60 protein-coding genes and 1 pseudogene (2 of these 61 running past the window's edge) are annotated in these 53,964 nt (G+C 68.8%); 25 read left to right on the top strand and 36 right to left on the bottom strand.

Annotated elements, in window-relative coordinates; translation table 11 throughout:
• The 3 genes in view from ACPCXD_RS05270 to ACPCXD_RS05260 are tightly spaced (at most 4 nt apart) and all read right to left on the bottom strand, a layout consistent with a single transcriptional unit that may run on beyond the window.
• Positions 1-515, bottom strand: the 5' portion of a protein-coding gene (locus ACPCXD_RS05270) for a sugar phosphate isomerase/epimerase family protein (RefSeq protein WP_423658705.1). Its footprint begins 439 nt before the window's first position; only the first 515 of its 954 coding nucleotides appear in the window; its start codon is at positions 513-515; its stop codon lies beyond the left edge, outside the window.
• 4 nt (positions 516-519) lie between these two features.
• Positions 520-1,788 carry an Rv0497 family membrane protein gene (locus tag ACPCXD_RS05265; protein WP_145693268.1) on the bottom strand — a complete coding sequence of 423 codons (1,269 nt, stop codon included), beginning with the start codon at positions 1,786-1,788 and terminating at the stop codon, positions 520-522.
• Complete coding sequence (locus tag ACPCXD_RS05260; RefSeq protein WP_145693267.1) at positions 1,785-2,738, bottom strand: Ppx/GppA family phosphatase; 954 nt, start codon at positions 2,736-2,738, stop codon at positions 1,785-1,787. Before ACPCXD_RS05260 ends, ACPCXD_RS05265 begins: the two co-directional genes overlap by 4 nt.
• Positions 2,739-2,783: 45 nt before the next feature.
• Here ACPCXD_RS05260 and ACPCXD_RS05255 point away from each other — a divergent pair, with 45 nt between their 5' ends.
• Entirely contained in the window at positions 2,784-3,614 is an 831-nt protein-coding gene (locus ACPCXD_RS05255) for a DUF3109 family protein (RefSeq protein WP_202399780.1), read from the top strand.
• Here ACPCXD_RS05255 and ACPCXD_RS05250 read toward each other — a convergent pair.
• The 3 genes from ACPCXD_RS05250 to ACPCXD_RS05240 all read right to left on the bottom strand — a co-directional run bounded on the left by ACPCXD_RS05250 (position 3,596) and on the right by ACPCXD_RS05240 (position 6,471).
• Positions 3,596-4,285: a winged helix-turn-helix domain-containing protein gene (locus ACPCXD_RS05250; protein ID WP_016693724.1), complete on the bottom strand. Its 690-nt coding sequence runs from the start codon at positions 4,283-4,285 to the stop codon at positions 3,596-3,598. The genes ACPCXD_RS05255 and ACPCXD_RS05250 overlap by 19 nt on opposite strands.
• Before the next feature lie 61 nt (positions 4,286-4,346).
• A complete protein-coding gene (locus ACPCXD_RS05245; protein ID WP_423658702.1) occupies positions 4,347-5,525 on the bottom strand; it encodes a sensor histidine kinase in 1,179 nt (392 codons plus the stop codon).
• Between the two features lie 199 nt (positions 5,526-5,724).
• Positions 5,725-6,471 (bottom strand): phosphoglyceromutase, encoded by a 747-nt coding sequence (locus tag ACPCXD_RS05240; RefSeq protein ID WP_423658700.1) that lies wholly within the window; start codon positions 6,469-6,471, stop codon positions 5,725-5,727.
• A gap of 195 nt (positions 6,472-6,666) precedes the next feature.
• Between ACPCXD_RS05240 and ACPCXD_RS05235 the strand changes: the two genes are divergently transcribed.
• Entirely contained in the window at positions 6,667-8,439 is a 1,773-nt protein-coding gene (locus ACPCXD_RS05235; protein WP_088897060.1) for a hydroxysqualene dehydroxylase, read from the top strand.
• A 75-nt stretch (positions 8,440-8,514) separates the two neighbouring features.
• Here the strand turns inward: ACPCXD_RS05235 and ACPCXD_RS05230 are convergent, their stop codons facing one another.
• The 6 genes from ACPCXD_RS05230 to ACPCXD_RS05205 form a co-directional block, all read right to left on the bottom strand.
• Positions 8,515-10,101: a 4-coumarate--CoA ligase family protein gene (locus ACPCXD_RS05230; protein WP_088897059.1), complete on the bottom strand. Its 1,587-nt coding sequence runs from the start codon at positions 10,099-10,101 to the stop codon at positions 8,515-8,517.
• Between the two features lie 247 nt (positions 10,102-10,348).
• Positions 10,349-10,678: a transglycosylase family protein gene (locus ACPCXD_RS05225; RefSeq protein ID WP_016693719.1), complete on the bottom strand. Its 330-nt coding sequence runs from the start codon at positions 10,676-10,678 to the stop codon at positions 10,349-10,351.
• A 444-nt stretch (positions 10,679-11,122) separates the two neighbouring features.
• Positions 11,123-11,677: a type III secretion system chaperone family protein gene (locus ACPCXD_RS05220; protein WP_016693718.1), complete on the bottom strand. Its 555-nt coding sequence runs from the start codon at positions 11,675-11,677 to the stop codon at positions 11,123-11,125.
• On the bottom strand, positions 11,674-13,008 hold the full coding sequence (gene mshA / locus ACPCXD_RS05215; protein ID WP_423658697.1) for a D-inositol-3-phosphate glycosyltransferase: 1,335 nt from the start codon (positions 13,006-13,008) through the stop codon (positions 11,674-11,676). Before mshA ends, ACPCXD_RS05220 begins: the two co-directional genes overlap by 4 nt.
• Positions 13,005-13,907: an alpha/beta fold hydrolase gene (locus tag ACPCXD_RS05210; RefSeq protein WP_229565360.1), complete on the bottom strand. Its 903-nt coding sequence runs from the start codon at positions 13,905-13,907 to the stop codon at positions 13,005-13,007. Before ACPCXD_RS05210 ends, mshA begins: the two co-directional genes overlap by 4 nt.
• A gap of 5 nt (positions 13,908-13,912) precedes the next feature.
• Positions 13,913-15,106 (bottom strand): MFS transporter, encoded by a 1,194-nt coding sequence (locus ACPCXD_RS05205; RefSeq protein WP_088897056.1) that lies wholly within the window; start codon positions 15,104-15,106, stop codon positions 13,913-13,915.
• A 184-nt stretch (positions 15,107-15,290) separates the two neighbouring features.
• Between ACPCXD_RS05205 and ACPCXD_RS05200 the strand changes: the two genes are divergently transcribed.
• Positions 15,291-16,385, top strand: coding sequence for a tocopherol cyclase family protein (locus ACPCXD_RS05200; RefSeq protein ID WP_088897055.1), 1,095 nt, complete (start codon positions 15,291-15,293; stop codon positions 16,383-16,385).
• A gap of 16 nt (positions 16,386-16,401) precedes the next feature.
• On the opposite strand, the gene ACPCXD_RS05195 is transcribed toward ACPCXD_RS05200, so the two are convergent.
• Together ACPCXD_RS05195 and ACPCXD_RS05190 are read right to left on the bottom strand one after the other, a co-directional pair.
• A complete protein-coding gene (locus ACPCXD_RS05195) occupies positions 16,402-17,727 on the bottom strand; it encodes an ROK family transcriptional regulator (RefSeq protein ID WP_088897054.1) in 1,326 nt (441 codons plus the stop codon).
• 283 nt (positions 17,728-18,010) lie between these two features.
• Positions 18,011-18,688 (bottom strand): TetR/AcrR family transcriptional regulator, encoded by a 678-nt coding sequence (locus ACPCXD_RS05190; RefSeq protein ID WP_088897053.1) that lies wholly within the window; start codon positions 18,686-18,688, stop codon positions 18,011-18,013.
• An 83-nt stretch (positions 18,689-18,771) separates the two neighbouring features.
• Between ACPCXD_RS05190 and ACPCXD_RS05185 the strand changes: the two genes are divergently transcribed.
• Together ACPCXD_RS05185 and ACPCXD_RS05180 are read left to right on the top strand one after the other, a co-directional pair.
• Positions 18,772-19,521: an SDR family NAD(P)-dependent oxidoreductase gene (locus ACPCXD_RS05185; RefSeq protein ID WP_088897052.1), complete on the top strand. Its 750-nt coding sequence runs from the start codon at positions 18,772-18,774 to the stop codon at positions 19,519-19,521.
• A 64-nt stretch (positions 19,522-19,585) separates the two neighbouring features.
• The gene (locus ACPCXD_RS05180) at positions 19,586-20,620 is read left to right on the top strand and encodes a DUF2804 family protein (RefSeq protein ID WP_160875289.1); all 1,035 of its coding nucleotides are present in this window, start codon (positions 19,586-19,588) and stop codon (positions 20,618-20,620) included.
• Between the two features lie 16 nt (positions 20,621-20,636).
• Here the strand turns inward: ACPCXD_RS05180 and ACPCXD_RS05175 are convergent, their stop codons facing one another.
• Entirely contained in the window at positions 20,637-21,731 is a 1,095-nt protein-coding gene (locus ACPCXD_RS05175) for a UDP-N-acetylmuramate dehydrogenase (protein ID WP_145693259.1), read from the bottom strand.
• Positions 21,732-21,754: 23 nt separating this feature from the next.
• Here ACPCXD_RS05175 and ACPCXD_RS05170 point away from each other — a divergent pair, with 23 nt between their 5' ends.
• From ACPCXD_RS05170 to ACPCXD_RS05160, 3 genes are all read left to right on the top strand, one after another.
• Positions 21,755-22,264, top strand: coding sequence for a DUF2505 domain-containing protein (locus ACPCXD_RS05170; protein WP_016693708.1), 510 nt, complete (start codon positions 21,755-21,757; stop codon positions 22,262-22,264).
• Between the two features lie 76 nt (positions 22,265-22,340).
• The gene (locus tag ACPCXD_RS05165; protein WP_088897050.1) at positions 22,341-22,841 is read left to right on the top strand and encodes a DUF2505 domain-containing protein; all 501 of its coding nucleotides are present in this window, start codon (positions 22,341-22,343) and stop codon (positions 22,839-22,841) included.
• 3 nt (positions 22,842-22,844) lie between these two features.
• Positions 22,845-23,675, top strand: coding sequence for an SAM-dependent methyltransferase (locus ACPCXD_RS05160; protein WP_088897049.1), 831 nt, complete (start codon positions 22,845-22,847; stop codon positions 23,673-23,675).
• Positions 23,676-23,686: 11 nt separating this feature from the next.
• Here ACPCXD_RS05160 and ACPCXD_RS05155 read toward each other — a convergent pair whose 3' ends face one another.
• Positions 23,687-24,304 (bottom strand): type IV toxin-antitoxin system AbiEi family antitoxin domain-containing protein, encoded by a 618-nt coding sequence (locus ACPCXD_RS05155; RefSeq protein ID WP_088897048.1) that lies wholly within the window; start codon positions 24,302-24,304, stop codon positions 23,687-23,689.
• A 104-nt stretch (positions 24,305-24,408) separates the two neighbouring features.
• Between ACPCXD_RS05155 and ACPCXD_RS05150 the strand changes: the two genes are divergently transcribed.
• A complete protein-coding gene (locus tag ACPCXD_RS05150) occupies positions 24,409-25,158 on the top strand; it encodes an LmeA family phospholipid-binding protein (protein WP_088897047.1) in 750 nt (249 codons plus the stop codon).
• Between the two features lie 36 nt (positions 25,159-25,194).
• Here ACPCXD_RS05150 and deoC read toward each other — a convergent pair whose 3' ends face one another.
• The gene (deoC, locus tag ACPCXD_RS05145) at positions 25,195-25,860 is read right to left on the bottom strand and encodes a deoxyribose-phosphate aldolase (RefSeq protein WP_423658690.1); all 666 of its coding nucleotides are present in this window, start codon (positions 25,858-25,860) and stop codon (positions 25,195-25,197) included.
• 117 nt (positions 25,861-25,977) lie between these two features.
• Here deoC and ACPCXD_RS05140 point away from each other — a divergent pair, with 117 nt between their 5' ends.
• From ACPCXD_RS05140 to purU, 3 genes are all read left to right on the top strand, one after another.
• Entirely contained in the window at positions 25,978-26,511 is a 534-nt protein-coding gene (locus tag ACPCXD_RS05140) for a GNAT family N-acetyltransferase (protein ID WP_016693703.1), read from the top strand.
• Positions 26,508-27,398 (top strand): class I SAM-dependent methyltransferase, encoded by an 891-nt coding sequence (locus tag ACPCXD_RS05135; RefSeq protein ID WP_088897045.1) that lies wholly within the window; start codon positions 26,508-26,510, stop codon positions 27,396-27,398. The genes ACPCXD_RS05140 and ACPCXD_RS05135 overlap by 4 nt, the downstream gene beginning before the upstream one ends.
• 76 nt (positions 27,399-27,474) lie before the next feature.
• Entirely contained in the window at positions 27,475-28,362 is an 888-nt protein-coding gene (purU, locus tag ACPCXD_RS05130) for a formyltetrahydrofolate deformylase (RefSeq protein ID WP_016693701.1), read from the top strand.
• A 66-nt stretch (positions 28,363-28,428) separates the two neighbouring features.
• Here the strand turns inward: purU and ACPCXD_RS05125 are convergent, their stop codons facing one another.
• From ACPCXD_RS05125 to ACPCXD_RS05100, 6 genes are all read right to left on the bottom strand, one after another.
• Positions 28,429-29,466 carry an alpha/beta fold hydrolase gene (locus ACPCXD_RS05125; protein WP_423658687.1) on the bottom strand — a complete coding sequence of 346 codons (1,038 nt, stop codon included), beginning with the start codon at positions 29,464-29,466 and terminating at the stop codon, positions 28,429-28,431.
• A 40-nt stretch (positions 29,467-29,506) separates the two neighbouring features.
• Positions 29,507-30,430, bottom strand: a complete 924-nt coding sequence (locus ACPCXD_RS05120) for an AurF N-oxygenase family protein (protein ID WP_088897043.1) — start codon at positions 30,428-30,430, stop codon at positions 29,507-29,509.
• 164 nt (positions 30,431-30,594) lie between these two features.
• Positions 30,595-30,885 (bottom strand): DUF2516 family protein, encoded by a 291-nt coding sequence (locus ACPCXD_RS05115; protein ID WP_024101750.1) that lies wholly within the window; start codon positions 30,883-30,885, stop codon positions 30,595-30,597.
• A 64-nt stretch (positions 30,886-30,949) separates the two neighbouring features.
• Positions 30,950-31,876: a heparin-binding hemagglutinin gene (locus ACPCXD_RS05110; RefSeq protein ID WP_423658684.1), complete on the bottom strand. Its 927-nt coding sequence runs from the start codon at positions 31,874-31,876 to the stop codon at positions 30,950-30,952.
• The gene (locus ACPCXD_RS05105) at positions 31,873-32,349 is read right to left on the bottom strand and encodes a helix-turn-helix domain-containing protein (RefSeq protein ID WP_051033041.1); all 477 of its coding nucleotides are present in this window, start codon (positions 32,347-32,349) and stop codon (positions 31,873-31,875) included. The genes ACPCXD_RS05110 and ACPCXD_RS05105 overlap by 4 nt, the downstream gene beginning before the upstream one ends.
• A gap of 61 nt (positions 32,350-32,410) precedes the next feature.
• Positions 32,411-33,622, bottom strand: coding sequence for a DUF445 domain-containing protein (locus ACPCXD_RS05100; RefSeq protein ID WP_202399791.1), 1,212 nt, complete (start codon positions 33,620-33,622; stop codon positions 32,411-32,413).
• Positions 33,623-33,778: 156 nt separating this feature from the next.
• On the opposite strand from ACPCXD_RS05100, the gene ACPCXD_RS05095 reads away from it, so the two are divergent.
• The 3 genes from ACPCXD_RS05095 to ACPCXD_RS05085 are packed head-to-tail and all read left to right on the top strand — an operon-like array spanning position 33,779 to position 35,806.
• Entirely contained in the window at positions 33,779-34,522 is a 744-nt protein-coding gene (locus tag ACPCXD_RS05095) for a TetR/AcrR family transcriptional regulator (RefSeq protein WP_423658682.1), read from the top strand.
• A gap of 44 nt (positions 34,523-34,566) precedes the next feature.
• Positions 34,567-34,920, top strand: coding sequence for a DUF4873 domain-containing protein (locus ACPCXD_RS05090; protein WP_423658680.1), 354 nt, complete (start codon positions 34,567-34,569; stop codon positions 34,918-34,920).
• Positions 34,921-34,948: 28 nt separating this feature from the next.
• Positions 34,949-35,806, top strand: a complete 858-nt coding sequence (locus ACPCXD_RS05085; protein ID WP_088897041.1) for a polyphosphate kinase 2 family protein — start codon at positions 34,949-34,951, stop codon at positions 35,804-35,806.
• Between the two features lie 125 nt (positions 35,807-35,931).
• On the opposite strand, the gene ACPCXD_RS05080 is transcribed toward ACPCXD_RS05085, so the two are convergent.
• From ACPCXD_RS05080 to ACPCXD_RS05065, 4 genes are all read right to left on the bottom strand, one after another.
• Positions 35,932-36,153: a hypothetical protein gene (locus ACPCXD_RS05080; protein ID WP_016693692.1), complete on the bottom strand. Its 222-nt coding sequence runs from the start codon at positions 36,151-36,153 to the stop codon at positions 35,932-35,934.
• 63 nt (positions 36,154-36,216) lie between these two features.
• Positions 36,217-36,780, bottom strand: coding sequence for a dihydrofolate reductase family protein (locus ACPCXD_RS05075; RefSeq protein WP_088897040.1), 564 nt, complete (start codon positions 36,778-36,780; stop codon positions 36,217-36,219).
• Entirely contained in the window at positions 36,777-37,760 is a 984-nt protein-coding gene (locus ACPCXD_RS05070) for a helix-turn-helix transcriptional regulator (RefSeq protein ID WP_423658677.1), read from the bottom strand. The genes ACPCXD_RS05075 and ACPCXD_RS05070 overlap by 4 nt, the downstream gene beginning before the upstream one ends.
• Before the next feature lie 67 nt (positions 37,761-37,827).
• Complete coding sequence (locus ACPCXD_RS05065; RefSeq protein ID WP_258258872.1) at positions 37,828-38,685, bottom strand: SDR family oxidoreductase; 858 nt, start codon at positions 38,683-38,685, stop codon at positions 37,828-37,830.
• Positions 38,686-38,790: 105 nt separating this feature from the next.
• Between ACPCXD_RS05065 and ACPCXD_RS05060 the strand changes: the two genes are divergently transcribed.
• Positions 38,791-39,810 carry an iron-containing redox enzyme family protein gene (locus ACPCXD_RS05060; protein ID WP_080597714.1) on the top strand — a complete coding sequence of 340 codons (1,020 nt, stop codon included), beginning with the start codon at positions 38,791-38,793 and terminating at the stop codon, positions 39,808-39,810.
• A gap of 78 nt (positions 39,811-39,888) precedes the next feature.
• Here the strand turns inward: ACPCXD_RS05060 and ACPCXD_RS05055 are convergent, their stop codons facing one another.
• The 3 genes from ACPCXD_RS05055 to ACPCXD_RS05045 form a co-directional block, all read right to left on the bottom strand.
• Positions 39,889-40,161 (bottom strand): hypothetical protein, encoded by a 273-nt coding sequence (locus ACPCXD_RS05055; RefSeq protein WP_016693687.1) that lies wholly within the window; start codon positions 40,159-40,161, stop codon positions 39,889-39,891.
• A gap of 79 nt (positions 40,162-40,240) precedes the next feature.
• Positions 40,241-41,347 (bottom strand): NAD-dependent epimerase/dehydratase family protein, encoded by a 1,107-nt coding sequence (locus tag ACPCXD_RS05050; protein WP_088897037.1) that lies wholly within the window; start codon positions 41,345-41,347, stop codon positions 40,241-40,243.
• A gap of 25 nt (positions 41,348-41,372) precedes the next feature.
• Positions 41,373-41,918 carry a Dps family protein gene (locus ACPCXD_RS05045; RefSeq protein WP_016693685.1) on the bottom strand — a complete coding sequence of 182 codons (546 nt, stop codon included), beginning with the start codon at positions 41,916-41,918 and terminating at the stop codon, positions 41,373-41,375.
• Positions 41,919-42,136: 218 nt separating this feature from the next.
• Between ACPCXD_RS05045 and ACPCXD_RS05040 the strand changes: the two genes are divergently transcribed.
• Positions 42,137-42,292 carry a DUF6131 family protein gene (locus ACPCXD_RS05040; protein ID WP_006552398.1) on the top strand — a complete coding sequence of 52 codons (156 nt, stop codon included), beginning with the start codon at positions 42,137-42,139 and terminating at the stop codon, positions 42,290-42,292.
• Between the two features lie 202 nt (positions 42,293-42,494).
• Here the strand turns inward: ACPCXD_RS05040 and ACPCXD_RS05035 are convergent, their stop codons facing one another.
• The 4 genes from ACPCXD_RS05035 to ACPCXD_RS05020 all read right to left on the bottom strand — a co-directional run bounded on the left by ACPCXD_RS05035 (position 42,495) and on the right by ACPCXD_RS05020 (position 45,612).
• Positions 42,495-42,749, bottom strand: coding sequence for a CDGSH iron-sulfur domain-containing protein (locus ACPCXD_RS05035; protein WP_016693683.1), 255 nt, complete (start codon positions 42,747-42,749; stop codon positions 42,495-42,497).
• A gap of 4 nt (positions 42,750-42,753) precedes the next feature.
• On the bottom strand, positions 42,754-43,380 hold the full coding sequence (locus tag ACPCXD_RS05030) for a HemK2/MTQ2 family protein methyltransferase (RefSeq protein WP_145709031.1): 627 nt from the start codon (positions 43,378-43,380) through the stop codon (positions 42,754-42,756).
• A gap of 199 nt (positions 43,381-43,579) precedes the next feature.
• Positions 43,580-45,172: a phytoene desaturase family protein gene (locus ACPCXD_RS05025; RefSeq protein ID WP_423658672.1), complete on the bottom strand. Its 1,593-nt coding sequence runs from the start codon at positions 45,170-45,172 to the stop codon at positions 43,580-43,582.
• Positions 45,169-45,612 carry an SRPBCC family protein gene (locus ACPCXD_RS05020; protein WP_145693253.1) on the bottom strand — a complete coding sequence of 148 codons (444 nt, stop codon included), beginning with the start codon at positions 45,610-45,612 and terminating at the stop codon, positions 45,169-45,171. The genes ACPCXD_RS05025 and ACPCXD_RS05020 overlap by 4 nt, the downstream gene beginning before the upstream one ends.
• A gap of 115 nt (positions 45,613-45,727) precedes the next feature.
• Between ACPCXD_RS05020 and ACPCXD_RS05015 the strand changes: the two genes are divergently transcribed.
• Together ACPCXD_RS05015 and surE are read left to right on the top strand one after the other, a co-directional pair.
• Complete coding sequence (locus ACPCXD_RS05015) at positions 45,728-46,687, top strand: 1-phosphofructokinase family hexose kinase (RefSeq protein ID WP_026061461.1); 960 nt, start codon at positions 45,728-45,730, stop codon at positions 46,685-46,687.
• Positions 46,684-47,475 carry a 5'/3'-nucleotidase SurE gene (gene surE, locus ACPCXD_RS05010; RefSeq protein WP_016693678.1) on the top strand — a complete coding sequence of 264 codons (792 nt, stop codon included), beginning with the start codon at positions 46,684-46,686 and terminating at the stop codon, positions 47,473-47,475. Before ACPCXD_RS05015 ends, surE begins: the two co-directional genes overlap by 4 nt.
• Positions 47,476-47,584: 109 nt before the next feature.
• Here surE and ACPCXD_RS05005 read toward each other — a convergent pair whose 3' ends face one another.
• The gene (locus ACPCXD_RS05005; protein ID WP_253249984.1) at positions 47,585-48,571 is read right to left on the bottom strand and encodes an alpha/beta hydrolase; all 987 of its coding nucleotides are present in this window, start codon (positions 48,569-48,571) and stop codon (positions 47,585-47,587) included.
• 258 nt (positions 48,572-48,829) lie between these two features.
• Here ACPCXD_RS05005 and ACPCXD_RS05000 point away from each other — a divergent pair, with 258 nt between their 5' ends.
• From ACPCXD_RS05000 to ACPCXD_RS04985, 4 genes are all read left to right on the top strand, one after another.
• Complete coding sequence (locus ACPCXD_RS05000; protein ID WP_160876719.1) at positions 48,830-50,356, top strand: FAD-dependent oxidoreductase; 1,527 nt, start codon at positions 48,830-48,832, stop codon at positions 50,354-50,356.
• Between the two features lie 90 nt (positions 50,357-50,446).
• Entirely contained in the window at positions 50,447-51,013 is a 567-nt protein-coding gene (locus tag ACPCXD_RS04995) for a type 1 glutamine amidotransferase domain-containing protein (RefSeq protein WP_016693675.1), read from the top strand.
• A gap of 109 nt (positions 51,014-51,122) precedes the next feature.
• Positions 51,123-51,269, top strand: a complete 147-nt coding sequence (locus tag ACPCXD_RS04990; protein WP_016693674.1) for a hypothetical protein — start codon at positions 51,123-51,125, stop codon at positions 51,267-51,269.
• 138 nt (positions 51,270-51,407) lie between these two features.
• On the top strand, positions 51,408-52,850 hold the full coding sequence (locus ACPCXD_RS04985) for an alpha,alpha-trehalose-phosphate synthase (UDP-forming) (protein WP_423658668.1): 1,443 nt from the start codon (positions 51,408-51,410) through the stop codon (positions 52,848-52,850).
• An 87-nt stretch (positions 52,851-52,937) separates the two neighbouring features.
• On the opposite strand, the gene ACPCXD_RS04980 is transcribed toward ACPCXD_RS04985, so the two are convergent.
• On the bottom strand, positions 52,938-53,138 hold the full coding sequence (locus ACPCXD_RS04980) for a hypothetical protein (protein ID WP_033096357.1): 201 nt from the start codon (positions 53,136-53,138) through the stop codon (positions 52,938-52,940).
• Positions 53,139-53,432: 294 nt separating this feature from the next.
• On the opposite strand from ACPCXD_RS04980, the pseudogene ACPCXD_RS04975 reads away from it, so the two are divergent.
• Both ACPCXD_RS04975 and ACPCXD_RS04970 read left to right on the top strand, forming a co-directional pair.
• Positions 53,433-53,606: pseudogene (locus ACPCXD_RS04975) on the top strand (PAS domain-containing protein); the annotation flags it as partial.
• Between the two features lie 3 nt (positions 53,607-53,609).
• Positions 53,610-53,964 carry the 5' portion of an ANTAR domain-containing protein gene (locus tag ACPCXD_RS04970; RefSeq protein ID WP_423658666.1) on the top strand. It continues 29 nt past the right edge of the window, so 355 of the gene's 384 nt are visible here — the first part of the coding sequence; the start codon lies at positions 53,610-53,612; the stop codon falls past the right edge of the window.

Below are 53,964 nucleotides of genomic sequence, written 5' to 3'. Positions count from 1 at the left end.
AGCGACGGGCTGTAGGCCGAGACCGCGCGGCCGGGTCCGCGCCGGCGCAGACGTTCGGCGCCGCGATCACGACCGCCGAAGACGACGTCGGCCCTCATCGGGTACATGTTCTCGACCGCGACCACCACGTGGCTGTCTGCCTCGAGTGCTGCGACCTGGTCGGAGAATCCCTCCGCATAGCGACGCTGCCACCGGAAGGGCGGATGGACCACGACGGTCTCCGCACCGAGGATCTCGGCGACACGCACCGAACGGTCGAGCTTGGCGGCGGGATCGGATCCCCACACGCGCTGCGAGATCAGCAGGCACGGCACATGCACGGCGAGCACCGGCACGCCGTACTCGCGGACCAGACGCTCCACCGAGGTGGGGTCCTGGCTCACCGGTTCGGCCCACACCATCAGTTCGACCCCGTCGAAACCGAGATCGGCCGCGAAGCGGAACGCCGCTTCGGTGTTCTCCGGATAGACCGAAGCGGTGGACAGCCCTACCCGGATTCCCTGCGCGGTCGGCATCGGCTCACCCGGGCAGCAGGAACAACAGCGGCCCGAAGGCCACGAATGCTCCCACCGCGAGTGCGATGAGCTGACTCGTGATGTCGTCGGTGCGCCGCAGGACGCGCACCAGCGCGACCAGGCCCACGATCACCAGCAGCGCGAGGGCGAAGGCGACCCACGGCAGGAGATCCCACAACCGCTCGAATCCCTTGAAGAGCAATCCGCCCGCGACGATCGCGGCAACGCTCTCGCCGATCAGCAACGCCCACTGCTTGAGGCCGCTGCCCTGCTCCGCGTCGGCGGACTCGTCGTCCGCACTCTGCCGTGCCGAGCCGTCGGTGGCGCCGGCCGCTGCCTTCTTGCTCTTGCCGCGCGACTTCTGCGACCGCGACGATGCCGACCCCTCGGCGGCGTCGGACGCGGCGTCCGCGGCACCGATGGTGTCGGTCGAGTCGTCGGCGTCGGAGCCGGTGCCCTGCAGGTCGCTGGCCGGGCCGGAGAGCAGTCGCGGTTCGGCGACGTCGGCCTTGCGCACCGACACCGCCGGGGCGCCCGCCTTCTCGGACTTCGTGTCCGACTTCTTGTCGGCGACCGCTGCTCCCTCACCGGACGGCGAGCCGGTCGCGGCCGCTCCGAGATGCGCCCGCGCGCGACGGGGAAGCGCCTCGGGACGGATGACCTCGGTCGGCGACTCGATCTTGGGCGGAGCCGCCTTGGACGCCGCCTCCGTAGGTGCGGCCGCCTTGGAGACCGCATCCGTCTTCGACACCGCGTCCGTCGATGCGGGCGTCTTCGCGGCGGGCGGTGTCTTCGCGGCGGGCGGTGTCTTCGTGACGGCAGGCGTGCTCGTTCCGGTCTTCACCGGCGGCGTCTTCGTCCCGACGGCGACCCGCGGGGTCACGGTGGTCTTCTCGATGTCGGACAGCGCGAAGGTCGCCGCCTTCGGCGTCTCGAGCTTCGGTGTCTCGATGTTCGGAGTCTCGACCTTGCGCGGCGCCGGCACGACCTTCGACGGGGTCCCCGCATCGGCAGTAGCCGTCGAGGAAGCCGAATCCGTCTGCGCAGCAGCGTTTTCTGCGTCGGCAGAGGTGTGCCGCTCACCCTTGCCGTCCGCGCGGTCGTCGGCCGCGCGGGTGATCGGGATCTCGCCCGTCAGTTCGGCGACGGAGATGCCGCCGCTCGCGCCTCGTCGGCGTCGTCCCCCGGCCCGCGTTCCCACCTTCTGGCCGTTACGCGCCAACAGCTCGGCCACGGAGATCTGCCCCGTGTCGTTGCTGCGATTCTCGCTCATCCGGTTGCCACCACCAGTTCGCCACCCATATCCGTATCGAGCTTCCGAAGAATCAGGCCTTCGCGCAACGCCCACGGGCAGATCTGCAGCGTCTCCACTCCGAGGGCACGCATGCTCGCCTCCGCGACGAGGGCGCCGGCGACGAGTTGCTCGGACCGGTCCGAGCTGACGCCTTCGAGTTCTGCCCGGTCGGCCGTGGTCATCCGGGAGATGAAGGCGATGAGCTGGCGCAGTCCGCTCGCCGTCAGGGTCCGTTGTACCCGCAGGCCGGCCGAGGAGGGGGCCGCGCCGGTGAGGCGGGCCAGGGTCCGGAAGGTCTTGGAGGTACCCACACACAGGTCGGGGTCGCCCGCGTTGCGTATGACCTTCGCCGGTTCGGCGAGTTCCGCGTCGAGCCAGTCGCGCAGCGCCGAGATACGGCGCTTGCCGGGCGGGTCCTCACGGAACCAGTCGCGCGTGAGCCGTCCCGCACCGAGCTGGAGGGAGTAGGCGATCTCGGGGTCCTCGTCGCCGCCGAAGGTGAGCTCGAGCGAACCACCACCGATGTCGAGGTCGAGGATGTTCCCGGCGCTCCAGCCGTACCAGCGGCGCACGGCCAGGAAGGTCAGCCGCGCCTCGTCCTCACCGGAGAGCACGTCCAGCGACACCCCGGCCTCCCGGCGCACCCGATCGAGGACGGCCTCGGAGTTGCCGGCGTCGCGCACCGCGGAGGTCGCGAACGCCATGAGCTCGCCGCATCCCGAAGTGCGGGCGATGCTGGCGAACTCGGCGGTGGTCTCGACGAGCCGCTCGGCGCCCTTGGGGGTGATGTCGCCGTTGTCGTCCATGTTCTCGGACAGCCGCAGCGTGGCCTTCGTCGAACTCATCGGCGTGGGGTGCCCACCACGATGGGCGTCCACCACCAACAGGTGAACGGTGTTGCTTCCGACGTCGAGTACCCCTAAGCGCACATCAATACGGTACTGGGTCTACCGTCGGGACCTGTGACAGCAGGTATGTCCCATGCCCCACACAAACTCGACCCGGCCCCCGAAGTCCCTCTGGACTTTCCTCGGGAATGGGTGGAGTTCACCGACCCCGACAACGACGAACACGTCATCGCCGCAGACATGACATGGCTGCTCTCGCGGTGGACCTGCGTGTTCGGCACTCCGGCGTGCCAGGGCATCATCGCCGAGCGACCCGACGACGGGTGCTGCTCGCACGGCGCGTTCCTGTCCGACGACGACGATCGCAAGAAGCTGGCGAAGGCAGTGAAACACCTCACGCCGGCCGATTGGCAGTTCATGGACAAGGGCCTGGGCAAGAAGGGCTACCTCGAAGAGGACGAGATCGACGACGAGCCCGCCCTGCGCACCCGCCGCTACAAGGGTGCGTGCATCTTCCTCAACCGTCCCGGATTCGAGGGCGGTCAGGGCTGCGCCCTCCACACCATGGCGTTGCGACGCGGCATCGAACCGCTCGAGATGAAGCCCGACGTGTGCTGGCAGCTCCCGATCCGTCGCACCCAGGACTGGGTGGAGCGCCCCGACGGCACCGAGATCCTGCGCACGGTCATCACCGAGTACGACCGGCGCGGCTGGGGCGAGGGTGGCCACGACCTCGACTGGTACTGTTCCGGCTCCCCCGACGCGCACGTCGGCGAGCGTCCGGTCTGGCAGTCGTACGCCCCCGAACTCACCGAACTCCTCGGTGCGGCGGCCTACGACGAGCTCGCGCGCCTGTGCCGGCGACGCCAGGGACTGGGTCTGATCGCGATCCATCCCGCGACGTCGGCAGCACAGGCGGGCTCGCCTGCCGGTTCCGGTCAGGCTTCGAGCTTGTAACCCAGGCCGCGCACCGTCACGAGGTGGCGCGGCTTGGCCGGGTCCTCCTCGATCTTCGAGCGCAGTCGCTTGACGTGGACGTCGAGGGTCTTGGTGTCGCCGACGTAGTCGGCGCCCCACACCCGGTCGATGAGCTGTCCGCGGGTGAGCACCCGCCCGGAGTTCCGCAGGAGATATTCGAGCAGGTCGAATTCCTTGAGCGGCATGGCAACCGGCTCGCCGTTGACGTGCACGACGTGACGGTCGACGTCCATCCGCACGGGCCCGGCCTCGAGCAGGCCGTCGTCCGCCGCCGTCTCGCTCTCGGTGTCGGCGCCGCGTCGCAGGACCGCCCGGATGCGGGCGATGAGTTCGCGCGCCGAGTACGGCTTGGTGACGTAGTCGTCGGCGCCGAGTTCGAGTCCGACGACCTTGTCGATCTCGCTGTCGCGGGCGGTGACCATGATGACCGGGACACCCGAACGGGTCCGCAACTGCTTGCACACGTCGGTGCCGCTCATTCCGGGGAGCATCAGATCGAGCAGGACGATATCGGCGCCCTCCCGGTCGAACTCGGCGAGGGCCGACGGGCCGTCGCCGGCGATCGTCGTCTCGAACCCCTCCTTGCGCAGCAGGAAGGCGAGCGGATCCGCCAACGATTCCTCGTCCTCGACGATCAGCACACGCGTCACGAGCTGGTCCTCCGTCTGTTTCTCGGTGTCCGTCCGCCCGGGAACCCGGGTGGGGTCTGCGTCACGATCCGACCGCCTTCTCGGTGCGGTCGACGGTGTCGTCCTCGTCGTCGGCGTCCTCGACGTAGGCCGGGACGAGAAGGGTGAAGGTGGAGCCGGTACCGGGCTTGCTCCACAGGGTGATCTCGCCGTGATGGTTCGCGGCGACGTGCTTGACGATGGCCAGGCCGAGGCCGGTGCCTCCGGTGGCCCGCGACCGGGCCTTGTCGACGCGGAAGAAACGCTCGAAGACCCGTTCCTGGTCCTCCTTCGCGATACCGATCCCCCGGTCGGTGACGGCCATCGCGACCTTGCCCTCGCGCAGCGACCTGCTGATCGTCACCGGTGAGCCGGCCGGCGAGTAGGCGATCGCGTTCTCGATGAGGTTGGTGAGGGCGCTGACGAGCAGCGTTCGGTCGCCGAGGATCTCGAGACCGCTCGGCCGGTCGGTGCTGATGGTGATCGAGGCGTTCTCGGCGGTCAGGCGCGTGCGGTCGAGGGCCTCCTCGACGACGGCGTCGACGTCCACGACCTCGAGATCGGGCAGTTTCTCGGCGCCCTGGAGCTTCGAGAGCGCGATCAGCTCGGTCACCATGTTGCCTAGGCGCGTCGCCTCGCGCTGGACCCGTTCGCCGAAGTGGCGGACGGTGTCGGGATCGTCGACGGATTCGAGCAGCGCCTCCGCGAGCAACGCCATCGCGCCGACGGGCGTCTTGAGTTCGTGGCTGATGTTGGCCACGAAGTCGCGCCGGGTGGCCTCCATGCGGACGTGCTCGGAGTCGTCGAAGGCGTAGAGCACGACGAAGCGCGGGTCCTGGTCGAGCAGCGGCCGGACGGTACAGCGCACCGCCACGGGCTCGCGGCCGAGCAATGCCTTCGCGCCCAGGTCGAGTTCGATCGGCTTCCTCGTCTCGAGCACCCGGCAGGCGGCCACCCAGGCCCGGTCGTCGATCTGCCGGTTGCGGACGAGACCGAGTTCCTCGGCGCGCGGGTTCGACAGGACGACGTCGTGGAACTTGTCGACCACCGCGATCCCGGTCGACGCCCCGTGGACGACCCGGTCGAGCACGTCGAACATCGTGAGGTCGGCTTCGTCGCTACCGTGGGCCCGGCGCTGCACCAGCCTCCCGACGGCGACGGTGACGATCCCGCCGAGGACCGCTGCGACCACGGCCAGCAACACGGCCTGCGTAACACTCACACTTCGAATCGTAATGACACCGGTACCCCACCGGACACCGGGTCGACGGCATTTCCCGCACGTCACACCGCATTTTTCGGTTGTTGGAGTGTTGTTCACCCTTTGTTCGCCCGGAACGGACGACTCCGCGACGGACCTGCACGAACGAACCGACCCCGTCACCGATCGGCGACGGGGTCGGTTCGGTTCCGAGGAACTGTTACTTGGCGCCCTGGTTGGCGACCGCTGCCGCACCGGCGGCCGCGGCCTCGGGGTCGAGATAGGTGCCGCCCGGATTCAGCGGGCGTAGGTTCTCGTCGAGGTCGTAACGAAGCGGGATGCCCGTCGGGATGTTGAGACCGGCGATGTCGTCGTCGGAGATCCCGTCGAGGTGCTTGACGAGCGCACGCAGCGAGTTGCCGTGCGCGGTGACCAGCACGGTCCTGCCCGCGAGCAGATCCTTGGAGATCGTCGACTCCCAGTACGGGATGAGGCGGGCGACGACGTCCTTCAGGCACTCGGTGAGGGGGACCTCGTCGACGTCGGCGTAGCGCGGATCGGCGTCCTGGCTGTACTTCGAACCCGGCTCGATCGGCGGCGGCGGGGTGTCGTAGCTACGACGCCACAGCATGAACTGCTCCTCGCCGAACTCGTCCTTGACCTCGGACTTGTTCTTGCCCTGGAGCGCACCGTAGTGGCGCTCGTTGAGACGCCAGTCGCGGATGACGGGGATCCAGTGCCGGTCGGCGGCGTCGAGCGCGAAGTTGGCGGTGCTGATCGCGCGGCGCAGCAGGGAGGTGTAGGAGACGTCGGGAAGCACGTTGTGCTCGACGAGGAGGGCACCGGCCCGCTTGCCCTCGGCGATCCCCTTGTCCGTCAGATGCACGTCCACCCAGCCGGTGAACAGGTTCATCGCATTCCATTCGCTCTCGCCGTGGCGGAGCAGAACAAGTGTTCCGATAGTCATGACCCAATCCTGACATGCACGGATGGCGATTTCGCCACGGGCGCCCCCGATCGTGGGCTATATCTGACAACGCGCGTTGCCAGGAACGCGGGAGTCGGCGCCGCGCACCACAGTTCGTCATCACCGAAACACACGGGGGGTTCGATGTCACACGGGGGTCCGAAGTCACACGGGGGTCCGCAGCCCGACACACGCATGTCCCGCCGCACCGTCCTCACCGCCCTCGGGGCGCTCGGTGCCGCCGCAGCCCTTCCACCCACGGCAGCCGCCCTACCACCCACAGCGGCACAGCCGGGCCGCCGCGCGCCGGCGGTGCACTCCGGCGGACGCCGGGTCGCGATCCTCGGTGGCGGGATGGCCGGACTGGCCGCCGCGCACGAACTGATCGAGCGCGGCTTCGAGGTCACCGTCTTCGAGCCGACCGCGCTCGGCGGCAAGGCGCGCAGCATCCCCTCCCCCGGCACCGCGGCAGGCGGCCGCCTCGATCTGCCCGGCGAACACGGTTTCCGCTTCTTCCCCGGCTTCTACCAGCACATCCCCGACACGATGCGGCGGATCCCGTTCCCCGGCAACCCGAACGGCGTGTTCGACAATCTCGTTGCGGGACACGGATTCCGGATGGCGATCCCCGGGGCGCCCGACCTCACCGCCCCGGCCTCCATCGCACCGCTGCGCTTCGACGTCTACGACCCGCTGAGCCTGCAGGAGAGCCTGACGGCAGCCTTCTCCCTCGGCGGCTCGATCCCCCCGCACGAGCTCGCGGTCTTCATGCGCAAACTCGTCATGTTCCTCACCAGCAGCCTCGAACGTCGCAACGACCAATGGGAACACGAGACGTGGGCGCAGACCCTCGAAGCCGACGGCAAGTCGAAGGGCTACCGCGAGATCCTCGTCTCCGCACTGACCCGTCAGCTCGTCGCGGCACGGCCGCAGACCGTCTCGACCCGCACCATCGGCATCATGGGCCAGGCCTTCGTGTGGAACGCGATGGGCACCGTGCCCCAGTACGGACATCTCGACCGCCTGCTGTCGGCACCGACGAACGAGGCGTGGATCGACCCGTGGGCGCAACTCCTGCACGATCTCGGCGTGAAGTTCGAGATGGGTTGGGCGGCCGAGGCTCTGGAGATCTCCGGCGGACGGATCACCGGTGCACGGGTCGTCGACGGGTCGGGCAACCGTGCCCGCGCCGAGGCCGACTGGTTCGTCGCGGCGATGCCGGCCGAACGCGCGGTCTCGCTGTGGTCACCCGAGATCCTCGCGGCCGATCCCGGCCTCGAACGGATGAACGCTCTGGTCACCGACTGGATGGTCGGCATCCAGTACTTCCTTCGGCGGCCCACCCCCATCACGCCGGGTCACGTCGCCTATCTCGGTTCGCCGTGGGCGCTCACATCGATCAGCCAGGCCCAGTTCTGGCGCGGCGACTTCGCGCAACGGTACGGCGACGGTTCGGCACACGACTGCCTGTCGGTGGACATCTCCGACTGGGACACCCCCGGCATCCTCTACGGCAGAACCGCCAAGCAGTGCACGCCGGAAGAGATCGCCCGCGAGGTATGGGCGCAGATGTCGGCCTGCCTCGAGGACGGGACGGGCGCGATCGACGAGAACGACATCGTCTCGTGGTTCCTCGATCCCGGCGTGAAGTGGGGAGCCGGCGGCGTCACCAACGACACCCCGCTGCTCATCAACACCGCCGGGTCGCTCGCGAACCGGCCCGAGGCGCACACCGCGATCCCGAACCTGTTCCTCGCGGGCGACTACGTCCGCAACGACATCGACCTCGCGACGATGGAGGGCGCGAACGAATCGGCGCGGGCGGCAGTGGGTGCACTGCTGCAGACGGCGGGCTCCCCCGCCGCACCACCCGCACTGTACAAGTTGCACGAACCGCCCGAACTGGAACCGTTGCGGCGCATCGACTCCGACCGGTACCGGGCGGGACAACCGCACATGCTGGCCTGATCGGACAGGCCCGGACAGCGGAATCCCCGGGAGACACACGGTCTCCCGGGGATCCACATTTCGTCGGCCCGTCCGTCAGGCGTTCAGGGCACGCAGATCCTTCCGAAGGATCTTGCCCGCAGAGGATTTCGGCACCGTGTCGATGAACTCGACCTGCCGGACCTTCTTGTGCGGCGCGACCCGCGCGGCCACGAAGTCGATGACCTCGTCCTCGGTGACCGTCGAATCCGGCTGCCGGACGACGAAGGCCTTCGGGACCTCCTCACCCTCGTCGTCGCGGACCCCGATCACCGCGGCGTCGGCGATCTGCGGGTGCGTGAGGAGCAGGGCTTCGAGTTCGGCCGGCGGCACCTGGTAGCCCTTGTACTTGATGAGTTCCTTGAGCCTGTCGACGATCCGGACGGCACCTTTCCCGTCGACGGTGGCGATGTCACCGGTGTGGAGGAAGCCGTCCTCGTCGAGGGTGTCGGCTGTGGCCTCGGGGTTGCCGAGATAACCGGCCATGACGTTGGGCCCCTTGCACCACAGTTCGCCGGGCGCCGAAACGCCGTCACCGGTGGGATATTCGACTTCTTCGCCGGTCGCGGGATCGACGATCTTGCATTCCATGTTCGCGATCGTCGGACCCACCGAATCGAGCTCGGTCTCGTTGTCCTCGAAGGGGATCGCGTGCGACACGGGAGACATCTCCGACATGCCGTATCCCTGTCGGACGTTGCAGCCCAGGCGCTTCGCGACGGATCCGGCGAGTTCCTTGTCGAGCGGTGCGGCCCCGGAGAAGACCGTGTGCACGCTCGACAGGTCGTACCGGTCGACGAGGGGGTGCTTGGCGAGCGCGACCGCGACCGGCGGCGCGATGAACACGTACGTGCACTTGTGTTCCGAGATGTAGGTGAGGAAGTCGACGAGATCGAACTTCGGCATCGTCACCAGCGACGCGCGGTTGTACAGCGCGGCGTTCAGCAGCACCGTCATGCCGTAGATGTGGAAGAACGGCAGCAGTGCGAGCACGCGGTCGTCGGCCGCGATGCCCATCCGCGGGGTGATCTGGCAGACGTTCGCGACGAGATTGCGGTGCGTGAGCATCACGCCCTTGGGTCGGCCGGTCGTGCCCGAGGAGTACGGCAGCACCGCGAGGTGGGTGGCCGGATCGAACTCGACGGTCGGAGCCGGGGAGCCCTCGGTGAGCAGGTCGCGCAGGGACGGATGGCCCTCGGCGCCGTCGAGCACGAAGAGCAGCTCGTCGGGGATCCCGGCGGCCGCGGCGGCCTCCCTGGCCTGCGGCAGGAACGGGGAGACCGTGAACAGTGCGGCGGCCCCCGAGTCGTCGAGCTGCTTCGAGATCTCACCGGCCGTGTAGAGGGCGTTGATCGTGGTCGCCGTGGCACCGGACCTCAGTATGCCGTGGAAGACCGAGGCGAAGGCCGGCACGTTGGGTGCGAGCAACCCGACGACCTTCCCGACACCGATGCCCCGGGCGGCCAGCGCTCCGGCGACGGCGTCGATGTGGGCCACGAGCGTGCGGTAGTCCGTCACGGCGCCGGACGAGCCGTCGATCAGTGCGGGTCGATCGAGCTCGGACTCGTCGAGCGAACCGAACAGGAAGTCGTAGACACTCGATGCCGGGATGTCGACGTCGGGAAAGGGACTGCGGAAACTCATTACTCATCCTCCGAGCATTCTGCCGGCACGCCGTGCCGACTTTCGGTCGAGTTCACACTACCGCAGCGGTTGTGAAGCCCGTCACACGTGCTGTGTGAGGATTGCGAGGATACCGTTCCCGGCGCGATTCGCCTGCCGGAGAGCACGAACCCCGCGTGCGACGGGTCGCACGCGGGGTTCGGAAGCTGCTGGAGCTGCGCTCACGATCGTGCGTGAGCTGCGCTCGCTACGCCAAGAGGCGCTGCGCTCAGAGGTACTGACCGCAGACCGGCCATGCACCGGCGCCCTGTCCGGCGAGGACGTTCTCGGCGACGCGGATCTGCTCCTCGCGCGAGGCGTTGTTCGCGGTTCCCGAGCCACCGTAGGCCTGCCAGGTGCTCTGCGAGAACTGCAGGCCGCCGTAGTAGCCGTTACCGGTGTTGATCGCCCAGTTACCACCGCTCTCGCACTGTGCGACGGCATCCCAGTTACCGGATGCGGCGTTGGCGGTACCGGCACCCAGAGCGAACGGGGTCGCAACGAGTGCAGTGGAGGCAGCGAGGGTGCCCAGGGCGCGCTTGATCGTGAACTTTGCCATGTGGATGAATCCTTTCCGGCTGCTTGCGAGGCCCCCGACGCAATGGGTCCGCCACGTGTGGGCTGGACGGTCGGTGCCGGCAACACGGTGCGGTGCTGACGCACGCCCGGTCGCTCTCTCGCTCCACCCCTCGGCAGGTTGTGGATCCGACAATCCCGCGGGGGTGGAACGAGCGGCTGCGGGGCCGGTGTGTAACGCCCGTCGGTATCGGGCCTACATCGACGGTAAGGGTTCATCACGGCGAGGTCACGGGTCGATTTTCCGGTACGGCTGTGCGAGAAACCGGACCGGCGATCGACAAAACCCCAGGTCGCTTCGCGGGAACGCACCGTTTCCCGGACGTTTCCAGCGGATTTCGATTGTGGTGATGGTCACACGATACGGCCGTGCAGACCTCTCCAACCGGACATGCTCACGGCGCGGTAACGGTGTTCGGCGACGCCGTCACCCGTTCGCTTCGCGCCGATCCTCGGGTTCGTCGTCGTCCACATCGGGTTCGAACGGCGTACCGGTCTCCTCCTCGATGAGGTGACGGAAGGGCTCGAGATTGCGCAGCGGCTCGCCGCGCGAGACCCGCCATTCCCATTCACGCTTGATCGACGTGATGAACCCGATACCGAGGATGATGTTGAAATCGTAGTCGGCCGCCTCGAGGACCTGCCCGAGGACCGCGTCGATCTCCTCGGGGGTCACCGCGTGCGCGGCGATACGTCCCACCAGATAGATGTCGCCGACCTTGTCGAGCGTGTACGCCACGCCGTAGAGGCGCCGGTTGCGGCGCAGCAGGTAGCGGTACACCGATTCGAAGTTCTCGTCCGGCTTGCGGCACACGAACGCCTCGACCCGCACACCGTGCTGTCCGACGCTGAGCAACGTGGTCGTCTTGAGCTTCTTCTCGCCCGGGAGCTCGACGACGAAGTGCCCGCCCTCCTTGACGGAGAACTCGAGCTCGCGATCGCGCAGCGTCGAATCGATCAGTTCGATGAGCCGGTCGCTCATGCCGTGACTCCCCTCGTCCGTCGCAACTTCCACACTCCACGCTGCCGTCGCAGCGAATGCTCACCGGTACCGAAGGTGCGGTTGCGGCGCATCCCGGCCCGCCGATAGCTGTCGAGCAGTCCTTCCGCGGTGTGTTCCCACGAGAAGGACTCCGCATGCACGGGCGCGGTCGCCGCGAACCGGGCGAGACGATCCCGATCACCGACGAGGGAACGCAGCGCCGTCGCCCAGTCGTCGATGCGGTGCCCGTCGACGAGCATGCCGGTCTCCCCGTCGCGCACGGCGACCCCGAGACCACCGACGTTCGCGGCCAGCACGGGCGTGCCGCAGGCCTGCGCCTCGATCGCGACGAGGCCGAAGGACTCCGAATAACTCGGCACCGCAACGAGATCCGCAGCACGGTAGACCTGGACGAGACGGTCGGGCGGCTGCGGCGGGAGGAAGGTGGCCCGCGACGCGATACCCAGTGCGGACGCGAGTTCGATGAGCGCGTCGGGGCGCTCGAGACCCGTTCCCGACGGGCCTCCCACCACCAGGACCCGCAGCGGCATGCCGGGGTCGTCGGCGAGTGCCCGCGCTGCGGCTTCGAGCAGCACGTCGGGAGCTTTGAGCGGCTGGATGCGGCCCACGAACGCCACGACGGTCTCGCGCGGGTCGAGTCCGAGTTCGGCACGGGCGGCCGCGCGGTCGCCGGGCCGGTAGCGGTTCAGGTCGGCGCCCGGAGCGACGACGTCGATCTTTGCGGAATCGGCCCCGTAGATACGTTCGAGCTGCCCCGCCTCGTCGGCGGTGTTGGCGACCAGGCGATCGGACTCCGCGACGACCTGCTGCTCCCCGATCTGCCGGGCCGCGGGTTCGGGGGTGTCGCCCTCGGCGAGCGAGGCGTTCTTCACTGCGGCGAGCGTATGGGCGGTGTGCACGAGCGGCACGCCCCAGCGGTCGCGGGCGAGCCAGCCGACCTGCCCCGACAACCAGTAGTGCGAGTGCACCAGGTCGTAGTAGCCCTGCGGGTGCCGTGCCTCCTCGCGCAACACGCCCGCGGCGAACGCACACAGCTGCGTCGGCAGGTCGTGTTTGTCGAGTCCTTCGAACGGGCCGGCCTCGATGTTGCGGACGAGCACCCCCGGCGCGGCCTGCTGGACGGCCGGATCGGCCGAGGAGGTCGCACGGGTGAAGATCTCGACTTCGACGCCGCGACGCGCGAGCTCGACGGCGGTCTGCAGGACGTACACGTTCATACCGCCTGCGTCCCCGGTTCCGGGCTGCGCCAGCGGCGAGGTGTGGACCGAGATCACGGCCACGCGGTGCGGGCGGCTGGGCTGGGACGTCACCCCTCCATACTGCCCTGCTGCCGATCTTCGCGTGTCGCCGCCTCCGCCGTCGCAGCTCGAGCGAACTCGCCGACCTCCGACACGAACCGGTCGGGATCCTCGACGAACGGACCGTGGTCGACGCCCTGCCAGATCGAGGTCGTGGCGCGGCGCAGCAGCGACGCCGCATGGTGCGCCACGGAGACGTCGACGACCGAGTCGGCGTCGCCGTGCAGGAGGAGAACCGGCACGTCCAGGCCGGCGAGCAGCTCGTCGTTGCCCACCGCACGGTCGAACAGCGCCGCACGGACCCGGGGCGGGGTGGACAGGCTCGCGCCGAACAGGGCCTGCGACACCGCACCCTTGCCTTCGAGGAGAGCGCTGCCCTCGACGACGGGACCGGTGAGGGCGTTGCCGAAGGAGCCGAGCGCACGCACCGCTTCCTTCGGGTCCTCCGACATCGCGGCGGGGATCGCGGCACGCATCGAGGCACCGACGCGTCCGCCCTTCTCACCGCGGCCGATGCTCGTGATGGCACCCACGAGGACGAGGCCGGCGACGGCCCCCGCGCCGTGTTCGGCGAGATAGTCGCAGATCACCAGGCCGCCGTAGGACCAGCCGAGCAGCACCGCCGGGTTCGTCTCGGAGACGTTCTCGGCGGCGAGCACCGCGGCGAGGTCGCCGGCCCACAGGTTGCGATCGGCGTATCCGGTCTCGGGGGCCTGCGAATAACCGTGTCCGCGCAGGTCGACGGCGACCACACGGAAGTCGCGGGCGAGTGCGTCGAGAACCCCGTCGCCCCAGCACCGCGACGACTGCGCCCACCCGTGGAGCAGCACCAGAACCGGTGCCGACTCGGAGCCGAATACGCGATACACGAGGGAGGTGCCGTCGATACCGGCCACTTCACGAACTGCCATGCGCGTCACTCTAACCGTGCCCGCACATGGATCCCGCCGGCACAGGTGACCGCGAGGATGCCCGCGGCGACCGCCACGAGATAGCCGGTGCCGGCATCGGTCCGGTCGATGACCTGTCCCACCAGCGCAGAACCCGCGGCGACACCGACGCCGAGACCCGCGACCGTCCATGTGATGCTCTCGGTGAGCCGGTCGGGCGGCACGATCTGCTGCGTCAGCGACGTCGCCACGATCATGATGGGCGAGATCGCACATCCGGCAACGAAGTACAGCACCGTGAGCATCGGCACCGAACCGGCGAGCAGCAACGGGCACAGCAGGACGGCGAGAGTGCCGGTGGCGACGAACAACTGGCGGGTCGGGGCATTCGAGCCCACCCGGCTCCCGAAGACCAGGCCGCTCAACGCCGAACCCGTCGCGAACAGTGCGAGCGCGAAGGTGGCCGATCCCGGGGAGTCCTGTTCGGCCGTGAACGCGACGGCCGCGACGTCGATCACCCCGAAGACCACACCCATCGCGACCATCACCACGACGATGGACAGGAGGACGGGCATGCGCAGGATGTTCGTCCGCGCACGGCCGTCGGTGTTCGGTTGCACGGGAGGTTCCGTGCTGCGCAGCGCCGCGAGGGCGAGGGTGCCGACGAGCAGCAGGACCGCGCCGAGCAGCGGGCCTGCCTCGGGGAAGACCGCCACGCTCAGGCCCACCGACAGGACGGGGCCGACGATGAAGCACAGCTCGTCGACCACCGCTTCGAGCGCGAAGGCGGTGCGCAGTCGTGGAGTGCCGCCGTAGAGCTGCGTCCACCGCGCCCGCACCATCGCCCCGATCGTGGGCATGAGTCCCGCCGGGATCCCGCAGACGAACAGCCATATCGTGGGCACCTCGAATCGGACGCCGGCGAGCATCGCGAGGGTGGCGACCGCGCTGACGGCCGTCGCCGTGGGGAGGACCCGCCGCTGGCCGTACCGGTCGACCGCGCGGGAGACGAGCGGGGTGAGCACGGCGTACGACAGCGCGAACACCGCGGACAGTGCGCCGCCGACGGCGTAGTTCCCCTCGAGCTGGGAGAACATCGTGACGATGCCGATCCCGACCATCGCGATCGGCAGGCGTGCCACGAATCCCGCCAGGCAGAACGCGGCTGCGCCCGGCGCTGCGAACAACTCGCGGTACGAGCCGCCCTTCTCTCCTGTCACGTACTTCTCGCGTTCTCTTCGGTCAGATCCGGTCCGGTCAACGTTATGGCCGACCGACCGCGCCGGGTGCAGGTACCTCCCGCGCCCGCACATCGCTGCCCGATTCCGCACGTTCCGTGACGGGAACGGCCATGCTGGGTACATCCGGAGAACGGACAGGACGGATCGACGGAACGGAGCGGGCATGGCGGTGCACGAACGACACGGACGGCTCTCACCGAAGGAACTCTCACCGAGGAGTCTGTGGGCCCGCTACCGCGCATCGGGAGCGGATCTGCCCTTCGGGAATCCGCTCGCCGCGCACGGTGTCGCGATGGAGGGTTACTTCTGGCGCTTCACCCAGCCCGGAACCGACCGCGTCGTCATCGCCCTGTGCGGGGTCAACCGTGCGGACGACTCGGCAGGACCGGGCTCGCACTGGGCGACCCTCGGCCTGGCCGCCCATCCCAGGGGTTTCCTGCGCACCGCCGCGCATCCGGTAGCCGCCGCCGAGCCCGACCGGCTCGGCGCATCGGCCGGCGACGTCTTCTGCGGCGACAGCGAACGCGTGTGGATGGATCTCGGCGACGACGCCCGTCTCGACATCCGGCTGTCGGATCTGCGGCCCTGGCCGCGACGCCGCTTCGGCGCGTCGAGCGTCTTCCATTCCGTCCCCGGCCTCAACCAGTACTGGCATTCCTGGCTGCTCGGCGGCCGGGTGGAGGGCCATGCGATCCTCGGCGACGAGAAGTGGGATCTGACCGGATCACAGGTCTACGGCGAGAAGAACTGGGGCAAGGGAGGTTTCCCCGAATCGTGGTGGTGGGGTCAGGCGCAGGGATTCGCCGACCCGCAGGCGTGTGTGGCGTTCGCCGGTGGGCAGGTGCACTCGGGTCCGCTGCGCACGGAGGTCACGGCGGTCGTCGTCGCGTTGCCCGACGGGCGCGTGGTGCGACTGGGCAATCCCGTCACGTCCCCGGTACGGGCGACGGTCACCGACGAGAGCTGGCACCTGCGCGGACGCAATGCCCGCTGGAGCGTGGAGATCTCGGGGAGTTCACCGATCGGAGCGGCGCACGTCCTGCCGGTCCCCCTCCCCGCGGAACGACGGAACGTCGCCGGTTCGATCGAACATCTCGGCGGTCGCATGACCGTGACGGTCCACGAACGCGGGAAACTGGTGTGGGCCGACGAATCGCACTCGGCCGCACTCGAACACGGCGGGCTCGACCGGGCCCGGGCCGAACTCGATCGGCGGGGTGCCGCTGCGGACGCGACGGACGCCCCACCGATCGTGTGAAGCCGGCGGGGCTCCGTCAGAGTTCGGTGCGCTTCATCGCCGCGATCGGATCCGAGAACAACGAGCTGAGCGAGACGACCCCCGCGGCATGGGCCTGCACCCGGTTGCCGAAGCCGGTGATGCGGATGTCCTTGCGCGGCAGGGTGGTCGACGCGGCGAACGCGCGGGCGACGTGCGGGACCGCGGCCGGGTACTCGGTGAAGGCCTGTCCGCCGAGGATCACACGGTCGGGGTTGAACAGGTCGCGCAGCATTCCGACGGTGCGGCCGAGCACCGTGGCCCGCTCGACGAGCAGACCGTGCGCGGCCTCGGATCCGTCCCGTGCGAGGCGGTAGAGCGACCCGATGGTGGCGTCGCGGTCGGTGAGGATGCCCTCGGCCACGGCGCGCTGTACGACCGCCCGGTCGCTCACCGTCGCTTCGAGGCAGCCCGTGCCGCCGCATGAGCACCGCGCCGACGAACCGGTGGGGAAATGCGTCACCGAGCCCGGACCGCCGGCAGGGGTGTGCACCTTACCGTCGAAAGTGATTGCCACACCGGCCGTCTCACGAACGTAGAAGTACAGGCCGGTGTCCTTGGCCTCGGGGGCGTCGCGATCGGGAGTGAGGAGCAGTTCGGAGGCGGCCATCGCCTCGACGTGCGCGGCCACCGAGACCGGCAGTCCCATACCGCCACCGACGATCGCGCCGACCCGGGCGTCGACCCAGCCGAGCCGCGGGTGCGTGACGACGGCGGTGTTCGAGTCCACCCGCCCGCCGAGTGCGACGCCCACCCACAGCGGGGTTCGGCGGTGCCACCGTGCGGCGAAGGCCTTGGCGCTCGCGGTGATCGACGCGAGCGCGGCGTCCTGGTCGCCGGTCGGCGTGGGGACCTCGACGGCGCCGATGATGCGTCCGCGCAGGTCGCTCGCGACGATGCCGGTGGTGACGGCACCGATGTGGATGCCGACCGTCAGGTACCGCTCGTGGTCGACCTCGACGGGAACGCGCGGTCGGCCGACGGCGCCGGGTTCGGTGAGGTCGGCGCGCTCACGCAGCAGACCGGCCGAGAGCAGGGCCGACACCTGACGGTTGACGGTGGCGATGCTCGCACCGGTGACCTTCGCGATCACGTCGCGCGAGACGGGGCCGCGGTTGGCGGCGACACGGAAGACCGACGCCCCGGTACCGTCGGCGATACGCAGGTCCGGCGGAACGATCCTGACCGGGCTCGACACACGGGAGGTGCGGGGACGGACGACCGTCGCACGCGTGGATCCACGGACGGCGGAGCCGGTGGCGCGGCGGGGCGCGGACGACCGCGAGGGAAGGGAAACGGACGGCGAGAGAGTGGGAACCGACACGGCGCTGATCCTTGGCTGCTGATCCGGACGTGATGACCGGAGAACGGGCGGGAGACGATCGACGCACCGAGACCCCGGCGTGGAGAACACGATCGGAGACGGACCCGCACGACGAGGGGCGGGATCGGTGCGGAGTTACTTTCCGCAGCAGCGACAACAGAGTTCGCGCGCCAGAGGCAGCCGTGATCCCAGCGCGGCGGTCACGTAGGTGACCCGCGGTGCGGAGGTGTGGCCGACTGACATGTCGATCAAACTATCGCCCCGACCGCGCCGTGTCCAATCCTCACCGACCCGGTGGGAAACCTTCCCGCACATCCCCGCGCGCCTGCGCGGTCTCCGCCGACACCGGGGCGAGCAGCAATGCCTCCCACGCGTCGACGAGCGCGGCGAGTTCGGCCGTGGTGGGTGATTCGCCCGCACGATGACATCGCGCCAGCGCACCGACGGTGCCGGAGTAGACCAGTCGCAGACGTTGCCCGGCGATGTCGTCGGGCAGCGGCCCGAGCAGGGTCCGCAGCGCGGTGTCGGACCGGCGGCCGCTCTCGGTTCCCGTCGGTCCGGTGACGCGGAAGCACTCGGCGAACCGGTCGTGGTTCGACAGCCGGTCGAGGAAGGCGACGTAGTGGTTGGTGCGGCCGAGCGTGCCGGCCAGGGGGCGGATGATCACCCACAGCAGGTCGCGGACCGAGAGGGTCTCCCGCGTCCGCAGCATCTCGGCGAGAAGCGCTTCCCGCTGGGAGTTCAGGGCGGGCAACCGGTGGGAGAAGACCGCCTCGAGCAGTCCCTCCTTGGTGCCGAAGTAGTACCCGACCACCGAGGAGTTGTGCTGTCCGGCGGCCTTGCGGATGTCGGCGAGGGTGACCCCGTCGTATCCGCGGCGGGCGAAGAGCCGCTCGGCGGCCTCGACGAGCCGGATCCGGGTCTGTTCTCCCGAGCTGTATCGACCGCGGGTGGTGGTCATACGCCGCAGGGTAGCCGCACGGAGGGGACTTCGCAGGCCGGGAGGTGGGGCGTCATCCGGTGCCCGACACTACGATTGCCCCCATGAGCATCTCTCCCGATTCCCGCGTCGCCGTCGTCACCGGAGCCTCCTCCGGAATCGGCGAGGCGACCGCCCGCACGCTCGCCGCACAGGGCTTCCACGTCGTGGTGGGCGCACGCCGACTCGACCGACTGCAGAAGCTCGCCGACGAGATCGGCGGCACCGCCCTCGAGCTCGACGTCACCGACGAGGATTCGGTCGACGCATTCACCACGGTGCTGCCGCGGGTCGACGTGCTGGTCAACAACGCCGGGGGCGCCAAGGGGCTCGCACCGGTGGCCGAGGCCGTCGAGGACGACTGGCGCTGGATGTGGGAGACCAACGTCATCGGCACCATGCGCATCACCAAGGCGCTGATCCCCAAGCTCATCGCCTCGGGCGACGGCCTGATCGTCACCATCACCTCGGTCGCGGCCTTCGAGGCCTACGACAACGGCGCCGGTTACACCTCCGCGAAGCACGCGCAGGCCGTCCTGCACCGCACGCTGCGCGGCGAACTGCTCGGACAGCCCGTCCGTCTCACCGAGATCGCGCCGGGCGCCGTCGAGACCGAGTTCTCGCTGGTGCGCTTCGAGGGCGACAAGGATCGGGCCGACAAGGTGTACGAGGGCATCACCCCGCTCGTCGCCCAGGACATCGCCGAGATCATCGGCTTCGTCGCGTCCCGTCCGTCGCACGTCAACCTCGACCAGATCATCGTCAAGCCTCGCGACCAGGCCAACGCCGGCCGGTTCCACCGCGTCACCGAGTGATCCCGTCACGGTGGTGGGCGCGGCGGGACGCTCGCGTCCACCACCGTCGGTACTGTCCCGGACTATGCGCCAACGACGCCTCGCGCCCGGCCCGCTGCTCGACGACGACGGAGTGCTCGCCGAAGCCGGCTGGAACACCTCCGAGGTCCGCACCTACGACCGGCAGCGGGTCGCGGCGCCGCGGTTCCGCATCAAGGAGTGGGACTACTACTGCGTTCTGTCCGACGGGGTGGACGGACCGTTCGGGATCGCGCTGACCGTCGCCGACAACGGTTACATGGGGCTCCTCGGAGTCAGCGTGCTCGACCTCGCGGGTCGCTCCGAGACCACGGAGAACGCCCTCGTCCCCTTCCCGCTCGGCCGGATGCGCCTGCCGCACACCGCCGACGGCGGCGATGTCGTCGTCGAGCACGGCGGACTCCGCATCGAGTACCACCACGAGGGGCTCTCGCGGCGGCTGATCGTCGACCATCCCCGTTTCGGCGGTGGGCGCGGACTGTCCGGAGAACTCGTGCTCACGCAGCCGGCGGACGACCGGATGGTGATCGCGACACCCTTCCCCCGCGCGCCGAAGGCCTTCTACTACAACCAGAAGATCAACTGCCTGCCCGCGCAGGGCACGATCACCGTGGGTGGGCGCGATCTGGTCTTCGATCCCGCCACCGCGTTCGGGGTGTTCGACTGGGGTCGCGGGGTGTGGACCTACGACAACACCTGGTACTGGGGGTCGGCCTCGGGGATCCACGAGGGTGTGCGGTTCGGGTTCAACATCGGCCACGGCTTCGGCGACACCACCGCGGCGAGCGAGAACATGCTCTTCCACGACGGTGTGGCGCACAAGCTCGACCGCGTGCACTTCCACCTGCCCCGCGACACCTACGACGGGGCGCCGTGGCGGTTCACCAGCAACGACGAGCGGTTCGAGATGGAGTTCGAACCGATCCTCGACCGCGCGGCCGACGTGAACGCCCTGCTCGTGCGGTCCACGCAGCACCAGGTCTTCGGGCGGTTCACCGGCAGTGTCGTGCTCGACGACGGCACCCGGCTCGAGATCGAGAACCTGCTCGGCTTCGCGGAGGAGGTCCGCAACCGCTGGTGACGGCCCGAGCCGTCCGTCAGATCGCGCAGTTCACGGTGACGGGTTCGGGATGCAGACGCACCCCGAAGGCGTCCTCGACACCGTCGCGTACCGTCCGCGCCAGCGCCACGAGATCCGCCGCCGATGCCGCTCCCCTGTTGGTGAGCGCCAGCGTGTGCTTCGTCGACAACCGTGCCGGTGCGTCGGCGGCGGGGAAACCCTTCGCGAAACCGGCCCGCTCGATGAGCCATCCGGCCGACAACTTGGTGCCGCCGTCCGCGGGGAACTGCGGGATCCGCACGTCCTCCCCCACCTTTTCCGCGATGACCGCGAGCACCTGCGGCAGGCGGTCGTCGGGGACGACGGGGTTCGTGAAGAACGATCCGGCGCTCCAGGTGTCGTGGTCGTCGGCGTCGAGCACCATGCCCTTGCTGCGGCGCAGCGCGAGGACGTGCTCGCGGACCTGGTCCGCCGGCCGGCGTTCGCCCTCCTCCGCACCCAGCGCGACCGCGAGCTCCCGGTACGCCAGGGGTGCGGAGGAACCGTCGCTCCGCACGTCCAGTTCCACCTCGAGGACGACCGCCGCATCGGTGTGCTTGAGGATGCTGGTCCGGTAACCGAGACCGAGGGCCTCGGGGCCGACCCACGAGTCCTGCCCGGTGGCGCGGTCGAGCAGGCGGACGCGGCGCAGGATCGAACCGACCTCGACGCCGTACGCCCCGACGTTCTGCACCGGCGTCGCTCCCGCGGAGCCCGGGATGCCCGACAGACATTCGAGGCCGCCGAGGCCGGCGTCCACGGTGGCCGCGACGACGGCGTCCCATTCGGCTCCCGCGTCCACCCGGACGTGGTCGTCGCGGAGGTCGACACCGGTGGTCGCGACACGGACCACGACGCCATCGAAACCGTCGTCGCCGATGACGAGGTTGGAGCCGCCCGCGAGGAGCAGCAACGGCACCCTCTGCTCGTCGAGCAGGCGCACGACCTCGATCAACGACGCGGTGGACGTGCATTCGACGAGATACCGGGCGGGGCCGCCGAGCCGGAGGGTCGTGAATTCCGACAGCGACACCTGCTCGGACACCGTGGCTCCCGTTTCGACGAGCCGGGCCCTGGTACGTGGATCAAGCACCAGCAAACGGTAGCGTGCCCGGTATGGGCAGCCCTATCGACCACACTGCGAACTACTCGTCCCCGCCTGCTGCGGTCCACGCGGCGTTCGTCGATCCGCAGTACTGGCAGACCCGGCTGCGTGAGGTCGGGGGCCCGGGTGCGGCCGTCGAACGCGCCGACACCGGCGACGGCACCATCGAGCTCGACCTCCACCAGGCCATCCCGGCCGAGCACCTGCCGAGCATGGTCACGAGCCTGCGCCCGGGCGATCTCGTCATCCGGCGTCACGAGGCGTGGGGTGCGTTCGCCGACGGTCGCGCCGAGGGCAGGTTCTCGGCCCACGTCGACGGCATGCCCGGCGAGGTCACCGGGGGGATGACCCTCATCGCCGACGGGACGGGTTCGTCCGTCGTCATCGACGGCACCGTCGAGGTGAAGATCCCGTTCCTCGGTTCCAAGATCGAGGGCATGATCGTCGAGCAACTCGTCGAGCTGTTCGACGCGGAGCGCACCTTCACCGAGCAGTGGTTGAACGGGGACCACTCGGCCTGATCGCACGCCCGCGGGGCTCCCCCGTGGACGATCGCGATTTCCGGAGAGGCCGTCCGGCGCGGTAACCTGGCCGGTCGTGGCACGGCGTATCGACTACTCCGCCCGCTTCCCTCATCCACCGGAGCGGGTGTACGAGGCTCTCGCCGACCCCGATCACTGGGAAGCGCGGATGACCGAGATGCGCAAGTACTCGGAGAACCACGTCCGCGAGTTCACGGTCTCCGAAACGGGCATCGCGCTGGTGTTGCACCACGTCCTGCCGCGTTCCGACCTGCCGGAGATCGCCCGCACGGTGATCAAGAAGGACATGGTCATCACGCGCAAGGAGACCTACGGGCCGTTCACCGACCGCGCGACCGGCACCTACCAGGCGTCGATCCCCGGCGGTCCGGGCAGTCTCACCGGCACGATGGACCTCTTCGGCGACGATCACGGTGCCACGCTCCGCACCACCTCCGAGGCCAAGGTGCACATCCCGTTCGTCGGCGGCAAGCTCGAAGAACTCATCCTCACCAATCTCGTCGACGTGTTCCGCACCGAAGCGGCCATCACCGCCGACTGGCTCGCCGGTCGGTAGCGCGTGCGGAATCGAGGACCCGTCGGTGTCGTCACGCGCGGCACCACCGGCATCAACAGGCTGCGCCGCAGCGACCGCTGGGCGATGCACGATCCCCACATCACGAGGGCGTTGACGCACGCCACCGACCCGCTGGTGGTCGATCTGGGTTACGGCGCCATGCCGGTGACGACCCTCGAACTCGCCGCGCGGCTGCGTCGGGTCCGCAGCGATCTGCGTGTGGTCGGTCTCGAGATCGATCCGGACCGTGTGGTCCCGGGCCGCGACGGTGTCGAGTTCGCCCGGGGCGGTTTCGAGCTCGCGGGCCTGCGCCCGACCCTGGTCCGGGCCTTCAACGTGCTCCGGCAGTATCCGGAGGAAGCCGTCGAACCGGCGTGGGCGCGCCTGCGTTCCGGCCTCGCTCCCGGCGGCCTGCTCATCGACGGCACGTGCGACGAGCTGGGCAGGCGCTGCGCCTGGGTGCTCCTCGACGAGCACGGTCCCCGTTCGCTGACCCTGGCGTGGAGCCCGTTCCACGTGGAGAGACCGTCCGACGTCGCCGAACGGCTGCCGAAGGCGCTGATCCACCGGAACGTCCCGGGTGAGCCGATCCACGCGCTGCTCCGCGCGGCCGACCGGGCGTGGGCGACGAGCGCTCCGCACGCGGCGTTCGGGCCGCGGATCCGGTGGAAGGCGACGCTCGAGCTGCTGCGGGATCAGGGCTTCCCGGTGTCCCCGCCCCGCCGCCGTCTGCGCGACTGCGTGCTGACGGTGCCGTGGGACGCGGTCGCGCCCACCGGCGCACCTGTCGCATCCGAGCGAGTCGGCCGAGGAACTGCGCTCGTCGCGGTCTGAGACCCCGTCGGTCAGCCCGCGGCGAGGAGCGCGAGCTCGATCCGGTCGGCCACCGCGGCCGGCTGGTTCGCCACCGCGGCGTGCAGCTGGTCGGAGTCGACCCGGCCGAGCGCGATCGCGTCGCCGACGAGTTCGTCGAGCACTTCCTGGGACACGCCACCGGCCGCGAGGTCGACCGCGGTGCGGGCGGGAGTGGTGATCCGGAAGGCCCCGACGACCTCGCAGTCCTCCTCCGCCAGCGTCCGGTGGTGCAGTGCGAGCCGGTTGCTCGGCACGGTGCGCTGGTCGGGGGTGGACAGGTGCACGAAGCGCGGCTGGAGGTGGCCCATGCCGTGCAGGTCGGCGGCACTCTGGTGCGAGACGACCGCTTCCCCCTCGTACCAGGTGCACCACTGGGCGAACTCGTCGAACTTCGTCCGTGGGCTGTCGCTGAGGCGGAACAGTTCGGTCTCGACGCGGATCCACAGTCCCGCCTCGATGCGTTCCGCGAAGTCGTGAGCTGCTATTCCGTGACCGACGGCCTGGCGTGCGGTGAAGAACCCGGCTTGCGTGGCGGCGAGGCGCCGCAGCGAGTCGTCGGCATCGGCCCGCCCGGTTGCGTCGTAACCTGAATCCGTCCACCCTGTCATGGCGCCCAGCGTAGCCGACGAATGTGGTACACCTCACATATTTTCCTCATCCGGCGGCCGTGTGCTCAGTCGATCCTCAGTGTCTTCCGGAAGAATCGGCGACCATGACGCAACGGAAGCGCAACCGCACCGTCACGATCGCCGTCGTTCTCGTCGCGGCGCTGGTCGCAGTCCTGGTGGGCGCGGAGGTGTACGTCCGCAACCGCGCGACGACCTGCCTCGCCCAGTCCTTCGAGAGCGAGCTCGGCACGGGAGTCGACGTCGACCTGAGCTGGAAGCCGGTGCTGCTGCAGCTGCTCGACCGGCAGGTTCCCTCGGTCGCCCTCGACAGCGACGACACCGCCTTCGGTCCGGCCCAGCAGATGCAGGTGCACGCCGAGGTAAACGATGTCGACCTGCGCGACTCCGCCGAGGGCGCCGGCACCATCGGCAGCTCGAGTGCCGACGTGTCGTGGCCGACCTCCGGGATCCTCGCGACCGTGCAGAGCCAGCCGGTCGGTGGCCTCGTCACCGACGTCACGGCCGACGAGAACGCGGGCACCCTGACGTTCACGGTCGGCGGTCAGGGTCTTGCGGAGTTCACCGCGCGACCGGTGGTGAACGGCGGCGTGGTGACGGTCGAGACGACGGACGCGACGATCCTCGGCATCGGGCTCCCGACGGCCCTCGTCGACGGCGTCGTGGAGATCCTGACCTCGGGTCTGCAGCAGTACCCGCTGGGGATGCAGGCCACCGAGGTGAACGTCACCGACGCCGGTATCGATCTCCGCCTCGAGGGTGGCCGCTTCGTGCTGCCGGAGGCCCCGCAGGGACAACAGCAACAGCAGGAGGGCAGCTGCGGCCTCCTGTCGTGACCGAGGAGGCCGGTCCGGCAGACCGTCGAGAGCTGCTCAGCTCTGCAGACCGTCGAGGACCGCGCGACTGCCGGACAACCCGAGGCGCGTGGCCCCGGCGTCGATCATCGCGATCGCGTCCTCGGCGGTGCGGATTCCGCCGCTCGCCTTGACGCCGAGCCGGCCGCCCACCGTCTCCGCCATGAGCGCGACCGCGTGGGTGGTGGCGCCGCCCGCGGGATGGAAGCCGGTGGAGGTCTTCACGAAGTTCGCCCCGGCCTTCTCCGCGGCGCGGCACACCTCGACGATCGCCTCGTCGGAGAGCACGGCGGATTCGATGATGACCTTGAGGGCCGGGTCGAACCCGATCGCTTCGCGCACGGTGAGGATGTCGGCGAGGACGGCGTTGTAGTCCCCGGCCACCGCTGCGCCCACGTCGATCACCATGTCGATCTCGCGTGCACCCTCGTCGACGGCGAGTCGCGCCTCGGCGCCCTTGATGAGCGAATGGTGCTTGCCCGACGGGAAACCGACGACCGTCGCGACCGTGACCCCCTCGGCCCGCAGGGGCAGCATCGACGGCGACACGCACACCGCATACACGCCGAGCTCGACGGCTTCGTCGACGAGGGCCCGCACGTCCTGTGAGGACGCTTCGGGTTTGAGGAGGGTGTGGTCGATCATCGACGCGACCTGCGTGCGGGTCAACGGGGTTCCGGACATGACTGCAGCTTCCCACACGGCGGGCCCGACCGTCCGGCACCGCATATCGTCCGGCACCGCATCGCGGCTTCGGTAATCCGCTCGCGCGCGGTCCCCTCCGCCACCCACAATGATCGCGTGCTGATCCGCCGAGAACTCCCCGCCGACGTCCCTGCTGTCGCCGACGTGCACCGCGCTGCCTTCGCGCCGTTCGCCCCGGAGGGCTGCGAGCCGGTCGAACCCGGTCTCGTCGCGTCGTTGCGGGCGAGCGACGCGTGGCTGCCCCCGTTGTCGCTCGTGGCCGAGGACGCCTCGGGCACGATCGTCGGTCACGTCGTCGCCACTCGCGGTCATGTCGGCAGCACTCCTGCCCTGGGCCTCGGTCCGCTCGGTGTCCGTCCCGATTCGCAGCGCTCCGGTGTGGGCGGCGCTCTCATGCACGCCGTGCTCGGAGCGGCGGACGCTCTGGACGAGTCGCTCGTGCTCCTGCTCGGGCATCCCGACTACTACCCCCGTTTCGGTTTCGTGCCCGCCGCCGAACTCGGGATCTCCCCGGACGTCGAGGAGTGGACGTCCCATTTCCAGGCGCGGGCGCTCACGGCACACGATCCCGAGCTGCGGGGTGCCTTCCGGTATGCCGAGCCGTTCTACGCTCTCGAGGAGCCGGCATGAACGACGATCCCGAGAATGTCCGGGCCGCCTCCGATGTCCGGGCCGATCCAGCCGAGACCGCACGCACCTTCGACGCGGCGAGCAGTGATTTCGACGAGTTGACCCCGACGGTCTGGGGACCGGCCGGGCAGGCTCTGGTCTTCCAGCTCGGCGTCTCTCCCGGCGAGGCGGTGCTCGACGTGTGTTGCGGAACGGGATCGTCCGCGCTTCCCGCCGCCGCAGCCGTCGGACCCGAGGGTCTCGTCCACGGCGTCGACATCGCCGACGAGATGCTCGAACACGGCCGCCTGACCGCGGAACGCCGCGGCCTGAAGAACATCGAATTCGTCTGTGCGGACGCCTCGCAGTGGGAGGCGCCGTCGGACGTACCCGACGCCGGCTACGACGTGCTGTCGATCTCCTACGGCGTGTTCTTCCTCCCGGACATGGACCGCACCTTCTGGCGTCTGGTCTCGCTCGTGCGGCAGGGCGGACGCGCCGGCGTGACGGTCTGGCGACACGGCGCGATGGAGGAGTTCTCGTCGATCGTGTTCGACGTCGCGTCGCGCCACTCCCCCGAACTGCGCGAACGCGGCGCCCTGCGCGATCGCACACCGCTGCACCGGATCGACACGCCGGACACCCTCGAGGCGTGGATCGCGGATGCCGGAACCGATTCCGTGGAGGTCCGCACCCTGTCGAATCATCTTCCGGCGACGGACGAGTTGTGCTGGTCGCTGGTGACGGGCACCGGTCTGCGCGGGGTGCTTGCCGGGCTCGACTCCGGGCAGGTGGCGTCGGTGCGGCAGCAGATCGCCGAAGAGGTCACCGCTCGCGGACTGCACACGATCGACGCGACCACCCTCGTCGCCACGGGCACCGTTCGACGTCCTCCGGTCTCGGGCTGACGACCGACGGCAGGGTCTACCGGGAGCAGAGCCGACCGGAAGTAGGACGCCGTGTGTCACCTGAGACAATCGGGGCATGACGCTCGCCTCATCCGCCGACGATCGACGTTACGTTCTGACCCTGGGCTGCCCGGACACCACCGGGATCGTCGCCCGCATCGCGACCTTCCTCGCGGAGGTCGGCGGTTCGATCGTCGAGGCGGCCTACCACGCCGACCAGGACACCGGCTGGTTCTTCACCCGCCAGGCCGTCCGGGCGTCGTCGATCCCGTTCGGCCTCGACGAGCTGCGCGAGAAGTTCGCGAGCGTCGCCGCCGACATCGGCCCGCAGACCGAATGGACACTGTCCGACACGGGCAAGCGCAAGCGCGTCGTGCTGCTCGTGAGCAAGGAAGGGCACTGCCTGCACGACATCCTCGGGCGGGTCGCCGCAGGGGAACTCGACGCCGAGATCTGCGCCGTGATCGGTAACCATCGCGATCTCGAACCGGTCGCGCAGCGGCACGGCATCACCTTCCACTACGTGTCGTTCCCGAAGGATCCCGCCGAGCGCGGACCGGCCTTCGAGCAGGTCCGCAAGCTCGTCGACTCCCACGACCCGCACGCGGTGGTCCTCGCCCGGTTCATGCAGGTGCTCCCGGAGGAGCTGTGCGAGCACTGGGCCGGCCGGGCGATCAACATCCACCACAGCTTCCTGCCGTCGTTCATCGGCGCACGGCCCTACCATCAGGCCTTCACGCGCGGTGTGAAGCTCATCGGCGCGACCTGCCACTACGTCACCGCCGAACTCGACGCGGGCCCGATCATCGAGCAGGACGTCATCCGCGTCAGTCACAGCGACAGCGTCAGCGACATGGTCCGGCAGGGCCGCGACGTGGAGAAGCTGGTCCTCTCACGCGGTCTGCGCTGGCACCTCGAGGACCGGGTGCTGGTGCACGACAGCAAGACCGTCGTCTTCCGGTAGATCCCCGGAGCCGAAACCGGCCCACCCGCGAGGGGATGGACCGGTTTTCGTGCGTGAACGATCGGCTCAGCCGACGGGCACGCCGGCTCGTTCGACGAGGTGCGCGAGCTCCTCGTCGAACCGGTCGATCGCTTCGACCGAACTCATGTGGCCGACGCCGTCGAGCACCACCAGCCGTTCGAGGTTGCCCGCTCGTTCGAGTTCCTCGGCGAGACGACGGGCGTGGACGGGCGGGGTGAGACGGTCGGCGGTGCCGACCAGCACCGTCGTCGGCACGGTGAGGTTGTGCAGGCCCTCACGGATGTCGAGGGCGCTCAGGGCCCTGCCCCAGCCGCCCCGTGTCCGCGGCGGGCAGCCGAGGACGATCTTCTCGCAGAACCGCACCTCCGCGGCGCTCGCGCCGGGTGACAGGGCGACGTAGCGCAGGGCCCGGGTCGTCACCGGGGACGCGGCCAGCGGAACCGTCGCACCCATGAGCCGACTTGCGACGGGCACCGGTACCCGCGGGAAGCGTTGCGGCAGCGGCACGATCGCCGAATCGGCGACCAGCCGGTCGGTGCCGGTGCTCGCGAGCAGCACTCCCGCGACCGTGCGGTCGACGTTCTCCGGGTACTTCTCGGCCCACGCGATGATGCTCATCCCGCCCATGCTGTGACCGGTGAGTACGGCCTTCGCGCCGGGCCGGACCACGGCGTCGAGGACCGCCTGCAGATCGTCGGCGAGCACGTCGGCTCCCAGCGGCCGTGCCCCGGCCTCGCTGTCGCCGTGCCCGCGCTGGTCGTAGACCACCACCCGGTAGTTCTCCGCGAACGCGTTGATCTGCGGGGTCCAGTACGCGGCATTGCACGTCCAGCCGTGGCAGAACACCAGGACGGGAGCGTCCGCGTCGCCGTAGGCGAGCACGTTCAGGCGGGCACCGTCCTCGGCGCGGACGTCGAGGATCTCGGGTTCGAGTTCCGGTTCGCGCAGCAGTTCGTGCGGCGCGACGTCCTCGGTACGGACGACCGTCCGACGACGCCGGCGGACGAGCACGGCGGTGGTCGCCGCGGCAGCGAGGACGATCGAGCCCGCGGCGATCGACGTGGTCGGGGACGGCTTTCTCACGGGTGGGATTCTCCTGTCGGTTCGGTGGAGCAGCGCGACGTCACAGGACGTGCGCGCGACGCAGAAGCAGAGTGGACGGACCGCCGATCAGCCCCACTTCGTCGAGGAACTCGACCGTGCGGCGAGTGCCCTGGCGGAGCTTGTCGTGGTAGTGCCTGTTCTCCTGCGCGGCCTTCCTCGCTTCGGCGACGTCGAGTCCGGCAGCGGCGTAGACCTGGTCGTTCACGAGGCTGGTGACGACGAAGTACGCGCTCACCCCGAGGTGGATCCGGATCCATGCCCGCTCGAGACGACCGAGCCGGGCCGAGCGTCTGCGGGTTTCCTCGCGGGCGTAGCGGATGTGCCGCGACTCCTCCACGACGTGGACGTGGCTCACCGTCCGGGTGATGGGCTGCACCCGCTCGTCGCGCGCGAAGTCGCGCTGCATCATGTCGAGGATCTCCTCGGCGAACAAGGTGCCGCCGTAGGCGAGGGCGCCGCGCGCGACGGCCTTGAACAGCCGGCCGGTCTCGCGGATCCAGCGCTTGGGCCGGTAGGAGGGGATGCCGTATCGCTGCGCCGACCGCGCGAACATGATCGAGTGCCGGCATTCGTCGGCGATCTCGGTGAGCCCGAACTGCACGTAGGGGGTTGCCGGATCGTGCCGGTAGAGATCGCGCACGAGCATCTGCATGAGGATCATCTCGAACCAGATCCCGGTGCCGGCGATGCTCGCGGCCTCGTGTTTTGTGAGGGTGATGCGCTGGTCCTCCGACATGCGTTCCCACAGGTCGGTGCCGTAGAGACTGCACCACTCGGGGGTCATGCCGTACTTGCCGTCCACGAGCGGCGCGTCCCAGTCGATCTCGAGCCCTGGATCGTAGGAGAGCCGCGCCGACGAATCGAGCAGGCGTTGCGCGGTTTCCTGCCGGTGATCCGTGGAATGTTCACCAGGCAGGCTGTCGTGCTTTCGCAGGAGCGTCATCGCCGACCACCTCGTCTCGGAAAATTATCCGTTACCCGAAGTGTCATTATCTGGATCACACTTGTCAAGCGAAAGGGAGGCCCACCCGCCCTACCACCGAGGACGACGGACCTCCCTGATCACCACCGCGGAGTTCGGACCCCACAGTCATCACCGCGAAGCGGTCACCACCGAGGGCGCTGGACCTCCTCGACCCGCGGGCGGACGTCCACGAGGTACACGCACACCGCGACGACCGCGATGATCCCGAGCAGACCCACCGCGCCGAAGACGACGAGGACGAGCAGCGCAGCCACGAGGATGCCGAGCCAGACGGGCTTGGTCAGCTTGTCGACGGCCGGAAACGCCTCGGCGGGCTGACGCACGACGTGGAACAACGCGAATCCCGCCCCGGCGATGGCAATGATCTGCAGCGCGAGGATGATCAGACCGGCAAGTGAATCGACATTCGTCACCACACCAGTCTACGAGAATCGGCCCCCGTGCGAGTTCGCACGAGGGCCGACCGATCGCTGCAGGTCAGGAGCCGCTGGTCTTGCGCGGAGCCGCCTTCTTGGCAGGGGTCTTCTTGGCCGGAGCCTTCGCCGGGGTCTTCGCGGCGGTCTTGGCCGGAGCCTTGGCGGCGGGCGTCTTGGCAACCGTCTTGGCCGGGACCTTCGCCGGGGTCTTGGCGGGAGCCTTCTTGGCCGGAGCCTTGGTGGGGGTGACCTCGACCGGCTCGACCGGGGTGGCCACCGACTCGACCTTCTCCGCAGCCTTGTCGGCCGCCTCGCGGACGTCGCCGCGGGCCGACTCGACCCGGCCGGCGGTCTCGGAGCCGGTCTCCTCGGCACGCTCACCGAGCTCGACGACGCGCTCGGCGGCCTTGTCGCCGGCGTCGGACACGGCCTCGCTCACCTCGTCGCTCGTCTCGGAGATGCGACCGGCCGCGCGACCCGCGAGCTTCGCGGCCTGCTCGCCGACCTCGCGGGTCCGACGGGCAACCGTCCCGAGTGCTTCCTCGGTGAGGTCGGCAGCGTCGCCGAGTACGGCTTCGGCGCGACCGAGGCCGTCCTCGAGGGCCGGCTGGGAGCGCAGACGCTCCATCGTCTCCTCACCGCGCTCGGCGAGTGCGGTGTAGAGGTCGGATGCGACCTTCAGGTACGCCTCGGCGACCTTGCGCAGTTCCTCGGCGCTGAAACGCTCGCGCAGCTCCGCGATCTCCTCGGGCAGCTCGGCCGGGAGTTCGGCGAGGCGCTCGCGGAGGGACTCGACGGTCTCGGCGAGATCGGCGGGCAGGGTCGCGAAGCGGTCGCGGGCGGTCTCGACGCGCTCGGCCACCTCGTTGCGGTTGGTCTCCGCACGTCGGCGCGCCTGGGCCACGAGGTCTGCGACGGCCTGGACGACGGCGTCGCCGGCACCGACCGCGGCGTAGAGGGAGGTACGGATGCTGGTGGGATCGGTCATGAAGATTTCTCCTCGTCGAAGTCTGTCGGATGGTCGGGCCGGGCATCGCCGGTGTTCTGCTGGTTCTCCCGGCAGAACGAGTCGTAGATGTCGAGCAGGACCTGCTTCTGCCGCTCGGTGAGAACGGTGTCGACGAGCACCGCGTCGCGCACGGCGCTCTCCGCTCGATGCTCGAGGATCCCCGCTCGCACGTAGAGAACCTCTGCCGAGAGCCGCAACCCCTTGGCGATCTGGGCGAGAACTTCGGCGGACGGCTTGCGCAGTCCGCGTTCGATCTGGCTCAGATACGGGTTGCTGACACCGGCCAGTTGCGACAACTGCCGGAGCGAGACCTGTGCAGCCTCGCGCTGCGACCGGATGAAGGCGCCGATGTCCTGGGCGGCGTTGTTGACCACCCGGGCGGCGAGATCCCCCGGTCCCGCGCTGTCGTCCGGCGTGTCCGAGCCCTCGATCGGATCTGGTTCCGTGGACACACCGACCACTCTACGGACAGGTGCTAGCTACAGCAAGCACTCTGCTAGCACGTGACGGTTGTCACGCGAACAGCAGCTCCGAGACCGTGTAGATCGCGAGTCCGGCGAGCGAACCGACCACCGTGCCGTTGATGCGGATGAACTGCAGGTCGCGCCCCACGGCGAGCTCGATCTTGCGACTGGCCTCCTCGGCATCCCAGCGCTCGACGGTCTCGCGGATGACGGACGTGATCTCGTCGGCGTAGTTCGACGCGACGAAGCGCACCGCGTCGAGCAGCCAGCCGTCGATCTTGGTGCGCAGCTCTGCGTCCTCGCGCACCCGGATGCCGAACGCCATGACGTTCTCGGCGATCTTCGTGCGCAGGGTGCTGTTCGGGTCGTCCACCGAGTCGAGGATCATCCGCTTGGCCGTCCGCCAGGTCGCCGCGGCGAGACCGGTGATCTCGTCGCGGCCCATGATCTCCGCCTTCACCTTCTCCGCCTTGGCGATGGTCACGGGATCGTTCTGCAGGTCGCGGGCGTAATCGGCGAGGAACTTGTTGACTGCGAGGCGCACCTCGTGGTCGGGATTCGACCGCACCTTCCACGTGAACTCCACGAGTTCGCGGTGGATCTTCTCGCCGAGCAGGAGGTCGACGAACTTCGGCGACCACGACGGCGAGTCGCGGCTGATCACGCGGTCGATGGTCTCCTGACTCCCGAGCGCCCACTGGTGCGCGCGTTCGGCGAGCATGTCGACGAGCGGGAGGTGCCGGTTCTCGGCGAGGAGTTCGGTGAGGACACGCCCGATGGGCGGTCCCCATTCAGGTTCGGCGATGCGCTTGACGATGGTGTGGTCGATGATCTGCTGGATGTCGTCCTCCCGCAGGATTCCGACCACACCGCGCAGGACCGTCGACGTCTCCTTGGCCACACGCTGGGCGTTCTCGGGTTCTGCGAGCCAGGTACCGACCCGCAGCGGGATCTGCGCCGACTCGACCTTGGCGGACACCACCTCGGGCGCGAGGAAGTTGTTGCCGACGAACGAGCTCAGATTGGCGCCGAGCTGGTCCTTCTTCCGCTTGATGATCGCCGTGTGCGGGACGGGAATCCGCAGCGGGTGCCGGAACAGGGCGGTCACGGCGAACCAGTCGGCGAGCGCGCCGACCATGCCGGCCTCGGAGGCCGCGCGCACGTAACCCACCCACGCGCCGGCGCCGCGGGTTTCCTGCCAGCGGCAGAAGAGATAGATGATCGCGGCGGCGACGAGGAAGCCGGTCGCGACCGCCTTCATACGGCGGAGTTCTCGGCGCTTGATCTCGTCGTCGGTCGTCAGGAGCTGCACCCGATCGATTGTGCCGAAAGTCGGCACTCGGCGGACGGATCGCCCTCGAGTTCTGAAGGACGAGAGACCGGATCGTAGACTGAGCCGACGATCGAAACCGAACGGATGTGCCACACAGTGTCCAGCAGACCGCAGACGACTTCGAACCCGACCTCGAGCGAGGCCGCCCTGCCCGTGAAGCAGGACGGCCGCAAACGGCGCTGGCACGAGCACAAGATCGCCCGCCGGGAAGAGCTCGTGGACGGCACCATCAACGCAATCCGTACCCGCGGCCACGAGATCGGCATGGACGAGATCGCCGCCGAGATCGGCGTGTCGAAGACGGTGCTCTACCGCTACTTCACCGACAAGAGCGACCTGACGACCGCGACGATGCTGCGGTACGTCGAGACGGTCCTCGCTCCCCGGATCTACGCGGCGGTCGCGGAGGATCTCGACGAGTACGAGCTCACCCGGGAGGCGATCACCGCCTACGTCGAGACCGTCGCCGACGATCCCGAGGTCTATCTGTACGTGATGAGCAACAGCGCGTCGGCGGGACGCGACGTGGTGGCCGATTCGGAGCGGATGATCGCCGAGCTCGTCGCCACCGTCCTCGGGGAACGGCTGCGGCTGCTCGAGATGGATTCGGGCGGCGCCGTGCCGTGGGCGTACGGGATCGTCGGCGGCATCCAGCTCGCGACGCACTGGTGGATCTCGAACAAGTCGATGACCACCGAGGACCTCATCGACTACCTGACGATGATGATCTGGGGCGGCATGACCGGCATCGCCGGGGTCGCCGGATCCCCGGTGCGCTTCAAGTCGCAGCCGCATCCGCTCCTGCCGGAGTCGTCGACCACTCCCTGATCGACACCTTTACTGTTACTCGAAGTTGCACGTATAGTGCGGGCATGAGCGACCACGCCGACGACCTGCACGACGAGGACGACCCCGGCTACCGCGGTCCCGCCGAGGTCACCGTGGACGACCGCACGGTCGTCGTCGACGTCGAGATCTCCGGACGGTTCGATCCCCTGCTCGGCCGGCACGTGTGGCGCGGCCGGCTCCGCAGGCTCGCCGAGGCCCTCGGAGCAGACGCCTCGCCCGCTCCCGGTACCAATGTGACGATCACTGTGCCGGACGCCCCGGAGGCCGCGACCGCCCGTATCTCGGAGGTCGATCTGTGGGGCAGCCACATGGTCGACGGCGTCTCACGTCCGCCGTATCCCCTGCCCGCCGAGACCGATGGTGTCGATCCCACCTGAGCACGACCGCGTGTGACACGCTGGCGGGATGACGAAGGACGACGTCTTCCGGCCCGCATCGATCGTCGAAGCCCTCCGGGCGACGCCCGAGACGCGCGTGGCCGACCTCGACACGAACGGCACTCCGGGATTCGACGGCGACAAGGCACTCGGCGAACGTCTGCTCGCCGAACGCGGCGCCGTCCTCTCCGACCTGCAGGAGATGCTCTTCGCCGAGGGGCGGACCGGCGGCACCCGCTCGGTGCTGTTGATCCTGCAGGGCATGGACACCGCCGGGAAGGGCGGCATGGTGCGTCACGTCGTGGGCCACGTCGACCCCCAGGGTGTCGACCACACGGCCTTCGGCGTGCCGACGGAGGAGGAGAAGCGGCACCACTTCCTGTGGCGGATCGCGAAGGCCCTCCCTCGCAACGGTCAGCTCGGCGTCTTCGACCGGTCGCACTACGAGGACGTGCTGGTCGCGCGGGTGAGATCACTGGTGCCGGAGAGCGTCTGGCGCGGACGATACGACGAGATCAACAGGTTCGAGAGCGAAGTCGTCCGCGAGGGCACGACCATCGTGAAGGTTGCGATGTTCGTCTCGCTGGACGAGCAGAAGAAGCGCCTCGCCGAGCGCCTCGAGCGTCGTGACAAGCACTGGAAGTACGACCCGAGCGATGTCTCGGAGCGCGCCCTGTGGCCGCAGTACCAGCAGGCCTATCAGGACATGCTGGATCGGACGAGCACCGACGACGCGCCCTGGTACGTCGTGCCGTGCGACCGCAAGTGGTACGGCCGTCTCGCGGTGACGGAACTGCTCATCGACGCGTTCGAACGCCTCGACCTCGATTGGCCGGAGCCGACTTTCGATATCGAAACGGAGAAGCGCCGACTCGCAGAGTCGTGATGTCACCGACTCGCAGAGTCGTGATGTCACCGACTCGCAGAGTCGTGATGTCACCGACTCGCAGAGTCGCGACGGCGTATGAGTGACGCGAGTCGGCTCTCACCGACTCGCGTCAGGTATCACCCTCAGAACAGGTGCGGGGTGTCGTAGTGCCGTCTGTGGTCCCGGCGCACGGTTCCGACCATCATGCCGAATGCCGCCCCGAGTGCGACGACTGCCGCGACTGCCGCGACCATCGCCCAGCCCGAGAATCCGTACCCGGCGGCGACGATCGTCAGCGCGATCATCAGGATCGAGGTGAGTGCGAGCGCGTAGGCGCTCCAGGCTACGAACAGATTGAGTTTCACGACCGGCCTCCTCGGACGAGGTGTGTCCCTCTCGATGCCGACGGTACCTGCAGGTGACGCACATCACAACCGGCCGGTGGCGTCCTTCAGTACCTCGTAGCGGACGACGGCGAACTCCCCGCTCTGTCCGAGCTCGGTCAAGCGCATCTCCACGTGCCGCGGGAGCAGCGGACGGCCGGCACCGATCGTCACCGGCGCGAAGGAGACGACGAGCTCGTCGAGCAGACCGCGCTCGGCGAACTGTCCGGCGAGATCACCGCCGCCCACCATCCACAGGTCGCGGCCGTTCGCGGCCTCGGCCATCTCGTCGTAGACCTGCCGGACGTCCTTCTGCGTAAAGCGGATGTCGCCGGGTCCGTCGCCCGTCCGCGCGACGGGCAGGTCGTCGCGATGTGTGAACACCCAGCAGGGCAGGTCGTACTCCCACTTGTCCTCGCCTGCATGGTCGAGCACCCAGCGGTAGGTGGACGATCCCATGGCGATGGCGCCGATACCGGCGATGAACTTCTCGTAGTCGAACGGCCCGCCGTCGCCCGACTCTCGGGTGAGCAGCCAGTCGAGCGAATGGTCCTCGGTGGCGAGGAAGCCGTCCAGTGTGCTTGCGGTGTAGTAGATCATCCGGGTCATGAGCTGCTCCTGTTCCAGTCGAGTGGATCTCCGTGATCGACGTCGAGGCCGGCCGCCCGCATCATGTGCCGCGCGAGTTGTCGGCGGTGTGCGGCGAAGGTGAGGACGTGGGTGACCACTCCCCCGAGGACGAAGCTCTCGGGAGGGTCGCACAGGGCGTCGATGAGTATGTCGCCCCAGGCGCCACGGCGATGGATGTCACGGATCGTCTCCACCCAGCGTGGAGCGACGTCCTCGAAACGGGCTGTCAAGGAGTCGATCCCGACGCCCGCATCATCGGGATGGTCGGCGCCGGCCATCGAGGCCAGCCACATCTCCTTCGCGCGCACCAGATTGCCGAGCACCCGGGAGACGGATTCCTCGGGGCCGTCCCATTCGAGGACGACCAGGCCGGGGAACCGGATCCGGTCGCGCTCGTCGTCGTCGAGTTCGGTGGCGCGCTCGAGGAGATAGCGGGTGTCCGCGAGGTCGTGCTGCACCATCTGCGCGAGGACCTCGGCGGCCGGGTGGGCGGGCGCGGTGGGCCGTCGCCCGTCCTCCTCGACCCAGAGGTTCGTGGGCGGATGGAAGTGGACTCCGTTGGGGGCGGGCAACCAGTGGTCGACGGGCGCAGGCGCCCAGGGGTCGACGGGCGCAGGCGCCCCAGGATCCCTACGGCCGATGCCGAGCACCCGGGCGGCCGCGCTGGGCGGATATCCGTAGGCACGGGCGAAGGCCCGGGCGAACCCTTCGACGCTGTCGTAGCCGGCGGCGAACGCCGCATCGGTGACCGAACTGCCGTGACGCAGTTGCCAGGCGGCGCGTTCGAGCATCACCCGGCGCCGCAACGCCACCGGCGACTCGCCGGTGCCCACCGCGAAGGTGCGGCTGAAGTGCCACTGCGACGCGTAGGCGTGCTGCGCCATCCGTTCGAGGGTCGCGTTGTTCTCGTCGAGAACGGCGTCGAGCAGTTCCCGGAGTCGGTCACGGCCGAAGGTCATGCGTTCAGTGTCGCGCGCAGACCCCGGCCGCCGCCCGACCGTTCTTGCTCTCTACCGGCTCACCCGGTCAGCCCGGCATGGTCTCGCCGCCGAGCGGGGCGAGCACCTCACCGCTGTAGTACGAGGACATCGTCTCCGATGCGAAGAAGACGTAGGACGGGGCGATCTCGTCGGGCTGCGCGGCGCGGCCGAAGGGTGCCTGTTGCCCGAACTCGGAGACCTTCTCCGCGTCCATGGTCGCCGGGATCAACGGTGTCCACACCGGTCCGGGCGCCACGCAGTTCACGCGGATCTGCCTGTCCTGCAGTGCCTGCGCGAGCGAGTAGGTCAGGGCGATCACCGCGCCCTTGGTCGCCGAGTAGTCGATGAGCGTCTTGTTTCCGCGCAGGCCGTTGACCGACGCGGTGTTGATGACGGAACCGCCCGGCGTCAGATGCGGGAGGGCCGCCTTCGTCACGTGGAAGAAGCTGTCGATGTTCACGGCGAAGGTGTGCCGCCACTGCTCCTCGCTCAGCTCTGCGAAATCGTCGACGGGCTGCTGGGTGCCGGCATTGTTGACGAGGATGTCGAGGCCACCGAGTTGCTCGACCGTCTCGGCCACCACCGCCCGGCAGTGCTGCGCGTCGCCGAGGTCGCCCGCGATCACGTGGCATGTGCGGCCCTCGCGTCGCACCAGGTCGGCGGTGTGTTCGGCGTCGCGGTGTTCCTCGAGATACGCGATCGCGACGTCGGCACCCTCCTTCGCGAAGGCGACGGCGACCGCCCGTCCGATGCCGGAGTCGCCGCCCGTGACCAGGGCCTTGCGGCCGGACAGCAGCCCGCGGCCGACGTAACTGCGCATCTCGTCGGCGGGGCGCTCGGCCATCTCGTCGGTCTCACCCGGATAGTCGATGGTGTGGGGTTCTCGTTCGCGGTCCTCGCTCATGGCCGCCGGATACCCACGGGCTGCGCCGATATTCCCATTCGTTTCCCCAGTTCACACGGACCGCGAGGTCGTTTCTCCGTGGCTCCGAGGGGGTAACCCGGCCGTATGGCTCATGAGACCCGGATGTGCGATGTGCACGACGCCCCGCTGCCCACGCCTCGCGGCCCCGTCTCCGCCGAGATCGTCGAGCGACTCGGCGGCCCGGTGGACGATGCCGTGTGGGACATCGCGACCGATGGCGCGGATGCCTACGGCGAGGACGTCCAACTCGCCCTGGCCGTTCTCTACGAGCTCCACTACCGAGGATTCGCGGGCGTCGACCCGGCATGGGAATGGGCACCGGGACCGCTCGGGGTCCGGGCGCGACTCGAGCGCATCTTCCTCGATCGGCTGCGCGCCGACGTCCCGGCCTCGGACGATCCGCAGAGTGTCCTCGAGGACCTGTGCCGTGAGCCGGACGATTCGTGGGGCGTCTCCCACGAGCTCGCCGCGAACGGAACGTGGGAGATGATGCGCGAGTTCTTCGTCCATCGCTCCATCTACCACCTCAAGGAAGCCGACCCGCACGCCCTCGCGATCCCGCGACTGTCCGGCCGCGCAAAGGCGGCGTTGGTCGCCGTCGAGTTCGACGAGTACGGCGGAGGCCGGGCCGAGCGTATGCACTCGCGGCTGTTCGCCGACCTGCTGCTCGCCGCCGGCCTGAAGGACGACTATCTGGGCTATCTCGACGTCGTTCCCGCCGTCACCCTTGCGACGGTGAACTTCATGTCGTTGTGTGGTCTGCACCGCGCACATACGCCGATGCTGGTCGGGATGTTCGCCGCGGCCGAGATCACCACCGCCCCGAGCGCCCGGCGCATGGTCGAGGCCCTCGAACGTCTGGGTGCCGACGACGCGTGCGTCCTCTTCTACTCCGAGCACATCGAGGCCGACGCCGTTCACGAGCTCGTCCTGCGGCACGACGTGGTGGGTTACATGCTCGAGCAGGACCCGGCTCGGGCGCAGGACATCTCGTTCGGTGCACAGGCCATCGAGTTCCTCGAGGGCCGGCTCGGGAGCCACCTGCTGGGCAGCTGGGCCGCCGGGCGCAGTTCGCTCCTCACCTCGGCCGGGGCACCGGCCTGACGAGCGGGTACGAGACAGCGAACGGAGCCCCGGGACAGTGTGTCCCGGGGCTCCGTTCGTCGGTGCCGGAGTCCCGGCTCAGTCGATGAGACCGGGTTCGTGTGTGGGGGTACCACCGGATCCGCGCAGGCGACGTCGACGGAGGTTGAGAGCGGACATCACCACGCCGACGACGATGAGCACGAGCGCAGCGATGGCCCCGACGAGCACCCATCCCTCGAATCCGTCGCCAGCCGCGTAGAGGACGAGAGCGACGACGGCGATCCCTGCGAGGATGCAGGCGTATCCGACCCAACCCGAAGCTCGGGACGCAGTGGTGGAAGCGTGAGCTCGATTTGATGGTTTCGTCATGGTCGTGGATACCGCATCCGATCCTCCCCGAAACCACGGGGAGACAAGAGGGGAGCGGATGATTCTGCGCGGGAAAGTGTTACGGCGGGATCCGCCGGCCGATGGACCCACGTTCGACGAGCGCCGCGAGTCGTTCCCGCGCGCTGCGCGGAGAGAGGACAGGGCTGTCGGTGCCCGTCGCACTGCGCATGCCGCGTACCGTCTCGGACCACACCTCGGGTCCGTCGTACTTCGGCGACCATCCGAGTTCCTCGCGGGCCCTGCTGCAGTCGAGCATCGGGCAAGTGTAGGCGAGGTCGATCCAACCGCCCTGCACCGGTTGCAGCCGTAGGCGCCAGGTCGCTTCGGCGACGGACGACAGACCCCATCGCGGCACCGGAATCGTCGGGCAGTCGAACGGAGCAGCGAAGTCCCGCGCCCCGACCGGTGTCGGTGCACCCAGGTTGAACGGGCCGGGCACCCGCCGTTCGAGCGCTGCGACCAGCGCGTCCGCGACATCGTCGGAATGTACGGCGGGGATCGTGAGCCCGTGGTCGATCGGGATCAGCGGCAGGTGGTTCGTGATGCCGGCGGGCACGAACTCGGGCAGCACGTAGCGTTCGAGACCCGAGCCGGAGACGAGCTGCCCGATGAATCCCGGACGGAAACGGGTGAGGACGGGCGCCTTCGTGCCGGTCTCGAAGTCGTCGAGGAATTTCTCCGCCGCGACCTTGTCGACGCTGTACACGCAGGTGGGTACACCTTCGCGCGCCCACGATTCGTCGACCTCCCGACCGTAGGCGCCCTCGGAGTAGACCGCGGCGGAGGACATGTGGATCACGTGCCCGACACCGGCGTCGGCGGCGGCCGTCACGACGGCGCGGGTGCCGTCCACCGCCACCCGCCGGAGATAGTCACGACGGTGCGAGGGCTGGAATCCCCACGCCAGGTGCACGACGGCGTCGGCCTCCGCGAAGATAGGCGTCAGGACCTCGGCGGCGTCGGGAGCCGCGAGATCCACGGCGCACCACCGTGCCGCCGCATACGGATCGCGCGCCGGGGGAATCCGGCGCGCGATCGCGACGATATCGAGTTGTGCGGGATGAGCGGCCAGCCGGCGCAGAAGCGCCGTGCCGACATTTCCGCTCGCTCCGGTGACGACGATGCGTCGTGGCAGACCGGTTCGGGATGTGGAAGCCATCGGCATCGCCGGTATCGTCCGAGCGTCCCGGTCAGCGGGCCGATTCCGCTGCGTCCTTCTCCGTCTGCGCATCGGCGTTCTGGAGAGTACCGGCAGCGTTCTCGAGGTGGGCGCGGACGAACCACTGGAACTTCTCCAGCTGGCCGGTCTGGCCGATCAGGACGTCCTCGGTGATCGGGTCGAGCTTGCCGACCTCGTCGATCGCCTTGCGGTTGTCGGTGATGATCCCGTCGTAGACGAGGTCCAGCGCGGCGAGATGCGCCTGCGCGGTGTCGCGGCCGACCGAGTAGTCGTCCCACGTGCGGTTCTTCTCGATGGCGCCGGGCGTGCCCTTGGGGGACGCACCGAGCGCGGCGATCCGCTCGGCGACCTCGTCCGCGTATCCACGCACGAGCTCGACCTGCGGGTCGATCATCTCGTGGACGCCGATGAAGTTCGGACCGACGACGTTCCAGTGGATGTGCTTCAGCGTGAGGTGCAGGTCGTTGTAGGCACTCAGGCGCTCCTGGAGAATCTGCGCGGTGCGCGAGCCGTCGGCATCGCTCAGACCGGGAACCGTGTAGCTCGAGTTCGACATATTCTTCCTCCAGAATGCTCTCGGGTGTGTCGGAGGGCGAATACCCGAGGCGCGGTGGAATCCAAACATCCGGACGCGCTGGGCGTCCCGTGACCTGCGGCGAAGAATTTCGTCCGAATTCGGCGAGTCACAAACGTTTGGAAACGGACCAACCCGGTTATTCGATCGCCGGGCACCGAGGCTTCCAGGTTTCGGTCATGACATCTGAGGTGGCGACAATGATCATTCTGGGTCTGATTCTGTTGGTGGTGGGGTTCTTCACGGGTATCTCGATCCTCACCACACTCGGAGTGATACTCCTGGTGATCGGCGTGATCCTTGCGATCCTGGGCGCGACGGGCCGGGCGATCGGCGGACGCGCGCATTGGTACTGACCCCCTACCGATCGTCCGTGCCGGAAGGAGACGTCCGGCACGAAGTAGAACTGCGGATCCCGGGTGCTCACTGCACCCGGGATCCGTCGTTTCCGGACCTCTACGGACCGGTCCCGACAGGACGGACGGACCGGGTCCCGGAACGACATCCGGGCCGGCCCCTGTGCAGGGGCCGGCCCGGATCGGCAGATTCGTCGGGTGACTACGTGTCGGTGCGCGCCGCGGCTTTCGGCGTGCGGAGTGCGCGATGGCTGGTGTCACAGAGGGGGTACAGGGCGCTGCGGTGACACCGGCACACGGCCACCACGAAACGGTCCGAGACCGTCTCCGCGCCGTCGTCCTCGACGATCCGCACCGGACCCTCGACGAGGGTCGGACCACCCCTCACCTGCCGCACGACTCGCGCCTCGCACTCTCCGTCGGCGGTGAGCTGCGTGATCTTCGGTGTCCTGCTCACGTTCTCAACTCCTCGTGCGGGGACGGTCGGCGCGGACGACCACCACTTCCTCGGTCAGTGCCCCCGGCTCCGCCAGCTGCGACGAGTACAGATAATCCGTGCGGCTGCGAAGGACCGGTCCGAACGGGATACGGCTGCGGGCAACGACGGAGGCCTTGAGATCCGCGTCGCGCAGCCGGGACAGCGTCGCTTCCACACCGGTGAACTCGGAGTGCACGATCAGCGCGAATCCGCCGGGCGTGAGCAGCGTGGGAAGGCTGTCGCACAACGGATCGAGAACGCAGCGACCGTCGGCGCCGGCATCCCAGCGCGGGTCGCGGTTCTCCCCATCGCACGGAACATACGGCGGATTCGACAGCACGATGTCGAACGGACCGTGCCGCAACGCCGCGTTCAGATCTCCCTGCCGGGCACGGATCGGCAACCGGCGCGACCACGCATTGACGCGGGCGCTGAACACCGCTCGCGGGTTGATATCGAAGGCCGTCACCGACGAAGCACCGAGCATGGCGGCGTTCACCGCCAGAAAGCCTGTCCCCGTGCAGAAGTCGAGCACCTTCGCGCCCTTCGTGCCGCCTGCGTCCGCAAGCGCGCTCGCGAGCAGGTACGAATCCTCCTGGGGGCGGTACACCCCCGGAAGGCGCCATACCCGCGGCGAATCCGATCCGTCCAGTGTCAGGGAAGCTGTCACGTCACACCACCTCGGTATCTCGAGTTCGACGGCATCTCCACCACCTCGGGCCGAAGACCCGGATCCGTCCGTTCGCGGGCGGATACCCGCACGACTTCCGTGTGAAACACGCCACCGATCCGCGAGCGACACCCGGCGGTCACGAGAACAGCACCCGGCGCGCGGTGTTTCGCACGCGCCGGGTCACCGGAGCAGTACGCTTCCGGTCCGCGAGTGCGGCGTGAGCGGCGTTCCAGCCGCCCATGCCGTGGACTCCCCCGCCCGGATGGGCACCCGAACTGGCGAGATACACCCCTTCGACCGGGGTTCGCGGTCCACCGAAACCGGGAGTGGGCCGCAGGAACAACTGCTGGTGGACCTGCGCGGTTCCCCCGTTGACGGCGCCGCCGACGAGATTCGCGTCGGCCGCTTCGAGGTCGCCGGGTCGCTGGACGTGTCGGCCGACCACGCGCGCACCGAAACCCGGTGCGTAGGCCTCGAGTTGCGCGTCGACGCGTTCGGCGAGGAGGTCGGCCGACGCGTCGTCGGTGATGCCCCGCGGCAGATGCGTGTAGGCCCAGCAGCTTTCGGTTCCCTCGGGCGATCGTGTCGCGTCGGTGGTCGTCATCTGGCCGAAGAGCAGGAAGGGGGACTCGGGGACGATGCCGGTGGACAGATCGACCGACCACCGGATCATCGCGTCCGTATCGGCACCGACGTGCACCGTGCCGGCCCCGCTCAACGAGGGCGAACGCCACGGCACGCGGCCGTCGAGCGCGTAGTTCACCTTCACGACCGGGGTGTCCCACTCGAATTTGCGCAGGTCGTCGAGCACCCGTGACCCGACGGCGTCGGCCGGCAGGAGCCGTGAGTACAGGGCCGGGGCCGAGGTGTCGGCGAGGACGGCGCGGCGCACCTTCACCCGCTCGCCGCCGGCGGTCCGGACCGCGGAGACCTTCCCGCCCTGTACCTCCACGCCGACGACCGGCGAGTCGCACCGCAGCTGAGCGCCTGCCGAGGCGCCGCGCCGGACCAGCGCGTCGGTGAGCGCTCCCGCCCCGCCGACCGGCGCGGGGAATCCGACGTCCTGCGCGAGCATCGTGAGCATGTAGCCCATGACCCCGCTGCCGGGCGCTTCCGGCGGTGTGTCGGCGTGCATGGCATTGCCCAGGAGCAGCAACCGCGCCGCCGAACCGCCGAACAGTTCGGAGGACATCCGGGTGACGGGCAGCGCCAGCATGCGCGCGTAACGCAGTAGATCACCCGTCTTCATGGTGCGCAGCAGGTCCACCGAGCCCCGGACGGGCGGGAACGGGCCGAGGAGCAGTTCGAGCAACGGTCCACGCACCTGTTTCCACTGGTCGAACACCGCCAGCCACGCTTCCCCGTCACCGACGCAGCGACGCTCGAGGTCGGCTGCCGTGTCGGTGGGATCCGGAGAGACGACGATCGCGTCCTCGTCGTCAGGGCCGAGCGGATGACCGAAGGCCTTCGGCGAACGCGCCCAGCGGAGGCCGTGCGATGCGAGGTCGAGAGCCTGGAAGGCCGGTGAGGCCACGCCGAGCGGATAGAACGCGCTGAACAGATCGGCGCAGTATCCCGGGTGGAGTTCCGCGCTGCGCACGGCGCCACCGGGTTCGGGTTGTTCCTCGAGCACGAGGACGTCCCATCCGGCGTCGGCGAGCACCGCGGCGGCGGTCAGACCGTTGGGTCCCGCGCCGATGACGACCGCGTCGACCGTCGTGTCGCTCATTCGGTGGCGCCTTCGGCGAGCAACACCAGCCGTCTCAGGCATTCCTGATTCCTGGGCAACACCAGTTCCTCCTGCACGCGGTCGGGGACGAGGGCGTACGGGCCTGCAACGATGTGTTCGGCCATCGTGATGCGGGTGCCGCCGTCGTGGGTCGGTTCGAGGGTGATCGTGATCTCGGCCTTGCCGAACAGCCACGCGCGGGCGCGCAGCACCAGTTCCCGTTCGGGCACCATGGCCTTGACCTCGGTGTGGTCGTCGAGCAGGAGAGGCCACAGACCCACCGAATGGTGGATCCGGGTGCCCTTCTGCGGCCAGGCGGGATCGACGGCCCGGATGCGGGACGCACCCACCACCCATCCCGCGTACCGCCAGCCGTCCGCGAGGATCTCCCACACTCGCGCCGGCGCCACCGAAGTCTCGATCGTCGCGATCCTGGCCATGCCCGCTCCTCATCTGCTGGACGACAGCTCGCTTGCGGCAGACGCATACCCCGCCACCGCAGGTGTCACACGACGCCGGGTGTCATCGCTGTTCGGAGGGGGTATCCGGGCGGGCATGGAAGCCGAGAACACCCCCTCCTCGAACCCGTACGCCTTCGTCTTCGCACCGTCCCCGCTCCTCACTGTGACACTCGAGAAGGCACCCGACGGAAGCACCGAACTGCACGTGCACCCCGGCGGGCAGGGATTCTGGATCGGCCGCATGGCGGCGACCCTGGGAATGGACGTGCACCTGTGCGGACCGTTCGGCGGCGAGTCCGGCACGGTCCTCGTCGACATGATGAACCGCGAAGGGGTGACGGTGCACGCCGTGGAGACCGCGTCGCCCAACGGCTCCTACATCCACGACCGTCGCGAAGGCGAACGGAAGGAGATCGTGGAGATCGACCCGCCGGCGCTCACCCGGCACGAGACCGACGATCTGTTCAGCGCGTCGCTGGCGTCCGCGATGTGCGCGAAGGTCGCGATGCTGGGCGGACCGCACTGCGACGACGCCGTGCCGGCGGAGATGTACACGCGGCTGTGCTCGGATCTGGGAGCGCTCGGCGTCCCGGTCGTCGCCGACCTGTCCGGCCCCACCCTCGGCGCGGCCCTCGAAGGCGGGGTGACCGTGCTGAAGGTCAGCCACGAAGATCTCATCGAGGACGGTCGCGCGAAGTCCGAGGACCTCGACGATCTCATCGAGGCCATGCACCGTCTCCACGACGAAGGTGCCGCCTCGGTGGTGATCTCCCGCGCCGGTGATCCGGCGATCGCACTGCACGACGGAACCGTCTGGGAGGTGGAGGCCCCCTCGGTGCAGACGGTGGACCACCACGGCGCCGGAGACTCGATGACCGCCGGCATCGCCTCGGCCTACGCCGCGGGTGCGAAGTTCGAGGACGCGCTGCGTCTCGGCGCCGCAGCGGGCGCGGTCAACGTCACGCGCCGCGGTCTGGCGACGGGACATCGTGGCGCGGTGGAGAAGATGGCCGAGAAGGTGGAGGTCCGGAAGGTGAAGGGGAAGCGTTCATGAAAGCACTGATCGTCAACGACGACGGCATCGACAGCCCCGGTCTCGCCCTGCTCGCACGCCTCGCCGTGGAGGCGGGATTCGACGTGCAGGTCGCGGCGCCCCATGTCGAGCGCAGCGGCGCGAGCGCATCGTTGACCGCTCTCCAGGACGAAGGAAAGCTCCTGTTGAGCCGTCGCCCGATCGACGACCTGCCCGAGGTGGAATCCTATGCGGTGGAGGCATCTCCGGCGCTGATCACCTTCCTCGCCTCGTACGGCGCGTTCGGGACGGCACCCGACATCGTGTTGTCCGGGATCAATCTGGGCCCCAACACCGGTCACGCGATCCTGCATTCGGGAACGGTGGGCGCGGCCCTGACCGCGGCCAGCCACGGCGCCCGCGCGGTCGCGTTGTCCCTCAACGGGACGGCTCCGTCGCAATGGGAGACCGCCGAACTGGTGGCCCGTCACGCTCTCGAGTGGGCGGTCGAACACAGCCGTCCGGGTGCGGTTCTCAACGTCAACATCCCCGACATACCCGTCCACGAGTTGCGCGGACTGCGCAGTGCCCCGCTGGCGGAGTTCGGTGCCGTCCAGGCCGAGATCGGGGAGGTCGAGGACGACGGCGACATCTCCCGCGCCCTGCCCATCACCTTCCGGGCCGTCGAACTCGACGAATCCCACGACAGCGACGCCGTTCTCGTCTGCCAGGGATGGGCCACCGCGACCGTGCTGACGATGCCCTTCGAGGTGGCGGACACCGATCTCGACACCCTGGAGTTCGCCCATTCGGACAGTGCGCAGTCGTAGGTTCGGATCCCGCTCGGTCGCGGACGCCGCGACCGAGCGGTCCCGGCCGTGAAAAGATATCGTTCCCTGCGATTCTCAGGGCACTGTAGTTCTCAGGACACTGCGGTTATCAGGCCACGGCGGAATTCGAGACGTAGCGGGAGATCGGCGTGACGACGGACCGTTCGGCGCGACCGGCCGTGTCCGTCACGGACTGCACGAACCTGCCGGCCTCGGCGAGCGCGCGCCGGCTCTCGGGAAGACTGTCGGCGAATATCGGAAACGCGTGCACCTGGTGTCGCCACAGGTGCAGGTCGCAGCTGACCCCGGCCTCCCGCACGGCCCGTGCCATGGATTCGGCGTCGCTGCGCAACAATTCGTCGTGACCGGCGTGGATCATCACCGGCGGCAGCACACTGAGGTCGTTGTCCAGCGGGCACATCAGCGGTCCGGGCTCCCCGTCGACGGTCAGACGCGTGTGGGTGCCCTCGATGTAGCGCACGAGCGACTGCACGGCCGATCCGGGGAACATGGGGCAGGCCGCCTGCATGTCGTGTTCGGCGCGGCGATCCGAATCGAGGTCGACGAGCGGCGACAGCGCGACGATGCCGGCGGGGCGGGGCAGATCGGATTCCGCGATGGCCAGGGCCGTCATGAACGACAGGTATCCCCCGGCGGAATCGCCGGCGATGACGATGTCCTCTCCCCGATAACCCTTCTCGCACAACCACTCGTAGCCGCGTACCGCGTCGTCCACCGCGTGTGCGATGGGAGCGTTCGGCAGCATCCGGTAGTCGACGCTGAGAACCGCGCCGTCGGCGCGATCCGACAGGCTCACGGCGAGCGAACGGTGAGTGTTGAGTCCGCACATCAGGAAAGCGCCGCCGTGCAGGTACAGCACCGCGCGCTTGGTCGATCGTCCTTCCGCACGGATCCACTCGGCACTGCACGTACCCAGGTCGACCTCCACGTACTGGGCTCCGGAGGGCTTGGGGAGCAGGGACGCAGCGCCGTCGACGACCGACAGTGGCCACGCGAGGTCCGGCCGGGCCATCCATGCCCCGACGACCGGCTTCGCGAGTGCGCGCACTGCGCCCCGAACGAATCGGGAGCGCACGCTTCCACCTCGGTGGGTGCGGCTGACGCCCTCACATCCACCGAAATCGTCGATCTCAGAAGACAGCACTGGAACCTCCCGTGGGACACCCACGAAACCGGTTGATTTATTTCGCCTTACGCCACGTGGTACTGCGGTTTACCCACACCTGTCCGGCATCGAAACACCCGGTTCGGATCACGAACCGGACACGAACGGGTGCGAGGCGCCCCCGCGGCGCCCCGTTTACCGGTCCGACCGGGGAGGTAACCAGCGCGTATGCCTACCGAGACCACGGTGTCCCTGTGGCGGGATCGCGCCTCGCGGACCGCGACGTACGACGACTGGACGGCCCGCCGGGAGCGTTACGACGTCGTGGTCGTCGGCGCAGGGATCACGGGCACCGTCACCGCCCTGCTCCTCGCCGAGCGGGGACTGCGCGTCGCGATCGTCGAAGCCCGGGACATCGGGGCCGTGACCACCGGAAACACCACCGGCAAGGTCAGCGTCCTGCAGGGCACACGCCTGTCGCAGATCGGCCGCAGACATTCCGGTGCGGTCCGTCAGGGATATGTCGACGGCACCCTGGCCGCGCAACGGTGGGTGGTCGACTTCTGCACGGAGAACGGACTCGACTTCGATCGTGCGGACGCCTACACCTATGCGCAGGACCCGTCGAACGTGAGCATGATCGACGCGGAGTACCACCACTGCCGCGCGGCCGGACTGCCGGCCGAACGTGTCGGCGAGATCCCGCTCCCCTTCGCCGTGGCCGCGGCGGTCACGATCCCCGACCAGGTGCAGATCGATCCCATGCCGCTCCTGTACACGGCGGTCGACCGGGCACGCACGGCCGGCGCCGACGTGTTCGTCGGGCGTCGCGTGAAGACCGTGGACACCGAGGACGCCGGATGCGTCGTCCGCACCGACGACGGCGACGTCCGTGCAGACCGCGTGGTCCTCGCGACCGGCATCCCCATCCTGGACCGCGGTGCATTCTTCGCCAGGGTGGAACCCGACCGCTCGTACTCCATCGCGGTCGAGGTGCCCGGCGGTCCTCCGGAAGGGATGTTCCTGTCCGCGGACAGTCCCACCAGGTCGCTCCGCACCGCCTCCGCGGCGGGAACGTCCTCGTCGGCGGATCGACTGCTGCTCGTCGGCGGGAACGGGCACGTCGTCGGCCGGCACGAGTCGCCCCGCTCGGCGTACGACGACCTGCTGCGATGGAGTCAACGGACCTTCCCCGGTGCCCACGAGCTGTACCGGTGGTCGGCGCAGGACTACACGAACATGGACAGCCTCCCCGAGGTCGGGCCCGTCCTGCCAGGCGCCGACCGGATCTGGGTGGCGACCGGCTTCGGCAAGTGGGGCATGACCGGCGGGGTCGCGGCGGCGCACATCATCGCGTCCCGGTTCTCGGAGTCGCCGGACCCCGAGGTCGAGGCGTGGGCGCCCGCCCTGGCGGCCTGGCGCACCGAACTGGTGACCGGCGCCCCCACCGCAGCCAAGCTCAATGCCACCGTCGCATGGCACATGGCCAAGGGCTGGTTGCAGGCCGCGACGTCCTCCGGACCGGAGCCCGAAGAAGGACAGGGCCGGGTGGTGCGCAGTTGCGGACGTCCCGTCGGAGTGTCCACGGTCGACGGCCGGACCCGCCGCGTGAGCGCGGTCTGCCCACACCTCGGCGGAATCCTGCGGTGGAACGACGCGGAGTCGTCGTGGGACTGCCCGCTGCACGGTTCCCGATTCGCCGCCGACGGCGCCCTGCTGGAGGGACCCGCGACCGGCGATCTCTCCCCCAGGTGACGGCGAGGGTGAAAGCAGGGGTGAGAGCCTGCGTTTCACACCCACCGCAGCCGGGTAGTTCTGACAGCAGCCGAGAAAGGACACACGAACATGAATTCCGCCGATGGGGCACGACTGTCCGGACTGACCGTCGCAATTCTCGCGACGAACGGAGTCGAGGAGGTCGAGCTCGTCGAGCCGCGTAAGGCTCTCGAGGACGAGGGCGCCACCGTCCGGCTCGTCTCGATCGAGCAGGGCGAGATCCAGGCCATGGAGAAGGACGTCAACGCCGCAGGGAAGTACACCGTCGATCACCTCGTCTCGGAGGTCTCCCCCGGCGACTTCGACGGCCTGGTACTTCCCGGTGGAACCACGAATCCCGATCAGCTGCGCCAGGACGACAAGGCCGTGTCGTTCGTGCGGGAGTTCGTCACCTCCGGGCGTCCGGTCGGCGTGATCTGTCACGGGCCGTGGACGCTCGTCGAGGCCGACGTGGTGCGCGACCGCACCCTGACGTCGTATCCGAGCGTCCGTACCGATATCCGCAATGCCGGCGGAAACGTCGTCGATCAGGAGGTGGTCGTCGATCGCAATCTCGTCTCGAGCCGCAATCCCGGCGACCTGCCGGCGTTCTGCAAGGCACTCGTCGATCTCTTCGCAGCGAACCCCGCGAGCTGATTTCTTCGGGCCGCGCACCACGCAGGCCCATCCTCTTTCCTCCACCGACCGCGACCGCGACCGCAGAGGTTCCGGTCCGTCCCCACCTGTTTTCGAAAGGACCTCGACGATGCTCGAGCAGAGCCCCGTTTCCGGCGCCACCGTCTTTCCCTCCGCGCCCCTCCACCAGGGCGTGCGGTTCAGCACCGCGGAGATCAAGAAGCGTATCGACGAAATGTTCGACACCTCGGCCGCTCCCCTGCCGAGCGAGAGCTGATTCCCGAACAACTGCTGGTCGAAGGCCTGCAGCGGCGCTCGCGGTTTGCGGCCCCCTACCCGCCTTGATAACAAGAAGTAGTCGATTTCGAACATTTGGGATTGGTTCGCCGTAAGGCAATTGCACGAAGGCGGGAATATGAACGAGCCGAACTCCGACGATTTCGTCGTGGTCGCCAACCGTTTGCCGGTGGATATGGAGACGCCGGCCGACGGCGGCCCGCCGGTCTGGCGACGCAGCCCCGGTGGTCTGGTGACCGCGATGGAGACCGTCCTGAGGTCCAACAGCGGCGCCTGGGTCGGCTGGCCCGGCACTCCCGACGTGACGGTCGATCCCTTCGAAGAAGACGGGCTCTCGCTGTATCCGGTGGAGCTGTCCGCCCAGGAAGTCGAGGAGTACTACGAGGGTTTCTCGAACGACACCCTGTGGCCGCTCTATCACGACGCGCTCGTTCCACCCACCTTCGATCGACGCTGGTGGCGCACCTATCGCGCGGTCAACCAGCGATTCGCCGAGGCCGCGGCCCGCGCCGCCGCCCCCGGGGCGACGGTGTGGGTGCACGACTACCAGCTCCAGCTCGTTCCCCGGATGTTGCGCGAGCTCAGGCCCGACGTCACCATCGGCTTCTTCCTCCACATCCCTTTCCCGCCCACCGAACTGTTCCTGCAGTTGCCGTGGCGTAAGGCGATCGTCGACGGTCTGCTCGGCGCCGATCTCGTCGGTTTCCACCTCCCCGGTGGGGCACAGAACTTCCTCTACCTCGCCAACCGGCTGTTCGGACTCCCGGCACCGCGCGGGACCGCATCCGGCGGCACCATCGATCTCGGCGATCGACAGGTCCGCGTCGGCGCCTACCCGATCTCCATCGACTCCGCGCAGCTCCGGGAACGTTCCAGCGACAAGGCCATTCGCGAGCGCGCCGCCGAGATCCGCAGGGATCTGGGCGATCCGGAGATCATGCTGCTCGGCGTCGACCGTCTCGACTACACCAAGGGCATCGACGTACGGCTCGAGGCGCTGCACGAGCTGTTCGCCGACGGCACCCTCGATCCCGAGAAGGTCGTGATGGTGCAGTTGGCCACGCCGAGCCGGGAGCGCTTGACGGCATACGCACAGCTCCGGGACCAGGTGGAGCGCGAAGTGGGACGGATCAACGGCGAGTTCGCCCGGCTCGGCTCCCCTGTCGTCCACTACCTCCACGCCTCGGTCGACCGCGACGAGCTGCTCGCGATGTACACCGGTGCCGACGTCATGCTGGTCACTCCCCTGCGCGACGGCATGAATCTCGTCGCCAAGGAGTACATCGCCTGCCACGGCGACGGCAGCGGGTCGCTGGTTCTCAGCGAATTCGCCGGGGCGGCAGCGGAACTCCGTCGCGCCCTCCTCGTCAACCCGCACGATCTCGAAGGCGTCAAGCGCGCGATAGTGGAGGCGATCGAGGAGGATCCGGCCGAACGGAAGAGGCGTATGAAGACCATGCACGCGCACGTCATGGAGCACGACGTCGCCCGTTGGTCGCGCACCTTCCTCGAGGATCTACGGGACACCTCGGGTGCGCACGTCGCTGCCGCGGAAAACTAGGGCACGCGGGTCCCTCTCCGGCGCGTACCGGAGAGGGACCCGCGTGCCCCGAACCTCGAAGAACCGCAGGCCCGAAGAAGTGCAGACCTACTGGCTCGGCTGCGGTACCTCGCACTCGACCTGGGGATTGACGCCCGCGTAGTTGAGCGGCCCGGCCACCACCGTGACCGCCACCGTCGCGAGACTGCTGCAGTTCTGGTCCGAGTCGCTGAAGTAGCCCCGCTGACCGGCCGCCACCGCACCGATGATCAACCAGACCAGGACCACGAGACTCAACAATCGCACGATCTCACCTCGATCCGTCCCACACGCCGGACCGTCCGGCCGGGTAGCAATACCCGAGGTGGAAATCGAACAAACGCACCGAGGAACATGATCCGGCCATACCGGACGCAGCACCTCTCTGTACATCCGGGTGTGCACCATCGCGTAGGAGTACCGGCATAATTTCTCTTGTGACCGATCCGCCCGTCGATGAAGCGTTGAGCCGGATCCTCGCCGACGACGTCTCCCGGCACGTCTGAAGTTTCCGGTACCTGTCGACCGACGACTCGTGGGAATGGTCGGGCTTCCGTCGCCCGGATACACGGCTACGAACCCGGCACCGTCGTACCCACGACCGAACTCGTCCTCCGGCACAAACACCCCGACGACAGGGAGGACATCACGACGCTCCTCACCTCCGTCCGTACCACGGGTGAGCCCTTCAGCAGCCGGCACCGGATCGTCGACACCCGAGGCACGATCAGACATGTCGTCGTGATCGGTGATCGCATCGTGGACGAGGACGGCTCGGTTCTCGGCACGTCGGGGTTCTATCTCGACCTGACCGACGCTCTCGAAGAGGACCTGCGGGCAGCGGTCGACGCGGCGATGTCGTCCCTGGCGGACGCCCGTGCCGTCATCGAACAGGCCAAGGGCGCTCTCATGCTGGCGTACACGATCCCGGCCGAGCGCGCGTTCGAGATCCTGGTGTGGCGTTCCCAGGAGACGAACCTCAAGCTGCGGTCACTCGCCGAACGGCTCGTACACGAGATCTCGACCACCCCCGGGCTCCTCGAAGAGTTCCGCGGCCGTTTCGATCACCTGTTCCTCACCGTGCACGAGCGAGTCC

Origin of the sequence: Rhodococcus sp. AB351 (assembly GCF_049538275.1) — a bacterium.
Taxonomy (GTDB): Bacteria; Actinomycetota; Actinomycetes; order Mycobacteriales; family Mycobacteriaceae; genus Rhodococcus.
The sequence above is the reverse complement of the archived record's forward strand: the minus strand, read 5'-3'. Positions and strand labels throughout refer to the sequence as shown.

Excerpts from the sequence above, each read along its gene's own strand:
- ACPCXD_RS05210 (WP_229565360.1), bottom strand. The coding sequence starts at position 13,907 with ATGGCAGTTCGTGAAGTGGCCGGTATCGACGGCACCTCCCTCGTGTAT.
- ACPCXD_RS05090 (WP_423658680.1), top strand. The coding sequence starts at position 34,567 with ATGAGCGACCACGCCGACGACCTGCACGACGAGGACGACCCCGGCTAC.
- ACPCXD_RS04985 (WP_423658668.1), top strand. The coding sequence starts at position 51,408 with ATGAACGAGCCGAACTCCGACGATTTCGTCGTGGTCGCCAACCGTTTG.
- ACPCXD_RS05155 (WP_088897048.1), bottom strand. The coding sequence starts at position 24,304 with ATGACAGGGTGGACGGATTCAGGTTACGACGCAACCGGGCGGGCCGAT.
- ACPCXD_RS05180 (WP_160875289.1), top strand. The coding sequence starts at position 19,586 with ATGCGCCAACGACGCCTCGCGCCCGGCCCGCTGCTCGACGACGACGGA.
- deoC (WP_423658690.1), bottom strand. The coding sequence starts at position 25,860 with ATGTCCGGAACCCCGTTGACCCGCACGCAGGTCGCGTCGATGATCGAC.
- surE (WP_016693678.1), top strand. The coding sequence starts at position 46,684 with ATGAAAGCACTGATCGTCAACGACGACGGCATCGACAGCCCCGGTCTC.
- ACPCXD_RS05095 (WP_423658682.1), top strand. The coding sequence starts at position 33,779 with ATGTGCCACACAGTGTCCAGCAGACCGCAGACGACTTCGAACCCGACC.
- ACPCXD_RS05135 (WP_088897045.1), top strand. The coding sequence starts at position 26,508 with ATGAACGACGATCCCGAGAATGTCCGGGCCGCCTCCGATGTCCGGGCC.
- ACPCXD_RS05000 (WP_160876719.1), top strand. The coding sequence starts at position 48,830 with ATGCCTACCGAGACCACGGTGTCCCTGTGGCGGGATCGCGCCTCGCGG.
- ACPCXD_RS05265 (WP_145693268.1), bottom strand. The coding sequence starts at position 1,788 with ATGAGCGAGAATCGCAGCAACGACACGGGGCAGATCTCCGTGGCCGAG.
- ACPCXD_RS05085 (WP_088897041.1), top strand. The coding sequence starts at position 34,949 with ATGACGAAGGACGACGTCTTCCGGCCCGCATCGATCGTCGAAGCCCTC.
- ACPCXD_RS05170 (WP_016693708.1), top strand. The coding sequence starts at position 21,755 with ATGGGCAGCCCTATCGACCACACTGCGAACTACTCGTCCCCGCCTGCT.
- ACPCXD_RS05240 (WP_423658700.1), bottom strand. The coding sequence starts at position 6,471 with ATGACTATCGGAACACTTGTTCTGCTCCGCCACGGCGAGAGCGAATGG.
- ACPCXD_RS05100 (WP_202399791.1), bottom strand. The coding sequence starts at position 33,622 with ATGAAGGCGGTCGCGACCGGCTTCCTCGTCGCCGCCGCGATCATCTAT.
- ACPCXD_RS04995 (WP_016693675.1), top strand. The coding sequence starts at position 50,447 with ATGAATTCCGCCGATGGGGCACGACTGTCCGGACTGACCGTCGCAATT.
- ACPCXD_RS05185 (WP_088897052.1), top strand. The coding sequence starts at position 18,772 with ATGAGCATCTCTCCCGATTCCCGCGTCGCCGTCGTCACCGGAGCCTCC.
- ACPCXD_RS05220 (WP_016693718.1), bottom strand. The coding sequence starts at position 11,677 with ATGAGCGACCGGCTCATCGAACTGATCGATTCGACGCTGCGCGATCGC.
- ACPCXD_RS05230 (WP_088897059.1), bottom strand. The coding sequence starts at position 10,101 with ATGAGTTTCCGCAGTCCCTTTCCCGACGTCGACATCCCGGCATCGAGT.
- ACPCXD_RS05025 (WP_423658672.1), bottom strand. The coding sequence starts at position 45,172 with ATGAGCGACACGACGGTCGACGCGGTCGTCATCGGCGCGGGACCCAAC.
- ACPCXD_RS05190 (WP_088897053.1), bottom strand. The coding sequence starts at position 18,688 with ATGACCACCACCCGCGGTCGATACAGCTCGGGAGAACAGACCCGGATC.
- ACPCXD_RS05015 (WP_026061461.1), top strand. The coding sequence starts at position 45,728 with ATGGAAGCCGAGAACACCCCCTCCTCGAACCCGTACGCCTTCGTCTTC.
- ACPCXD_RS05060 (WP_080597714.1), top strand. The coding sequence starts at position 38,791 with ATGGCTCATGAGACCCGGATGTGCGATGTGCACGACGCCCCGCTGCCC.
- ACPCXD_RS05020 (WP_145693253.1), bottom strand. The coding sequence starts at position 45,612 with ATGGCCAGGATCGCGACGATCGAGACTTCGGTGGCGCCGGCGCGAGTG.
- ACPCXD_RS05070 (WP_423658677.1), bottom strand. The coding sequence starts at position 37,760 with ATGACCTTCGGCCGTGACCGACTCCGGGAACTGCTCGACGCCGTTCTC.
- ACPCXD_RS04990 (WP_016693674.1), top strand. The coding sequence starts at position 51,123 with ATGCTCGAGCAGAGCCCCGTTTCCGGCGCCACCGTCTTTCCCTCCGCG.
- ACPCXD_RS05050 (WP_088897037.1), bottom strand. The coding sequence starts at position 41,347 with ATGCCGATGGCTTCCACATCCCGAACCGGTCTGCCACGACGCATCGTC.
- ACPCXD_RS05075 (WP_088897040.1), bottom strand. The coding sequence starts at position 36,780 with ATGACCCGGATGATCTACTACACCGCAAGCACACTGGACGGCTTCCTC.
- ACPCXD_RS05045 (WP_016693685.1), bottom strand. The coding sequence starts at position 41,918 with ATGTCGAACTCGAGCTACACGGTTCCCGGTCTGAGCGATGCCGACGGC.
- ACPCXD_RS05110 (WP_423658684.1), bottom strand. The coding sequence starts at position 31,876 with ATGACCGATCCCACCAGCATCCGTACCTCCCTCTACGCCGCGGTCGGT.
- ACPCXD_RS05120 (WP_088897043.1), bottom strand. The coding sequence starts at position 30,430 with ATGACGCTCCTGCGAAAGCACGACAGCCTGCCTGGTGAACATTCCACG.
- ACPCXD_RS05055 (WP_016693687.1), bottom strand. The coding sequence starts at position 40,161 with ATGACGAAACCATCAAATCGAGCTCACGCTTCCACCACTGCGTCCCGA.
- ACPCXD_RS05200 (WP_088897055.1), top strand. The coding sequence starts at position 15,291 with ATGGCGGTGCACGAACGACACGGACGGCTCTCACCGAAGGAACTCTCA.
- ACPCXD_RS05235 (WP_088897060.1), top strand. The coding sequence starts at position 6,667 with ATGTCCCGCCGCACCGTCCTCACCGCCCTCGGGGCGCTCGGTGCCGCC.
- ACPCXD_RS05065 (WP_258258872.1), bottom strand. The coding sequence starts at position 38,685 with ATGAGCGAGGACCGCGAACGAGAACCCCACACCATCGACTATCCGGGT.
- ACPCXD_RS05150 (WP_088897047.1), top strand. The coding sequence starts at position 24,409 with ATGACGCAACGGAAGCGCAACCGCACCGTCACGATCGCCGTCGTTCTC.
- purU (WP_016693701.1), top strand. The coding sequence starts at position 27,475 with ATGACGCTCGCCTCATCCGCCGACGATCGACGTTACGTTCTGACCCTG.
- ACPCXD_RS05255 (WP_202399780.1), top strand. The coding sequence starts at position 2,784 with ATGTCCCATGCCCCACACAAACTCGACCCGGCCCCCGAAGTCCCTCTG.
- ACPCXD_RS05225 (WP_016693719.1), bottom strand. The coding sequence starts at position 10,678 with ATGGCAAAGTTCACGATCAAGCGCGCCCTGGGCACCCTCGCTGCCTCC.
- ACPCXD_RS05040 (WP_006552398.1), top strand. The coding sequence starts at position 42,137 with ATGATCATTCTGGGTCTGATTCTGTTGGTGGTGGGGTTCTTCACGGGT.